General features: G+C 72.7%; 37 protein-coding genes. 18 read left to right on the forward strand and 19 right to left on the reverse strand.

Annotated features, from left to right (window positions below; translation table 11 throughout):
* Positions 1 to 65 precede the first annotated feature (65 nt).
* From ACFXBC_RS16920 to ACFXBC_RS16935, 4 genes are all read right to left on the reverse strand, one after another.
* Positions 66 to 440 (reverse strand): RNA polymerase-binding protein RbpA, encoded by a 375-nt coding sequence (locus ACFXBC_RS16920; protein ID WP_161311542.1) that lies wholly within the window; start codon positions 438 to 440, stop codon positions 66 to 68.
* A 255-nt stretch (positions 441 to 695) separates the two neighbouring features.
* Positions 696 to 2072, reverse strand: a complete 1377-nt coding sequence (locus tag ACFXBC_RS16925; RefSeq protein ID WP_385024249.1) for an MFS transporter — start codon at positions 2070 to 2072, stop codon at positions 696 to 698.
* A 17-nt stretch (positions 2073 to 2089) separates the two neighbouring features.
* On the reverse strand, positions 2090 to 2854 hold the full coding sequence (locus ACFXBC_RS16930) for a glycerophosphodiester phosphodiesterase family protein (protein WP_385024251.1): 765 nt from the start codon (positions 2852 to 2854) through the stop codon (positions 2090 to 2092).
* Positions 2851 to 3591: a YitT family protein gene (locus tag ACFXBC_RS16935; RefSeq protein WP_385024314.1), complete on the reverse strand. Its 741-nt coding sequence runs from the start codon at positions 3589 to 3591 to the stop codon at positions 2851 to 2853. Before ACFXBC_RS16935 ends, ACFXBC_RS16930 begins: the two co-directional genes overlap by 4 nt.
* 30 nt (positions 3592 to 3621) lie before the next feature.
* Here ACFXBC_RS16935 and ACFXBC_RS16940 point away from each other — a divergent pair, with 30 nt between their 5' ends.
* Positions 3622 to 5121: a PLP-dependent aminotransferase family protein gene (locus ACFXBC_RS16940; protein WP_385024253.1), complete on the forward strand. Its 1500-nt coding sequence runs from the start codon at positions 3622 to 3624 to the stop codon at positions 5119 to 5121.
* A 103-nt stretch (positions 5122 to 5224) separates the two neighbouring features.
* Here ACFXBC_RS16940 and ACFXBC_RS16945 read toward each other — a convergent pair whose 3' ends face one another.
* Together ACFXBC_RS16945 and ACFXBC_RS16950 are read right to left on the reverse strand one after the other, a co-directional pair.
* A complete protein-coding gene (locus ACFXBC_RS16945; protein ID WP_385024255.1) occupies positions 5225 to 6859 on the reverse strand; it encodes a hypothetical protein in 1635 nt (544 codons plus the stop codon).
* A gap of 41 nt (positions 6860 to 6900) precedes the next feature.
* Complete coding sequence (locus ACFXBC_RS16950; RefSeq protein ID WP_164267853.1) at positions 6901 to 7095, reverse strand: hypothetical protein; 195 nt, start codon at positions 7093 to 7095, stop codon at positions 6901 to 6903.
* A gap of 286 nt (positions 7096 to 7381) precedes the next feature.
* On the opposite strand from ACFXBC_RS16950, the gene ACFXBC_RS16955 reads away from it, so the two are divergent.
* Positions 7382 to 7774 (forward strand): ankyrin repeat domain-containing protein, encoded by a 393-nt coding sequence (locus tag ACFXBC_RS16955; protein WP_385024257.1) that lies wholly within the window; start codon positions 7382 to 7384, stop codon positions 7772 to 7774.
* A 200-nt stretch (positions 7775 to 7974) separates the two neighbouring features.
* A complete protein-coding gene (locus ACFXBC_RS16960) occupies positions 7975 to 9393 on the forward strand; it encodes a HEAT repeat domain-containing protein (RefSeq protein WP_385024259.1) in 1419 nt (472 codons plus the stop codon).
* A gap of 158 nt (positions 9394 to 9551) precedes the next feature.
* On the opposite strand, the gene ACFXBC_RS16965 is transcribed toward ACFXBC_RS16960, so the two are convergent.
* From ACFXBC_RS16965 to ACFXBC_RS16975, 3 genes are all read right to left on the reverse strand, one after another.
* Positions 9552 to 10445: a biotin-dependent carboxyltransferase family protein gene (locus ACFXBC_RS16965; protein ID WP_385024316.1), complete on the reverse strand. Its 894-nt coding sequence runs from the start codon at positions 10443 to 10445 to the stop codon at positions 9552 to 9554.
* A gap of 179 nt (positions 10446 to 10624) precedes the next feature.
* Entirely contained in the window at positions 10625 to 11245 is a 621-nt protein-coding gene (locus tag ACFXBC_RS16970) for an allophanate hydrolase subunit 1 (protein ID WP_385024261.1), read from the reverse strand.
* A gap of 49 nt (positions 11246 to 11294) precedes the next feature.
* A complete protein-coding gene (locus tag ACFXBC_RS16975) occupies positions 11295 to 12101 on the reverse strand; it encodes a LamB/YcsF family protein (protein WP_385024263.1) in 807 nt (268 codons plus the stop codon).
* A 119-nt stretch (positions 12102 to 12220) separates the two neighbouring features.
* Here ACFXBC_RS16975 and ACFXBC_RS16980 point away from each other — a divergent pair, with 119 nt between their 5' ends.
* The 3 genes from ACFXBC_RS16980 to ACFXBC_RS16990 all read left to right on the forward strand — a co-directional run bounded on the left by ACFXBC_RS16980 (position 12221) and on the right by ACFXBC_RS16990 (position 19725).
* Positions 12221 to 13750 carry a hypothetical protein gene (locus ACFXBC_RS16980; RefSeq protein WP_385024265.1) on the forward strand — a complete coding sequence of 510 codons (1530 nt, stop codon included), beginning with the start codon at positions 12221 to 12223 and terminating at the stop codon, positions 13748 to 13750.
* Between the two features lie 127 nt (positions 13751 to 13877).
* A complete protein-coding gene (locus tag ACFXBC_RS16985; RefSeq protein ID WP_385024266.1) occupies positions 13878 to 14777 on the forward strand; it encodes a hypothetical protein in 900 nt (299 codons plus the stop codon).
* Positions 14778 to 14865: 88 nt separating this feature from the next.
* Complete coding sequence (locus ACFXBC_RS16990; RefSeq protein ID WP_385024268.1) at positions 14866 to 19725, forward strand: hypothetical protein; 4860 nt, start codon at positions 14866 to 14868, stop codon at positions 19723 to 19725.
* Between the two features lie 53 nt (positions 19726 to 19778).
* On the opposite strand, the gene ACFXBC_RS16995 is transcribed toward ACFXBC_RS16990, so the two are convergent.
* Complete coding sequence (locus ACFXBC_RS16995; protein WP_385024270.1) at positions 19779 to 20204, reverse strand: hypothetical protein; 426 nt, start codon at positions 20202 to 20204, stop codon at positions 19779 to 19781.
* A gap of 377 nt (positions 20205 to 20581) precedes the next feature.
* Between ACFXBC_RS16995 and ACFXBC_RS17000 the strand changes: the two genes are divergently transcribed.
* Genes ACFXBC_RS17000 through ACFXBC_RS17015 form a run of 4 tightly spaced genes read left to right on the forward strand, consistent with a single transcriptional unit; the run spans position 20582 to position 24800 of the window.
* Positions 20582 to 23371 (forward strand): nitrate- and nitrite sensing domain-containing protein, encoded by a 2790-nt coding sequence (locus ACFXBC_RS17000; RefSeq protein ID WP_385024272.1) that lies wholly within the window; start codon positions 20582 to 20584, stop codon positions 23369 to 23371.
* Positions 23368 to 23805 carry a roadblock/LC7 domain-containing protein gene (locus tag ACFXBC_RS17005; RefSeq protein WP_385024274.1) on the forward strand — a complete coding sequence of 146 codons (438 nt, stop codon included), beginning with the start codon at positions 23368 to 23370 and terminating at the stop codon, positions 23803 to 23805. Before ACFXBC_RS17000 ends, ACFXBC_RS17005 begins: the two co-directional genes overlap by 4 nt.
* Before the next feature lie 10 nt (positions 23806 to 23815).
* Positions 23816 to 24214: a DUF742 domain-containing protein gene (locus ACFXBC_RS17010; RefSeq protein ID WP_385024276.1), complete on the forward strand. Its 399-nt coding sequence runs from the start codon at positions 23816 to 23818 to the stop codon at positions 24212 to 24214.
* A complete protein-coding gene (locus ACFXBC_RS17015) occupies positions 24195 to 24800 on the forward strand; it encodes an ATP/GTP-binding protein (RefSeq protein WP_385024278.1) in 606 nt (201 codons plus the stop codon). Before ACFXBC_RS17010 ends, ACFXBC_RS17015 begins: the two co-directional genes overlap by 20 nt.
* Before the next feature lie 100 nt (positions 24801 to 24900).
* On the opposite strand, the gene ACFXBC_RS17020 is transcribed toward ACFXBC_RS17015, so the two are convergent.
* From ACFXBC_RS17020 to ACFXBC_RS17030, 3 genes are all read right to left on the reverse strand, one after another.
* Entirely contained in the window at positions 24901 to 26091 is a 1191-nt protein-coding gene (locus ACFXBC_RS17020) for a lipid-transfer protein (protein WP_385024280.1), read from the reverse strand.
* A complete protein-coding gene (locus ACFXBC_RS17025; protein ID WP_385024282.1) occupies positions 26088 to 26549 on the reverse strand; it encodes a Zn-ribbon domain-containing OB-fold protein in 462 nt (153 codons plus the stop codon). The genes ACFXBC_RS17020 and ACFXBC_RS17025 overlap by 4 nt, the downstream gene beginning before the upstream one ends.
* Before the next feature lie 126 nt (positions 26550 to 26675).
* Positions 26676 to 27023: an Mpo1-like protein gene (locus tag ACFXBC_RS17030; protein ID WP_385024283.1), complete on the reverse strand. Its 348-nt coding sequence runs from the start codon at positions 27021 to 27023 to the stop codon at positions 26676 to 26678.
* A gap of 176 nt (positions 27024 to 27199) precedes the next feature.
* Between ACFXBC_RS17030 and ACFXBC_RS17035 the strand changes: the two genes are divergently transcribed.
* Positions 27200 to 27844, forward strand: a complete 645-nt coding sequence (locus ACFXBC_RS17035) for a dihydrofolate reductase family protein (protein ID WP_385024285.1) — start codon at positions 27200 to 27202, stop codon at positions 27842 to 27844.
* 77 nt (positions 27845 to 27921) lie between these two features.
* Here the strand turns inward: ACFXBC_RS17035 and ACFXBC_RS17040 are convergent, their stop codons facing one another.
* Together ACFXBC_RS17040 and ACFXBC_RS17045 are read right to left on the reverse strand one after the other, a co-directional pair.
* A complete protein-coding gene (locus ACFXBC_RS17040; RefSeq protein WP_385024287.1) occupies positions 27922 to 28791 on the reverse strand; it encodes a LysR family transcriptional regulator in 870 nt (289 codons plus the stop codon).
* 59 nt (positions 28792 to 28850) lie between these two features.
* A complete protein-coding gene (locus ACFXBC_RS17045; protein ID WP_385024289.1) occupies positions 28851 to 29654 on the reverse strand; it encodes a M15 family metallopeptidase in 804 nt (267 codons plus the stop codon).
* A 534-nt stretch (positions 29655 to 30188) separates the two neighbouring features.
* Between ACFXBC_RS17045 and ACFXBC_RS17050 the strand changes: the two genes are divergently transcribed.
* From ACFXBC_RS17050 to ACFXBC_RS17065, 4 genes are all read left to right on the forward strand, one after another.
* Positions 30189 to 31088 (forward strand): ABC transporter permease, encoded by a 900-nt coding sequence (locus tag ACFXBC_RS17050; protein WP_385024291.1) that lies wholly within the window; start codon positions 30189 to 30191, stop codon positions 31086 to 31088.
* On the forward strand, positions 31061 to 31804 hold the full coding sequence (locus ACFXBC_RS17055; RefSeq protein ID WP_385024293.1) for an ABC transporter ATP-binding protein: 744 nt from the start codon (positions 31061 to 31063) through the stop codon (positions 31802 to 31804). Before ACFXBC_RS17050 ends, ACFXBC_RS17055 begins: the two co-directional genes overlap by 28 nt.
* Positions 31805 to 31857: 53 nt before the next feature.
* On the forward strand, positions 31858 to 32844 hold the full coding sequence (locus ACFXBC_RS17060; protein ID WP_385024295.1) for an ABC transporter substrate-binding protein: 987 nt from the start codon (positions 31858 to 31860) through the stop codon (positions 32842 to 32844).
* A gap of 102 nt (positions 32845 to 32946) precedes the next feature.
* Entirely contained in the window at positions 32947 to 33471 is a 525-nt protein-coding gene (locus tag ACFXBC_RS17065; protein ID WP_385024297.1) for an NUDIX domain-containing protein, read from the forward strand.
* 67 nt (positions 33472 to 33538) lie between these two features.
* On the opposite strand, the gene ACFXBC_RS17070 is transcribed toward ACFXBC_RS17065, so the two are convergent.
* Positions 33539 to 35893 (reverse strand): glycoside hydrolase family 31 protein, encoded by a 2355-nt coding sequence (locus tag ACFXBC_RS17070; RefSeq protein ID WP_385024299.1) that lies wholly within the window; start codon positions 35891 to 35893, stop codon positions 33539 to 33541.
* A 215-nt stretch (positions 35894 to 36108) separates the two neighbouring features.
* Here ACFXBC_RS17070 and ACFXBC_RS17075 point away from each other — a divergent pair, with 215 nt between their 5' ends.
* Complete coding sequence (locus ACFXBC_RS17075) at positions 36109 to 38082, forward strand: acetoacetate--CoA ligase (protein ID WP_385024301.1); 1974 nt, start codon at positions 36109 to 36111, stop codon at positions 38080 to 38082.
* Between the two features lie 32 nt (positions 38083 to 38114).
* On the opposite strand, the gene ACFXBC_RS17080 is transcribed toward ACFXBC_RS17075, so the two are convergent.
* Positions 38115 to 39434, reverse strand: coding sequence for a GntR family transcriptional regulator (locus ACFXBC_RS17080; RefSeq protein WP_385024304.1), 1320 nt, complete (start codon positions 39432 to 39434; stop codon positions 38115 to 38117).
* A 111-nt stretch (positions 39435 to 39545) separates the two neighbouring features.
* Between ACFXBC_RS17080 and ACFXBC_RS17085 the strand changes: the two genes are divergently transcribed.
* Together ACFXBC_RS17085 and ACFXBC_RS17090 are read left to right on the forward strand one after the other, a co-directional pair.
* Positions 39546 to 40754, forward strand: coding sequence for an MFS transporter (locus ACFXBC_RS17085; RefSeq protein WP_385024306.1), 1209 nt, complete (start codon positions 39546 to 39548; stop codon positions 40752 to 40754).
* A 22-nt stretch (positions 40755 to 40776) separates the two neighbouring features.
* Positions 40777 to 41661: a hypothetical protein gene (locus ACFXBC_RS17090; protein ID WP_385024308.1), complete on the forward strand. Its 885-nt coding sequence runs from the start codon at positions 40777 to 40779 to the stop codon at positions 41659 to 41661.
* Between the two features lie 160 nt (positions 41662 to 41821).
* Here the strand turns inward: ACFXBC_RS17090 and ptsP are convergent, their stop codons facing one another.
* Positions 41822 to 43492, reverse strand: a complete 1671-nt coding sequence (gene ptsP, locus ACFXBC_RS17095; RefSeq protein ID WP_385024310.1) for a phosphoenolpyruvate--protein phosphotransferase — start codon at positions 43490 to 43492, stop codon at positions 41822 to 41824.
* 77 nt (positions 43493 to 43569) lie between these two features.
* Positions 43570 to 44019, reverse strand: a complete 450-nt coding sequence (locus ACFXBC_RS17100; protein ID WP_385024312.1) for a PTS glucose transporter subunit IIA — start codon at positions 44017 to 44019, stop codon at positions 43570 to 43572.
* Between the last annotated feature and the right edge of the window lie 362 nt (positions 44020 to 44381).

Below are 44381 nucleotides of genomic sequence, written 5' to 3' on the forward strand. Positions count from 1 at the left end.
GACCCTGAAGTGTGCCGGAGCCCTCAGCCCCTGATCCGGTGGTGCGGTACGCGAACGCCTGGGCGTTACGCGGACTTGCGGCTGTCGCGCGGATGCACGGCAATGTTCATGGCGCCGGAACGAAGGACGGCCAGCCTCTCGGCCAGCACCTCCTCCAGCTCCTCGCGGGTGCGCCGCTCCATGAGCATGTCCCAGTGCGTGCGCGCGGGCTTGCCCTTCTTCTCCTCAGGGCCGTCCCCGTCTACCAGGAGTGCTTGGGCGCCGCACGCCTTGCACTCCCACTCCGGCGGAATGTCCGCCTCCACAGAGAACGGCATCTCGAATCGATGTCCGTTCTCGCATGCGTACTCCACCGCCTGGCGCGGAGCCAGGTCGATGCCGCGGTCGGTCTCGTAGCTGGTCACCACGAGGCGCGTACCGCGAAGAGCTCGCTCACTCATGAATCGTGCCTCCCGGGCTTGTCGCCCACAGGACAGGTGTCGCTGTCGTCGTCATCCGGTCAACGTCCGGTCGGCGGTAAAGATTCCCGTTGCGGGTCATACGTCGCCCGTCGTGCCGCCCCTTGTTGTACCCACCAGTGCCCTCTTTGTCACATCTGCTCAGAGATGTCACCCTGCGATTTCGGCTGATGATCCCGCAGTAACGGTCCGTCCGGTGAGCCAAAGGCGTACACTACCGGCCTTTCACTTCAATGCCTAAACCCGCTGCGGTGCCGCGTTTCCGGCCGCTGCCACGGCCTCCCTCACAGGTACCCGTGCCAGCAGGAAGAAACCCAGTACGAAGAAGATCACCAGCGAGATGATCGCGGCGCGGTAGCTGCCGGTCAGCTGGTAGGCGAGGCCGAACACCAGGGGGCCGAGCCAGCTCAGCCCGCGGTCGCTCATCTCGTACGCCGAGAAGTACTCGGCCTCCTTGCCCTCCGGCACCAGATGGGAGAAGAGCGAGCGCGAGAGCGCCTGGCTGCCGCCGAGCACCGCGCCGATCGCCGCCGCCAGCGCGAAGAACCAGACCGGTGCGCGGGCGGGCAGGAAGTACCCGGCGCAGAGGATCAGCGTCCATACCGCGAGGGAGCCGAGCACGGTGCGCTTCGCGCCGTACGTACGCGCCAGCCGGCCCATGGAGAGCGCGCCCGCCACCGCCAGCACCTGCACCAGCAGGATCGCGGTGATCAGGGTGGTCTGGCCGAGGCCCAGCTCCTCGGACCCGTACACGGAAGCCTGCGAAATCACCGTCTGGATACCGTCGTTGTAGACGAGATACGCGAGCAGGAACGACAGTGTCAGCGGATAGCGGCGCATGTCCCGCAGCGTCCCGATCAGCTGGCGCCACCCGGCGCCGACCGCCCCGCGCTCCCGGGCCGGGCCCGTCCGGCGGTCCCGCAGTCTGCGCAGGGGTATCAGGGCGAAGGCCCCCCACCACACACCGGCCGTCGCCAGACAGATCCGCACGGCGGTGGACTCCGCCACCCCGAAACGCGCGTGGCCCGTGTAGAGCACCAGGTCCAGCACCAGGACGAAGGCGCCCGATGTGTACCCGAAGGCCCAGCCGCGCGAGGAGACGGTGTCGCGCTCCTCGGGCTCCGCGATCTGCGGGAGATAGGCGTTGTAGAGGACCATCGAGACGGCCAGCGAGGAGTTGGCCACGATCAGCAGCAGCGAGCCCAGCAGATAGCGGTCGCCGTCCAGGAAGAACATCCCGGTCGTGGCCGCGGCCCCCAGATACGCCGCTCCCGCGAGCAGTGGCTTCTTCCGCCCCGTCCGGTCGGCCACGGCCCCCGCGAGCGGCATGACGAGCACGGCGACGATCACCGAGACCGAGACGGTGTACGGGAACACGGACCCCGCCCGCAGCGGGATGCCCAGCGGATGGACGTACCCCCCGGTGTCCGCGGCGGCCTTGGCGACCGAGGTCAGGTAGGGGCCGAGGAAGACGGTGAGGACGCTGGTCGAGTAGACGGATGACGCGAAGTCGTAGAAGTACCAGCCGTGCTGTTCGCGCCTCCGGTCGGCCGCGGTGGCCCCCTCGGCGCTGTCTGCCGTGTCTGCTGTGCCGTTCGCGGTGCCGGCGCTCAAACCGCGCTCCCTGATCGTCAGTTCCACGCCCCCCGCTCGGTGAGAACCGTGCGCAGCGACTCCAGATGATCGGTCATGATGCCATCCACGCCCAGGTCGAGGAGGGCGGCCATCCGCCGGGGGTCGTTCACCGTCCAGACGTGCACCTGGAGCCCGCGGCCGTGCGCGGTACGGACGAAGCGCCGGTCGACCACCCGGATCCGGCCGTGGAACTCCGGAACCTGGGCGCAGACAGCCCCGGGGCGCAGTGCGGCCGGGGCGCCGTAGGAGCGCAGCCGCAGCGCCGCGATGCCGCTCATGCCGTACGAGGTGGCAAGCCGCGGCCCGGCCAGGCGGGCCGCAGCGGCCACCCGCCGTTCCGAGAAGGAGCCCACGCAGACCCGGTCCCAGGCGTCGGTGGAGCGGATCAGGGCGATCAGCGGGGCCAGCGCGGCCGGGGCCTTGATGTCGATGTTCCAGCGGGCGTCGGGGAACTCCTCCAGGAGATCCGCGAGGAGCGGCAGTGGTTCGGTGCCCGCCACCCGCGCCCGCCCGACCTCGCTCCACGGCAGGGCCGCGATCGGGCCCCGGGCGTCCGTCGCCCGGTCCAGCGTCGCGTCGTGGAAGGCGACGAGCCGGCCGTCGGCGGTGGCGTGCACATCGGTCTCGAAGTGCCGGTAACCGGCTCGGGCCGCCCGCCGGAAGGCCGCGGCGGTGTTCTCCAGGCCGTCCGCCGCGCCGCCCCGGTGGGCGAACGGGATCGGGCCCGGGTGGTCCAGATAGGGGTGTCGGGTCCTCGTCACTCGGGAAGTATCGCCTGCGGCGCGGCGCCGGCCAGCGACGGCCGGTCGGCGGCCGGATCGGGCAGCGCGAACAGGCGCAGGAAGAGCTGGGCGAGCGGCCCGATGGCGAGGGCGTACACCACCGTGCCCACCCCGAGGGTCCCGCCCAGGGCGAAGCCGGTGGCGACGACGGCGATCTCGATGGCGGTGCGCGAAAGCCGGATGGAGAGACCGGTGAGGCGGTGCAGCCCGGTCATCAGACCGTCCCGCGGGCCGGGGCCGAAGCGGGCCGAGATGTACAGGCCGGTGGCCACGCCGTTGAGCAGGATGCCCGCGGCCATCAGCGGGATCCGGCCCGGGAGGCCGTGGACGGAGGGGACCAGGTCGAGGGTGGAGTCCATGGCGAGGCCGATGACGAAGACATTGGAGACCGTGCCGAGTCCGGGCCGCTGCCTGAGGGGTATCCACAGCAGCAGTACGGCGGCCCCGACGATGATCGAAACGGTGCCGATCGTCAGACCGGTGAGCCGGGACAGCCCCTGGTGCAGCACACCCCAGGGCTCAAGGCCGAGGCCCGCGTCGACGAGAAGGGCCGAGCTGACGCCGTACAGCGCCAGACCCACGTAGAGCTGTACGAGCCTGCGCGTGACATCCCTGGGTGATCTGGACAATAGGGGCCTCCGTGGTGGTGGGTCGTCGCAGTGGACCAGGTGGACTGGTGCGTGACACTCTGTGGCTTGGAATGCGAGGCCAACCATGGCCAATTCGGGGAAGGTGGACTGAATTCCATGACGCAGTGGACTTCGGCGGTCGGTGCGGCCCAGCTGGCCCGCCAGCTCAGCAGCCAGCAGTCGCGCCCGGCAGGACCCGGCACACGCAGGCCGCCCGCCTACCGGGCGCTCGCCGACGGCATCAGGGTGCTCGTCCTCGAAGGCCGGGTACCGGTGGCCGCCCGGCTTCCCGCCGAGCGGGAACTGGCGGTCGCGCTGGCGGTGAGCCGTACCACGGTGGCCGCCGCCTACGAGGCGCTGCGCACCGAGGGCTTCCTGGAGTCCCGCCGGGGCGCGGGCAGCTGGACCGCCGTCCCGGCCGGCAACCCGCTGCCCGCCCGCGGCCTTGAGCCACTGCCCCCCGAGACCCTCGGCTCGGTGATCGACCTGGGCACCGCGGCGCTGCCCGCCCCCGAGCCCTGGCTGACCCGCTCGGTCCAGGGAGCCCTTGAGGAACTCGCGCCGTACGCCCATACGCACGGCGACTACCCCGCGGGGCTGCCCGCGCTGCGCCAGAAGCTCGCCGACCGCTACACCGAGCAGGGCATCCCGACCATGCCCGAGCAGATCATGGTGACCACCGGGGCGATGGGCGCCATGGACGCCATCTGCCACCTCTTCGCCGGGCGCGGCGAGCGCATCGCCGTCGAGTCGCCCTCGTACGCCAATATCCTCCAGCTGATGCGTGAGGCGGGGGCCCGGCTGGTGCCGGTCGCGATGGCCGAGGGGCTCAGCGGCTGGGACGTCCCCCGGTGGCGGCAGGTGCTGCGCGACGCCGCCCCCCGTATCGCCTATGTCGTGGCCGACTTCCACAACCCGACCGGCGCACTCGCCGACGAGGACCAGCGGCGGGGCCTGGTGGACGCGGCCCGCTCGGCCGGCACGGTCCTGGTCGTCGACGAGACCATGACCGAGCTGCTCCTCGACGACGAGACCGAGATGCCGCGCCCGGTCTGCGCCTTCGATCCGGCAGGCAGCACGGTGCTGACGGTGGGATCCGCGAGCAAGGCGTTCTGGGCCGGTATGCGGATCGGCTGGGTGCGCGCCGCGCCCGATGTGATCCGCAGTCTCGTCTCGGCACGGGCCTACGCCGACCTGGGCACCCCGGTCCTCGAACAGCTGGCCGTCAACTGGCTGATGAGTACCGGGGGCTGGGAGGAGGCCGTCGGGATCCGCCGCTCACAGGCCAGGGAGAACCGGGACGCACTGGTCGGCGCCGTCCGCAGGGAGCTGCCCGGCTGGGAGTTCGATGTGCCGCACGGCGGGCTGACGCTCTGGGTGCGCACCGGCGGGCTCTCCGGCTCCCGGCTCGCCGAGGCCGGCGAACGGGTGGGTGTCCGGGTGCCGTCCGGGCCCCGGTTCGGGGTCGACGGGGCGTTCGAGGGGTACGTACGGCTGCCGTTCACCGTGGGGGGCCGGGTGGCCGATGAGGCCGCCCAGCGGCTGGCGGCCGCCGCACGGCTGGTCGAGACCGGCACGGGCACCGGGGCGGACGCCCCGCGGACGTTCGTCGCCTGAGGCACTGTCGCCCGAAGTCTTCCGGTCCCGTCGAGCCCGGCGGCCCGCCCGAGCCCCGTCGGCTCTGTCGGCTTCGACAGCCCGGACGGCCCCGTCGGCCCTGTCAGCCCTCGGCCGCCACCGGCGCCGCCTCCATGGGCCGGTGGGCGGCCGGCGGCGCCGTCTCGACGGGTGCCGTCCCGACCGGAGCCTTCTCCATGGGTGCGGCCTCCACCGGAGCCTGCTCCGCCGCCCCCGGCCGGTCCGGGAGCAGATCCAGTACGGCCTTGCGGTGCGCCTCGCTGGTCGCGTCGTCGTACGGGTCGGGCGTGGCCGGCACCTGGAGCCGCAGCACCGGGCCCGCCCCGAGCCGCGCATAGCCGCGCCCCGGCGGGGTGCCGGGGGCCGGAGTGGTCCGGGGCGGCGCGCCGAGCAGGTCCCCGAGCCGGTCTTCGGGCGCCGGTCCGAGTACGACCCGGGCGCGGGTGTGGTGCCGTACGGCGTCGCTCAGGGCGTCCACCGAGTCGAGCTGTTCGGCCACCACCACCGTGACGCTCGCCGCCCTGCCGTGCCGCAGGGGGACCTGCAGCAGTTCCTGCGGGTCGGTGCGCCCGTCGGCCGCCGCCAGATGACCGAGTACGCCGGGCCGGTCGAAGAGGATCCACAGCGGGCGCCTGGTGTCGTCGGGCGCGGGATGCCCGGACTGCCTGGCCCGGTTGGCCGCGATCAGCCGCCGTTCGGTCTCGTGCGCCGTCCACTCCAGCGTGGACAGGGCCCCGGAGAGCCCGCACTCGACGGCCAGCACCCCGCTGCGACCGGTGAGACAGGCGTACTCGCCGGTCCCGCTGCCCTCGATGATCACCACATCGCCGCACCGCAGGGCCTGCAGGGCGACCGAGCGCAGCAGTGTGGTGGTCCCGCTGCCCGGTTCGCCCGCGACGAGCAGGTGCGGTTCGGTCGAACGCGGGCCCGTACGCCAGATGACGGGCGGGGCGTCGCTCTGCTCCGTACCGTCCCGCACCGGCACGGTGCGCCGTACCGCGTCCTGGTCGGTGAAGCCGAGCACCGTCTCGCCGGGCCCGGTGACGAAGGGCTGAGCCGCGATCGTGGTGGACAGGGCGGGCAGCACACTCATCACGAGCCGGTTGCCCTCCTCGTCCCAGTCGAAGCGGTACTCGCGTCCGCGCCCGGACTTCGCGTGCAGAAGCTGCTCGATGCGGGCCCGGGACTCGGCCTCGCCGTCGGTGAAGTGTGCCGGGTACGCGACGTGCAGCGCGGTGAGCCGCCCGTCACCGTCGAAGGTGAAGTCGCTGAACGCCTCGTCCCAGGCGCCCCCGTGGCTGTAGAGGGGAGCCGGGTCGTCGGGGACGGAGAAGTAGGGCACCAGCGCTTCGTACAGCGCCTTGAGCCGGGCGGTCTCCGCCTCGTCGGGCCCGGTCTTCGCCACGGTCCGCTCGTGCCCCTTCCAGGCGGCCGCGGCCATCACCGTGATCAGGGCGAGCAGCGGCCCGTACGGGATGAGCGCGACCACCAGGACACAGGCCGCGACGAGGAACAGCGCGGGACCGCGCCGGTCCTTGGGTGTCGCGGCCCACCGCTGCCGCCCGGACGCCGCCAGCCTGCGCAGGCCGCGTCCGATGGTGATCAGCGGGTGGAGGACGTCGGTGGCGCTGTCGGCGGCCGTCCGCGCGATCTCGCGGCTGCGGGTGAGGGATGCGCTGCTGCTGCTCAGAATGCGGGGGAGTGGTCGCCGGGCCACGTCTGTCTCCTGGGGTGGGTGGGGGAAGAGGCTGCCGAGGGTCAGAACTTGATTCCGCCCAGCATGCTGGCGAGGCTCGCCCCGCCGGCGGTGATGCTCGGCGCGATGGCGGTACCCGCGACATAGAAACCGAAGAGGGCGCAGACGAGTCCGTGGGACGCCTTGAGGCCGTCCTTCTTGAAGAAGAGGAAGGCGATGACTCCCAGCAGTACGACGCCGGAGATGGAAAGGATCATGAGTGTTCTCCTGGTTGGGGGGACAGTCACCATGAGTTCTTCCAGGTTCACAGAAAGTATCTATACGATAAAAGGTGCAAATGGGTGAAATGGCCCCTAATTCACCTGACTGGCCGACGTGGGTATACGGGTCGGGCCGGGCACGGGGGGCTGGCAGTAACCTGTCGGTTCACTCGTACGGCTGGCATGCCGCACACGCCGCGCCGGTCACGTCGGTCACAAAAGCCACAGCAGTCACAAACAGTCATGGCAGTCATGGCGGTCAGCATGGAAGGCGGTACGCGCGATGAGCGAGGCTCCGGACCCCGAGGTGGTCGAGCTGGCGACGAAGGTCTTCGACCTCGCCAGGCAGGGGGAGACCACCGCGCTCGCCGCGTATGTCGACGCGGGGGTTCCGGCGAACCTCACCAACGACCGCGGGGACACGCTCGTGATGCTCGCCGCCTACCACGGTCACGCGGTGACGGTGGAGGCCCTCATCGCCCGTGGCGCCGAGGCCGACCGGGCCAACGACCGGGGGCAGACCCCGCTGGCCGGGGCGGTCTTCAAGGGGGAGGACGCGGTGATCCGCGCCCTGCTCGCCGGCGGGGCCGATCCGGAGGCCGGGACTCCGTCCGCGGTGGATACCGCGCGGATGTTTGGGAAGACAGAGCTGGTGGAGCTGTTCGGCGCACGTTGACCGGCCTGTCGTAAATGTGGTCGCGGTGGCGATATGGCTGGGTCATCATGACGTCGCGGGTCCACATCGGACCACCGACGAGAGGCAGAGGAAGATGAACTGCACCAAGCAGATGGCAACGGGCGGCCGGACATGTTGTTGCGTGGCCAGGTAATCCCCCCGTCCCGGTTGCGTCTACAGCTTGATGTGAGGCCTCTTCCATGATCGATCCAGTCATAGCGCCGAGCGGCACCCTGCTCGGCCTCCTCCAGCGGGGCCGCGGCGACGGCACGCTGCACGCGCTCGCCGCACCGCGCAGGGAAGCGCTGGCCGCCCTGGACCACTGCGTCCTGAGCGACCCACGCCACGACTGGCAGGTCGAGAACCGCTCGCTCTACTACGCGCGCCTCTACCTCGACCTCGACGGCGGACTCGGCGAGATCGAGCGGCACCTCTTCCTCCCGGACGACCACATCGTCACGGAGGACAGCAGGACCGGGCTGGCGCTCGCCGTGCTGGGGCACCTCGCCTCGTACGACAGGGGCGACGCCCTCGCGCTGCTGCGGCGGTACGCGGCGACCGGCGCCAACTGGGCCTGGGCGCTCGACGAACTCGCCCTGCGTGACGACGACACCGGGCTGCGTGCCCTGGCCGTGCCCGTGCTCGGCCGGTTCCCCGCCACTCCGCAGGGCGATGCCGCACTGGCCGCAGCCGTGCGCGACGCCTACGAGCCCCGGCCCTGGCGGCTGTGGGCCGACGACCCGCGCGAGTCGGTCGGCGCCCGGATCCGGGCCGCGGGCGAGCAGGGCTCCTTCGACCGCTGGCAGCGGCAGATGCGTCCGACGGGCCCCCGCCCCGGCTGGAGCGTGCAGGCCGTCTTCGACTGGGCGCAGCAGGGCCTGGAGCGCGGCAGCGAACTGCACCTGCCCGCCGCCCGCTGCCTCACCGCCGTGGCCGGCCCCGGCGACCGGGCGGCGATCGTGGAGGCCGCCCGCAGCGGTACCGACGGAGCCCGCTGTGCGGCGCTGCACTATCTCGCCGAAGCGCGTGACCCGGCGGTGCTCGACCTGATCGAAGCGGCGGTGGACAGCCCCTCCCGTACGGTCGCGGAGACGGCCGTCGCCGCCTTCGAGCGGATGTGCGGCGACGAGGCGGTGCAGCGCGCGCGCCGTTGGGTGCAGCGCCCCGACGCCCTGGGGGCGTCCGCCGCCGGTGTACTCGCCGGGCGCGGCGGAGCCCAGGACGCACCACTCGTGCTGGGCGCGCTGCGCGAGACCGTGCGGGCCGACGGCCCCGACGCGGCCCTGCTCTGGACGCTCGTCGACGGGGCCGGCCGGCTCGGCATCGGCTGTGCGGCGCCGGTCCTGCGCCATGTGTACCGCGAGACGGCCTCCTCCCATCTGCGCGGCAGCGCGGCCCGCGCACTCGCCGCCACCGACCCGTCCTTCGCCGCCGGATTCGCCGTCGAATGCCTGTGGGACTGCGAGGAGACCACCCGCGAGGTGGCCGCCCTGCACGCGGCGACCGGCGACATCCGGGTGGTCGACCGCCTCCGGCGGCTGGCCGCCGATCCCGCGGAGGAGGCCGAGGTGCAGACCGCGGTCCGCAGCCGGATCGGTACGGAGGGGACCGCGGTCTGACGGTGGGTACGGAGGGGACCGCGGTCTGACGGCCGGTACCGACCCGGCCGCAGTCCAGTGGCCCGGTGCCGGGGGAGCCGTCCGACGCGGCCGCGAATGCCCGCCCGTCCGTCCGCACTCCTCCGGAACGTGCCGACGTGGGGAGACGGTCGGCCCGGTCAGCTCCGCTGCGGGCCAGGGGCGCCGGGCGGCGGAGCCGGATGGCTGTGTACGGGAACGAACACCACCGGAGTCCCCGGCACCGCCTGCGCCGCCGCGCCGAGCCGGTACTCGGGTACGACACCGATCACCGGATAGCCCCCGGTCACCGGATGATCGGCGAGGAAGAGCACGGGCAGTCCGTCCGGCGGTACCTGCACCGCGCCCAGCACCATTCCCTCACTGGGGAGTTCGGCGCCGCCCGAACGCTCAAGCGGCGGGCCTTCGGTGCGCAGGCCGATACGGTTGCTCGCCGCCGAGACCCGGTAGCCCTTCTCCGGCAGGGCCCGCAGCGCCGCATCCGTGATCCGGTCCGCACGCGGGCCCAGGATCAGCGGAAGCACCAACTCGGCCGGGGGAGCGGGCAGCGGGGCCGCGTCCACCGCGTCCGGCGTCTCCCCCGGGACGCCGAGCGGCAGGAACTGCCCGGCATCCAGCGGCGCCGGCCCGAGCCCGGAGAGCACATCGGTGGCCCGGCTGCCGAGCACCGGCCGCACGGCGATACCACCACCGAACGCCACATAGCTGCGCAGCCCCCCGACGGCCGGCCCCACATCGAGCACTGCCCCCGCGGGCACCCGCACCGGCGCGCCCCACGCCGCGGGGCTGCCGTCGATCCGTACCGGGCAGGGGGCGCCGGTCACGGCGGCGGTGACATCCGTACGGACCCGCACCGCGGTGCCGTCGACAGTGGTCTCCAGGGTGGCGGCGTCCGCCGTGTTCCCGGCGAGCAGATTCGCCAGCCGGTGCGCGGCCGGGTCCAGGGCGCCCGAGCGCGGTACGCCGAGATGCGCGTAGCCGGGGCGGCCGAGGTCCTGCACGGTGGTGAGCGCCCCGGGGCGTACGACCTCCAGAGCCGCCGGGAAGCCAGGATCCGGGCTCCCGGTATCCGGAACCCCAGCCTCCGGAACCCCGCCGTCCGGAAACCCAGCCCCTGGAGCCCCGGCTTCCGGATCCTCCGCGCCGGGAGCCCCGGCTTCCGGAACTCCGGTCTTCGGGTCGGCGGCACCCTGATCCCGCCTGCCCGGCGTACTCATACCGGCTCCTCGGTGGTGAACCGCACCCGCGCGCCCGGTACCAACAGAGCCGCCGGCTCCCGGTCCTCGTCCCACAGGACCGCGTCGGTGGTGCCGATCAGCTGCCAGCCGCCGGGGGACGAACGGGGGTAGATGCCCGCATAGGTGTCGGCGAGCGCGACGGAACCGGCGGGGACAGCCGTACGGGGCGTCGCCCGACGCGGCAGCCTGAGCCGGTCGGGGAGCCCGGACAGATAGCCGAAGCCCGGGACGAAACCGCAGAAGGCGACCCGGAACACGAGACCGCCGACGACGCCGGGCACCTCCTCGGGCGCCAACTGCCAGTGGTGCGCCACCTCCGCCAGATCGGGCCCGTCGTAGCGCACGGCGATCTCGATCTCCGGACCGCCCTTCCCCGCGGACGGCGCAACGGTCCAGGTGGGCAGCCGGGCGGCCAGTTCCCGGGGGTGGGCCAGACCGTCCAGCAGTACGGTCCGGGCGGCCGGCACGATCTCCGTCACCGGGGGCAGGTCGCCGGTGTCGCGCCGGCGCAGCAGCTCCGCGTGGAAGACCTCCGTGTCGGAGGCCGAAGCCAACTCGACGAGCAGGGCGTGTTCCCCCACCGGAAGCACCCTCACCGGAGCGGCCGTCCGTGCGGTCCGGGCGCCGTGCCGGGTACCCGGGCCCTCATGCGAAGGGCTCCAGGACGACCGCCGCGGCGAGCAGTTCACGGCGGACCCGCAGCGCGGTGCCGGCGGCTCCCGGGGTGTCGCCGTGCAGACAGAGCGACCGTGCGTCGACGGTGACGCGCTCCCCGGTGACCGCCGCCACCGAACGGTCGCGGACCATGCCCAGCGCGCGGGCGGCCACCGTCTCCGGGTCGTGCACCACCGCGTCCGGCTCACCGCGCGGAACGAGTGTGGCCCGCGCGGTGTACGCGCGATCCGCGAAGGCCTCGGGCACCGCGGGCAGCCCCGCGTCCGATGCCGCCGCCAGCAGCCGGGAGCCGGGCAGCCCGAGCACCGGCAGAGCGCCCCCGGCAAGCCGTACGCCCGCGACGACCGCGCCCGCCTGCTCCTCGTCGTGGACGGTGCGGTTGTAGAGCGCGCCGTGCGGTTTGACGTACGAGACCCGGCTGCCGGCGGCCCGCGCGAAGAGGTCCAACGCGCCGATCTGGTAGGCGACTTCGTCGGCCAGTTCATCGGCGGGGACATCCATCGCCCGCCGCCCGAAACCCGCCAGGTCGCGGTACGAGACCTGGGCGCCGATCCGTACACCGGCGGCGGCAGCCAGTTCACAGACCCGGCGCATGGTCGAGGGGTCGCCCGCGTGGAAGCCGCAGGCGACATTGGCACTGGTGACGACGGAGAGCAGCGCCTCGTCGTCGGTGAGCGTCCAGCGGCCGAACCCCTCGCCGAGGTCGGCGTTGAGATCGACCACGGCCGGGGCGGCGGCGGTCGGTGCGGTCGGTGAGGGCGGTGCGGTCGGGCTCATACGGGCTCCCTCCGGGGGGACATGAAGCCTAGCCGCCAGGGTCCGCGCGGGCCCGGTGGACAGGCGCCCCATCCGCGCCGTTTCGACCGTTGTCAGTGGGAGGACCTAATCTGTGCAGCGTGACTTCGCCTGCCCCGACGGAATTCGTTCCGCCCCAGCTCAGCGCGGGGCCGCGCCCCGCACCGGGCCCGGCCGCCGACGAAGGGCTGGCGCGGCGGCTGCGCGCGCTCGCCTGCACGGCGCCGCTGCACGACCTCGATGTGCGCAAGGCCAATCTGGCCGGCGAGTACACGGTCTACGCGATGGCCGAGGTGGCCCTCGCCGCGATCGACCTGGTCACGCTCAACATGGACTTCGACACGGGAGCCGACCACGACCAGATAGTGGCCAGGCTGCTGCCGCGCGTCGCGGCCCAGGCCCCGCGCCGCCCGGCCGACGAGCACGAGCGGGTCGCCCGCTGGGTCCTGGAGAACCTGATCAACGTCGGTAGCGTGGACCGCGGCTTCCGCGCGGTCTACGGCACCTTCGGCCCCGACGGCGAGTACGTCCGCCGCGACTACGACTTCAAGCTGGTCGAAGAAGTCCCCGGCCAGGGCGGCACGGTCTATCTGCGCACCACGGACGAAGCGGTCAACGTCCTGGTGGGCGCCCTCGACACGGACGTCACCAGCGCGCAGATCGCCGCCGAGGTGAAGCTGGAGGTGCTGATCAGCCGGGGCAGGCTCGCCGACGCCCAGCTCGCGGCCGAGCAGGCCAGGTACCGCACCGTGCAGTACGCGGAGACCCTGCGCAGGACGCTGGAGGCGACCCGGCGCAATGTCCGCGCGGTCGACTGGCTCAGGACCGTCCCCGACATGATCGACGAAGCCCTCGGCCATGTCGCCGACCGCTACCGCCATGAGAACGCGATCCTCACCAACATCCGCAAGGCCAGGGACGAGACGGAGGAGCCCGAGCACAAGCGGCGCGCGGCCGAGCTGGTCGACATCGTCAAGGACTGCATCCGCCGCCACACCCAGCTCCAGTCGCGGCTCCTCGAAGCGGGACCGCTCTTCCGTGCCGAGCAGGACCGGCAGGCCTTCGCCCCGCCCGCGGCGACCTCCGGACTCGACCTCTACGGACAGCTCGTCGCCCCCGTGCTGCCGCTCCCGCTGGAGCAGGCCATCCGGGTCACCGACGCGTTCTTCGCACGGGGCACCGGCCTGCGGACACCCGTGGCGGTACGCGTCGGGGACCTGGCCGACATTCTGCTGACCCCGCCCGCCGAGCGGGAGCACCTGGGCGCCGAGATGCCCGAGCCCGACCTGATCGCCACACCGGACGACAGCCGCTTCAGCGAGGAGCAGCTGGCAGCCGCGACGGACCTGCTCGACCTGGAGCACGACGCCCCGCGCCGCCTCTCCGGGCTGCTGGCCGAAGCCCGCCGTCTGCCCGTTCCCGAACTGCCCTATCTGGTCGCCCTGCTGGCCTTCCACGCGGCGAGCCCGCCGGTCGGCACCGCCTACCGGCAGGGCGAGGAGCGCCTGCTCTTCGCCGTGGACGACGGCACCGAGCTGGACGACTGCGAGTTCGGCGGCGCGGATCTGATCGTCGGGACGGCCCTCCTGGACACCGTCGGCATGGCCGCGGGCCGTACGGAGTCCGCATGAACCGCCGTGGGGCCGCCCCCTCCGCCCCGGGCGCCGGGAAGGCCCGGACCAGGAAGCCGGGAGGTCCGGAAGCCCGCCCGCCGGGCCCCGGGCAGCGCCGAAAGACACCGACCGAGGAGCAGCAGCTGTGAGCGAGACCCACGCCGAGCACACCGCGTGGAGCGAGCCCGACCCGGCCGGCACCACCGCGCCGCCGGCCGGCCCGGCGGTGACCCCGGCCGACGCAGCCGACGCCGCGCGGCTCGTCGCCTTCGGACTCCAGCCGAAGCTGCTGCCCGCCCGCGACGCCGAGTACGGGGAGCTGCTGCGCCGCTACCGGGAGGCGCCCGCCTTCGCCCGGCTCGCCGACGCCGTCGCCACCGGGCTCGGCCTGGTGGTCCTGGAGGTCTCGACCCGGGCGGGCATGGCGGTCGCCGCGGGGGAGGACTCGGTCTTCGCCGTACGCATGGGGGACTACGCGCGCCGCGCCGCCGCCGACTCCGCCGACCGCTTCCTGCACGGACTGGCCCATCTCGCCGTCGCCGCCATGGCCTTCCCGCGCCCCGAAGACCTCGCCGACGACGGCTACATCGGCCGGATCACGGTCAACGGCGTCGACGCGTTCGTCCGCCAGGCGTGCCGCCGCCTGGAGGAACGGGCCGAGGAGCAGGGCGAGAACAGCGACCCGGCCACCGACGCCCCCGGGCTCGAATCCGCCTGGCGGATCTATGCCAGGCGCAGCTCCACCGGAGCCACCAAGGACGCCAGGCGGCTGGCCGGATCCACCACCGGCATCGTCGCCAAGGCCGTTGTCTTCCTCACGGATTCGGGATTCCTGCAACGCACCGGTGACGACGCCGGAGGCGCGTACCGCACCACCGCCCGCTACCAGCTCCAGGTGCGCGACATGGCGGGCAGCGCCGCCCTGGCCGAGCTGCTCGACCTGGGGGTCGTGCCGGTGACCGACGGCTCGGCCACGCTGCTGCCGCCCTCCGGTGCGGACGACCTCGAACTCACCGCCGACGCGGGACTGCCCTTCCACTCCTGAACAGCGCCCGGCCGGCCGAGAGAGCGCCGGGCCAGGCCCGAACAGCCCCGAGCAAGATCCCGCACCACAACGACGAGAGTCCGCCGCCATGTACGAGCTGTCCCGGGTCCGCCTCTACTCCATCGGACCTGCCGGTGCCCGCTACGCCGACACCGTGCTCGACCTGCGGGGAGTGGGAGCGCCCGTCCCCCACCCGGCCCCGGCCCAGGCGGAGTTCTTCGAGGAGGAGCCGGTCGGGCCGCCGCGCCGTCCCGCGCCCGCGGGCGTCCTCTTCCTGGAGAACGGCGGGGGCAAGTCGGTCCTGCTGAAGCTGATCTTCTCGGTGATGCTGCCCGGCCACCGCAACACGCTCGGCGGCGCCAGCTCCGGCGTCCTGCGCAAGTTCCTGCTCGCCGACGACTGCGGCCATGTCGCCCTGGAGTGGCAGCACACCCTCACCGGTGAACTCGTCGTCGTCGGCAAGGCCAGCGAGTGGCGGGGCCGGCAGGTCTCCAACGACCCCCGGAAGTTCGCCGAGGCCTGGTACTCGTTCCGGCCGGGCCCCGGGCTGAGCCTCGACTCACTCCCGGTCGCCGAAGCCACCACCGTACGGCCGCCGGTGGAAGGAGTGTCGGGGGCGCGCGGCAGGCGCCGCACCATGAAGGGCTTCCGCGACGCGATCACCGAGGCCGGCAAGTTCTATCCCCACCTGGACGTGCACTGGGAGGAGATCCACGACCGCTGGAACGAGCACCTCGGCGAGCTGGGACTCGACCCGGAACTCTTCCGCTACCAGCGCGAGATGAACGCGGACGAGGGCGAGGCGGCCGGTCTCTTCGCCGTCAAGAAGGACTCCGACTTCACCGATCTGCTGCTGCGCGCCGTCACCGACACCCGTGACACGGACGGCCTGGCCGACCTCGTCGGCAGTTTCGGCAGCAAGCTGGGCCGCCGCGCCGAACTCACCGCGGAACGGGACTTCACCGCCGGCTCGGTCGATCTGCTCGGCCGTATCGTCGACGCCGCCTCGGCACGCTCGCGGGCCCGGGACGTTCACGCGGGCGCCGAGCGCCGTACCCGCACCCTCGCCCGCAGGCTCTCCGCCCGCGCCGCCGACGAGCGGGGCCGTGCGTCCGACCTGGCCCAGCAGGTCACGTCCGCCGCCCACACCGTCACCCGGGCCGATGAGGCCCGTGGCCGCAGCGCGCTGATCGCCGCCGAACTGGCCTACCGGCACGCCTCGCTGGCGCTCACCGTCGCCGAGAAGTCCGCCGCGGCGCAGCGCAGGGAGCTGGCCGACGCACGGACCTTCCACTCCGCGTGGCAGGCCGCCGAGGCGGTGCTGCGCCACCGGGCGGCGGCCGACCGGTCGGCCCGGGTCGCCGTCGCCATCAGGGAGGCCGAGCGGGACGCCGCCCCGGCCCTGGCCGCCCGCAGCACCGCGGCGGCCGACCTGGTCCGCGCACTCCACTCGGCAGCCGAGAGCGGCGAACAGCTCGCCAACGAGGAGGAGGAGCGCGCGGCGGAGCTCCAGACGGCCGGCGAGGCCGCACACCGCGACGCGACGGCGGCCGCCACCGAGGCCCAGCGCGCCCGCAGCGAGGCCGGGCATCTGCGCCAGCGCCTCACCGAGGTCGCCCAGGAGACCTCCGAGGCCGTCCGCGCGGGCTGGCTCGACGACACCGCGCCCGACGCGGACCCGGCGCGCGCCGCCCTGGCGGCCAGCGACGCGGAGAAGGCGGCGGTCGCCGCCTGGGACACGGCCCGCGAGCAGGCCCGCAGCACGGCGGACGAGGCCAGGGAAGCGGCCTCCCGGGAGAGCAGGACCGACCTCGCCGCCGCCCGCGCGGCGGACGCGGCACGCGCCGCCGAGCGCGCCTACGAGACGGAGCTGCGCACCGCCGAATCCATCGCGGCGGAGCCCCGGCTCGCCGAACTGCTCGGCCTGCCGACGACGGTGACCACGGTCGCGGGGCTGCCGCAGCCCCGCAACGGCGGGGCACCGGCAGCGGACCGGCCACGCGACGCGGTCACCGCGGCCACGGCCGACAGCACGACGAGCGGAGAGCCGGGAACCGGCGGACCGCACGATGCCCCGGCCGCCGCGGGCACCACAGCCCGTGAGCCGGAGAGCCACCCGGACACCCTGGCGCGCGGTCCGCTCACCGCGGCCGAACTGGACCGCAACGCCGAAGAGCTGGGGGAACTGCTCGACGGGGGCGTCGCATCGGCCGAACGGCAGCTCTTCGAACTGCGCACGGCGGCCGCGGACGACTCCCGTATCCTCGGCGCCCTGGGCGACGGCGGGCTGCTGCCCCCGGGCCCGGATGTGCTGGCCACCGTCGAGTTCCTGGGCGAACACGGCATCCCGGCGCTGCCCGGATGGCGCTATCTCGCCCAGTCGGTGGACCCCGCGGACCACGCGGCGGTGCTGGCCGCCCGGCCCGAACTGGTCGACGGTGTGGTCATCACCGATCCGGCCGCACACGGCAGGGCCCGTGCGGTACTCGGCGGCGCCGCCCTGCTGCCGCGCTCCGCGGTCGCCGTGGGCACCGCGTCCGCGCTGCTCGCCCCGGTCCCGGGGCCCGGGCCGTCCGGTACGTCGGATGCCGAGGTCTTCCTCGTACGGCCGAACCCGGCCATGCACGACGAGCATGCCGCCGATGAGGAGCGGCAGGCGCTGCGCACCCGCGCGGGCCGGCGCGACGAGGAGATCCGCACGCTCGCCGCCCGGCTGAGTGGCGACCGGACCCTCGCCGCCCGGCTCGGCTCCTGGCGGTCCGCCTGCCCGCCCGGCACCCTCGCCGAGCTGGAGGCGGTCGCGAGCAGTGCCAAGGAGGCCGCCGAGGCCGCCGCCACCGCACTGGAGGAGGCGCGTACCGACCGTACCGAGGCGGACGAGGCGGCTGCCGACGCCGGCCGGGTGCGCGACGAACGCCAGGAAACAGCCCAGCGCGCCCGGCGGGTCGCCGACGCGCTCTCCGGGCTCGCCTTCCGCCTCCGCGAACGGGCGGGCTGGCAGGTCACCCTGCGCGAACTGGGCGAAGAGGCCGCCGAGTCGGAGTCCCGCGCCGCGACCTGCCTGGAGCGCGCCCGAGCGGCCGACGAGGACCGCAGAGCCGCCCAGCGCGCCGCCGACGACGCACGGCGCACCGCCCGCGCGCTGCGGGCCGAACGGTCCGAGATCGCCGGGGTGCCCGAGGACCTGCCCGCACCGGACGAGGGCGCGCAGCGCTCCGCCCTGCCCGCTCTGCGAGAGGCGTACCGGGCCGCTTCGCAGCTGTACGAGAAGGTCGGCGTCGGGGCCGATCTGCGGGCCGAGCAGGCCAGGGCCGAGAGCGACGAGAGCGCGGCCCGCGCCGAGCTCGACCGGCTCTCCAACAAGGTCCGCACCCGCGCCGCCCAGCTGCTCGAATCCACCGACGGCGCGGACGGCCCCTCACGGCAGGCGGCGGCCGCCCGTGCGGAGTCGCTCGTCCAGATGCTGGAGACCCGGGCGTCGGCCGCCAGCGAACAGCTGGGCCGGCTGCGCGGTGAGGCCGAGCGGCTGGCCCCCGCCGACGGTACGGAGGCCCACACCGAACTGCCCGGCGAGCTGGTCCCGGCCGACGCGGACGCGGCGCAGGCCCTGCTCCGCAAGGCCACCGCCGAACTGGCCTCCCGTACCGATGCGTTGGAGACCTCCCGGGCGGCCCACGCCGAACTGCTGCGCGCACACCGGGCGTCGGAGGACGCCGCGGGCGGCTTCGACGAATCGGCGGCCCTGCTGCGGGATCTGCTCCGCGACCCGCACCAGGACGACGAGAGCACCGAACCGGCGCCGCCCGAGCCCTACCCCGGCAGCCAGGAGGAGGCCCGCGAGTCGGGCGCCGACGCCCGCCGCTCGCTGCGCGGCTGCGCGGGTGATCTGTCGGCGGCCGAGTCGGCGGTGCGGGAGGCGAGCGACATCCTCGTACGCCATGCCAACGCCACCCGTTACGAGCAGGTCCGCACCCCGGCACGCCAGCAGATCCGTGAACTGCCCGCTGCCGCGCTGCCCGAGCACGCCGAGAAGTGGGCGGCGGCCTTTGCCCCCCGGCTGCGGGTGCTCACCGATGAGCTGGAGCAGCTGGAGCGCAACCGCGAGTCGATCGTCGACCGGCTGCGCGGCCTGGTGGAGTCCGCGCTCACGACTCTCCGCTCCGCCCAGCGGCTCTCCCGGCTGCCCGAGGGGCTCGGGGAGTGGTCGGGCCAGGAGTTCCTGCGGATCCGTTTCGACGAGCCCGACCAGGCCACCCTCGCGGAGCGGCTCGGCGAGGTCATCGACGAGGCGACCCGTGCGGCTCTGAAGAAGAACTCCGATTTGCGCAGGGACGGGATGTCACTGCTGCTGCGGGCCGTCCACGCGGCGCTCGAACCGAAGGGCGTCGCGGTCGAGATCCTCAAGCCGGACGCCGTGCTCCGGGCCGAGCGCGTGCCGGTCGGGCAGATGGGAGACGTCTTCTCCGGCGGCCAGCTGCTCACCGCCGCGATCGCCCTCTACTGCACGATGGCCGCCCTGCGCAGCAACGACCGGGGCCGCGACAGGCACCGGCACGCGGGGACCCTCTTCCTGGACAACCCGATCGGCCGGGCGAACGCCACCTATCTGCTGGAACTCCAGCGCGCGGTCTCCGACGCGCTCGGCGTCCAGCTGCTCTATACGACGGGACTGTTCGACACCACGGCCCTCGCGGAATTCCCCCTGGTCATCAGATTGCGCAATGACGCGGATCTCCGGGCGGGGCTGAAGTACATCAGCGTGGAGGAGCATCTGCGGCCCGGCCTCCCGCAACTGGACCCCGGAGGGGAGCAGGTGCACGGCGAAATCACCGCGACCCGGATGTTCCGGCGGGGCCAGCCGGTTCCGGGCGGTGAGCTGGTTCCGGGCGGTGCGTCCGCCCAGGGCGGTGCGTCGGTCACGGCCGGTGAGCCGGGCCAAGGCGCTTAGGCCAAGGCGCTTACTCCCCGTCCCGTCCGCGAAGCCCCATACAACCCGGCGGTTCAGGCCTGGGGCGACAGCCGACTGGTGCGGTTCGCCTGGTTCGCCGGTATCCGCTCGGTGTCCCGCTCCTGCCGGCGGGCCGCCCGCCGAGCCGCTCGCCGCTCCTTACGGAGCCGGCGGGCGGTGCTGCTGGGCGCGGAGGTCACCCCGTGGCGCTGGTTCCACACCTGCCGGGTGATCCAGACGTCCAGCACCGCCCAGGTCGCGACGACCGTGCTCGCCACACTGCTCAGCACCATGGGGAAGGCCAGCCAGGAGCCGGAGACGGTGGAGAGGAAGGCCGTCACGGCCTGTATCAGTGTCACGGAGACGATGAGCACGGCACGCACCGCGCTTCCGCGCACCGGATCCGGCAGCCGGTAGCGCCCGACGGGCTCCTCGGTCCACAACGTCCGCAGGGGCGCCTCGCCCTCTTCGATGGCCATGCTCACTTCACCCTCGACCTTCACGCCTCGGCGCTGTCCGACTCCAGAACGGATGCCCGGCTTGGGTCGGTTCAAGCGTCCCCGCCCGTGGTGCGCCCCTCGTACGCAATGACGAACAACTCCCGTAAAAGATTCCCGCCATCCATGGAAATCCAGCCAACCGCACACGGGTGGAAAGTGCCGTCCTGCCAGGGTTCTCTCGTCGGATCAGGGAAGACGATCTGCTGGGATACCAGGACATGGGGTGATCAACTCTCGTGCAGGCGGCTGAAAATAGCCCGGACGTCCCTTCGAGTAGCCTGGGCCGCAGTAGTAGGCTCACGCCGTTTGTTGACGGAACACCACCCCCGCCGGGCGGGGTTGAGCTGGGGGAGGCCATGCGCTTTCGCGGGAAGTCCATCCGCAGGAAGATCGTGGCGCTGTTGCTGGTCCCACTTGTCGCGTTGACGGCGATCTGGACGTTCTCCGTCTACCTCACCGGCCGGGACGCCCTGCAACTGATGCGCGCGGGCACCGTTTACAAGAGAGTGGCCGAACCGCTCGGCGTCTCACTCCAGGATGTCGAGAAGGAACGCTCCCTCACCCTGCGCCAGCTGGTCGACCCGGGAGCATCCGACGTCCAGTCCGAACTGCGCACCCAGCGGGCGAGGACCGACGCGAGCCTGGCCGCGGTGCGCCGCGGCGCGGACCGGAGCGACGCCCGTTCCGCACTGGGCGGGAAGTCCGGACGGCAGCTGCGGGCCGTGCTGGACGGGTTCGCCGGGCTCGGCTCGCTGCGGCACAACGCGGGGAACCACGAGGTGACCCGCCGCGAGGCGTACGAGCAGTACAACCGGCTCTGCGACCAGGTGCTCGACTTCCTCGTCGACCTGCCCGCCCTGCAGAACTCCGGCCTCGACAAGGAGGCCCGGGGCCTGGTCGGCGTCAGCAGGGCCCGTGAGGCCTTCTCGCGTGAGGACGCGCTCCTCGGCTCCGCCCTCACATCCGGCCGGCTCGACCCCCACGATCTGCGCGACATCTCGGACCTGGTCACTGCCCGCACGATGTACTACACGGTCAGCCTGCCCTCGCTGCCCGACCAGGACGGCGACGTGTTCAGCGCCTACTGGAGCGGCCCTTCGACCATCCCGGTGCGCACCGCGGAGTCCACCGTGCTCGGCAAGAACTCCGGCAGTACCACCATCTCCGGCTCCGCGTCCCGCTGGACCACCGACGCGGGCCGGACACTCAGCCACCTCGACACGCTCGGCGACACAGCCCGCGCGGACTTCCGGGACCGGGTGAGGCCGGCCGTCCTCCGGGTCTTCGCCAAGGCCGGTGTCGCCGCGCTGCTCGGCATCGGCGGACTGCTGGTCTCGCTGGTGGTGTCCGTACGCATCGGACGCGAACTGGTCCGCGACCTCAGCCGGCTGCGCAAGGAGGCCCATGAGGTCTCCGGGGTGCGGCTGCCGGCCGTGATGCGCAGGCTCGCCGCCGGCGAACAGGTCGACATCGAGACCGAGGCACCCCGCCTCGAATACGCGAAGGACGAGGTCGGTCAAGTCGGCCTTGCCCTCAACACCGTCCAGCGCGCGGCGGTCGAAGCAGCCGTGCGCCAGGCCGACCTGCGCCGCGGGGTCTCCGACGTCTTCGTGAACCTCGCCCGGCGCAACCAGGTCCTGCTGCACCGCCAGCTGACGCTGCTGGACAGCATGGAGCGCCGTACGGAGGACACCGAGGAGCTTGCCGACCTCTTCCGGCTCGACCACCTCACCACCCGTATGCGCCGCCACGCCGAAGGGCTGGTGATCCTCTCCGGAGCCGCCCCCTCCCGGCAGTGGCGCAAGCCGGTCCAGCTGATGGATGTCGTACGCGCCGCGGTCGCCGAGGTCGAGGACTACGAGCGGATCGAGGTCAGGCGGCTGCCGAGGATCGGCGTTGGCGGCCCCGCCGTCGCCGACCTCACCCATCTGATCGCCGAACTCCTGGAGAACGCCACGGTGTTCTCGCCTCCGCACACAGCGGTCCAGGTGCTGGGCGAGCGGGTCGCCAACGGTTTCACCCTGGAGATCCACGACCGTGGGCTCGGTCTCGCGCCCGACGCGCTGCTCGACGCCAATCTGCGGCTCGCGGAGACCCCCGAGTTCGAGCTGTCCGACACCGACCGGCTGGGCCTCTTCGTGGTGAGCAGGCTCGCGCAGCGGCAGAACGTCCGGGTCTCGCTCCAGCCCTCGCCGTACGGCGGCACCACCGCCGTCATCTTCATCCCGGTGGCGCTGCTCACCGACGCGCCGGACTCCGAGGGGTCCGACCAGGACGGCACGGCCGAGGGCTCCGGGGCCGACGGCGCCGGGTTCCGCGCCGACCGGCGGTCCGGGCACCGGTCCGGATCGCGCTCCGGGCTCGCGCCGGTGCCCGCCGCGGGCCGCACACCCGTGTCGGTGATCGACGGGCCGGTCGAACTGGAGCCGCCGGCCGACCCGTTGACGCTGGACGACACCGCGGACCTGGCGGACGAGGACAGCACACCGGGCGGGATCTTCCGCCACCGTGCGGTCGCCCCGGCCCCCGATCAGCATCAGCAGACCCCCGACGAAGGGGCGGCGCAGCAGGGCGTCACCCGGCCCGCCGGCCCCGTCGGACTGCCCCGGCGCCGCAAACCAGGACAGCCGACTCTCGTATCCGACCACGGGCGCCGGGTCGACATCCCCGAACAGACGGCGACCGGGCCCCGGAGGTCCGAACCCCCGCGTACCGGTTCCCCGATGAGCGGCGCGGCCCGGCAGCCCGAGCCCCCGCGCACCGGCCCCCCGGTGAGCGAGCCGCCGCAGCCCGAACCCTGGCGGAGCGCACCGCAGCCGCCCGCGCGGCCGTCCGCCCCCCGGGACCCCGGCCCGCCGCGCACCGGCCCCCCGGCCGCGGGCCCCGACGGACTGCCCCGCCGGGTACGCCAGGCGAGTCTGGCCCCGCAGCTGAGGGGCGCGCCCGCACCCGCTGCCGAACCGGCGGCGGCGGACGGCGATGAGCGCGACCCGGACGAAGTACGCAGCAGGATGGCATCGCTCCAGCGGGGCTGGCAGCGGGGGCGCCGCGACAACTCCGCACAGGACTCGGCAGAATCAGCCGCAGTCGGCACCGGACCGGCCGACACGGCACCAGGAAACGCATCGGAGGGGACCGGTCGATGACCGTACCGAACGCAGCAGGACACCACGGACCAGGTGGCCCCGGAGAGCTCAACTGGCTCCTCGACGAACTCGTCGACCGGGTCGGCAGCATCCGCAAGGCACTGGTCCTCTCGGGGGACGGTCTGGCGACCGGCACATCGAAGGACCTGACCCGGGAGGACGGCGAGCATCTGGCAGCCGTCGCCTCCGGCTTCCACAGCCTGGCCAAGGGCGTCGGGCGCCACTTCGAGGCCGGAAAGGTCCGCCAGACCGTCGTGGAGCTGGACGAAGCCTTCCTCTTCATCACGGCGGCGGGCGACGGCAGCTGCCTCGCCGTGCTGTCCGACGCGGACTCCGACGTCGGCCTGGTGGCGTACGAGATGACACTCATGGTGAAGCGGGTCGGTGCCCACCTCGCGACGGCCCCGCGGAGCGGGCTCACCGCGGGAGGGTGAGGGTGACGCCATGAGTGACGTGGGCCGGCCACCGGCGCACCACTGGTTCGACGACGACGCGGGGCCCGTGGTCCGTCCGTACGCCATGACACGCGGCCGTACCGGTGCCGGCCCCGGCCACCGCCTCGACCTGATCGCGCTGGTCGTCCCCGAGCCGGCCGCCGACGACCCGGGCAGGGACCAGCGGCTCTCACCCGAACATGTGGACATCGTCGAACGGTGCGCCACCGCACCGCAGTCCATCGCCGAACTGGCGGCCGACTTCGACCTGCCCGTGGGAGTGGTACGGGTCCTGGTCGGCGACCTCGTCGACGACGAACTCGTCCGCGTCACCCAGCCCGTACCGCCGGCGGAACTGCCGGACGTCAGCATTCTTCGCGAGGTAATCAATGGCCTTCGGGCGCTCTAGCCGCAACCAGCAGTTCGTCGAGCCGGTGACCCTCAAGATCTTAGTGGCGGGCGGATTCGGCGTGGGCAAGACCACTCTGGTGGGAGCGGTCAGCGAGATCCGGCCACTGCGTACCGAGGAGACGCTGAGCGAGGCGGGCCGCCCGGTGGACTCCACCGAAGGGGTGGAGCAGAAGACGACCACCACCGTCGCCATGGACTTCGGCCGCATCACGCTCAAGGAGGACCTCGTCCTCTATCTGTTCGGCACTCCGGGGCAGGACCGCTTCTGGTTCCTCTGGGACGAGCTGGCGCAGGGCTCACTCGGGGCGGTCGTGCTCGCCGACACCCGCCGTCTTGAGGACTGCTTCGCGGCGGTCGACTACTTCGAGCGGCGCTCCATCCCGTTCACCGTGGCCGTCAACTGCTTCGACGGAGCGGACCGATATCCCGGGGACACCGTGCGGTCCGCCCTCGACCTCGACCCCGGCGTGCCCGTCCTGATGTGTGACGCGCGGGACCGCGAGACCGTGAAGGAGGTACTGGTCTCCGTCGTGGAGCACGCCATGGCCCTCGCTTCCGGAGCCCGCGCGCACGCCATCACGTGAGGCCCCGCGCGCACGCCATCACCTGAGGCCCCCGCACAGGCCATCACCTGAGGAGCCCGCGTGCCCGCCGCCGCCGGTTCAGCGCTGCGGAAGGCCCCGCTCAGCGGACGGCGATCACCGACGAACCGTGCCCGAACAGCCCCTGGTTGGCGGTGATCGCGGCGCGTGCCCCCGGCACCTGGCGGGCGCCGGCCCCGCCGCGCAGCTGCCAGGTCACCTCGCAGACCTGGGCGATGGCCTGCGCGGGCACCGCCTCACCGAAGGAGGCAAGACCCCCACTGGGGTTGACCGGGACCCGGCCGCCGAGCGCGGTGGCGCCCTCCCGTACGAGTGTCGCGCCCTCGCCCGCCCCGCAGAGCCCGATGTCCTCGTACCACTCCAGCTCCAGCGCGGTCGACAGGTCGTAGACCTCGGCCAGTGAGATGTCCTCCGGGCCGATCCCCGCCTCCTCGTACGCCGCACGCGCGAGGGAGGCGCGGAAGGATTCCGCCGGGGCTGCCACGGCGGTCGCCGAGTCGGTGGCGATGTCCGGCAGGTCGAGTACGGTCCTGGGGTACGTGGGAGTGACGGTGGAGACCGCACGGATACGGACCGGGTGCGCCACCCCGTGCCGGCGTGCGAACTCCATGCTGGTGAGCACGAGAGCGGCCGCGCCGTCGGAGGTCGCGCAGATGTCGAGGAGCCGCAGCGGGTCGGCGACCACGGGTGAGGCGGCCACGTCATCGAGGGTGACCGGTTTGCGGTAGCGGGCGCCAGGGTTGAGCGCGCCCGCCGCCGAGTTCTTCACCTTCACCCGCGCGAAGTCCTCCAGGGTGTCGCCGTGGACGGCCATCCGGCGCCGGGCGTACAGCGCGAAGTACGCCGGGTTGGTGGCCCCCAGCACCCTGAAGCGCAGCCAGTCGGGGTCGTCGGGCCGCTCACCGCCCGCAGGGGCGAAGAACCCCTTCGGCGCGGAGTCGGCGCCGACCACCAGCACCACGTTCGCCATCCCGGCGAGTATCTGCGCCCTGGCCGTGCTGATGGCCTGCGCCCCGGACGCACAGGCCGCGTACACACTGGTGACGCGGACTCCCTGCCAGCCCAGCGCCCGCGCGAAGGTGGCGCCCGCCACATAGCCGGGATAGCCGCAGCGCACCGTGTCCGCGCCGACGACCGACTGCACCTCCTGCCAGCCGATCCCGGCGTCCGCGAGCGCGGTACGGGCCGCGGCCGTCCCGTACTCGACGAAGCTCCGCCCCCACTTGCCCCATGCGTGCATCCCGGCCCCCAGGACCGCTATGTCGCCGGTCATGAGCGCGCCCGCGGTGTCCGCACCGGCCGCCAGTGCCAGGTGGTCCAGACGGTGTCCGTGTCCTCGTTGAGCACGCCGGGTACGGCTTCCACCTCGGCGCCGACCGCCAGATCCGCGAGTGACACCCCAGGCGACGCCTGCCCGAGCACGACCATGCCCTCCGCCGCCAGCTCGACGGCGACCAGGATGTACGGCTCCCATGCGACGCCGGGGTCCGAGACATACGGCGCGGGCGGCCGGTAACGGCCGTCGGTGTACGACCAGACCCGGCCCCGCTTGGAGAGCGGGACCTCCACCAGTTCCCCGCCCGGGCAGCCCGGGTTGCGGCAGAAGGTGTCCTCACGCGGGAAGAAGACGGCGGAACAGGCCGAGCACCGGGTGCCCAGCAGCCGGAAGTCCTCATCCCCGGCCTCGGCCGTGAACCATCCGGCCACCACGGGTGTGCGCGTGCGCGTCAAAACCCCTCCCGGCATCAGCAAACTGACGGAACGTCAGAAGTGTGCCACGGGCCGGCCGCCGCCGCGAGCCACCTGTCGGCCGTTCTCCGGTGCCCCCAGGTTCGGCCCGTCTCCGCGCCCCAGGGTTCAGCCGTTCTCCGCCAGCCACTTCGCGGCGGTGGCGGCCAGTTCGTGGTCCCGGCCCGCCAGCATCGTCCGGATCATGCGTACGTCGCCCCGCAGCGACCAGGCCGGGTGGCCGAAGGTCGCGGGATTGTTCCCCTCTATGAGGAAGTGCGCGGGCCACGCGGTCCCGTACCCGATGAGCGGCAGCGCGGCCGCATACCGCTTCCGGCCCCGCGCAAGCCCGTAGGCGGTCACGGCGAGCCCGGTGAGCGTGCCGGCCAGATGCACCCACCGGGTCGCCGCCCGGGAGTGCATCGCGACGTAGTAGGGCCAGAACTCCTCGTACGAATCACATGTCTGCTGCGTCATGGGGAGACGGTAGGCGCCATGGGCGCACCGGGAGAAGGGGCATCCGTCACTCCGCCACCCCGTTACTCCCCGCTCCCTTACTCTGCTGCTACTCCGCCGTCGACGTGGCGATGAGTTTTCCCGCCCGGGTGAGTCTCACTATCGATACCGACAACACACAGCACACCGGAGGAACCGTGCCCCAGCTACTGAGAGTCCAGAACTTCACCGTCTCCAGCGACGGAGTCGCCGCGGGCGAGGACCAGACGCTCGAAAGGCCGTTCGGTCATGTCGATCCCGGGGAGCTGTTCTCCTGGGCCGGTGCCACGGCGAGCTGGCCGAACCGCACCGAGCCGGGCGGGAGCCGGGGCCTGGACGACTATCTGACGCGGGACTTCGCGCACAACATCGGCGCCGAGATCATGGGGCGCAACAAGTTCGGCCCCCAGCGCGGCCCCTGGCAGGACCACGAGTGGCAGGGCTGGTGGGGTGACGAGCCCCCGTTCCACACCCCGGTCTTCGTACTGACCCACCACCACCGCCCTTCGTTCACACTCTCCGACACCACGTTCCACTTCGTCGAAGCGGACCCCGCCACCGTCCTGGAGCAGGCAAAGGAGGCCGCGCAGGGCAAGGACGTCCGGCTCGGCGGCGGGGTCACCACCATCAGGGAGTTCCTCGACGCCGACCTCGTGGACACCCTGCATGTGGCGGTCTCGCCGGTGAAGCTCGGGTCAGGACTGCGGCTCTGGGATTCCCCCGACGAGCTGCGCGACCGGTTCCATCTGGACGTCGTTCCCAGCCCGAGCGGGATGACCCACCATCTGTTCTGGCGGAAGTGACCCCGGTGGCCGGCCGGGAAGGCCCCCGGCCGGCCGGGGAGGTCGGAAAGGGGGTACGGGACCGGCCCGGCGGCAGGTCAGCCGCGCCGGTCTCCGGCCGGCTCCCTTGACGGCGCGGCCCTGAGCGCGGCGGCCACGAAGGACGCGACCAGCGGCCGGCGGTCCCGCTCGTTCCAGGCGAGCACGAGGCGACTGGGCGGGGCGTCGGTCACCGGGACCAGCGTCACGCCGTCCGGGACCGGCTCCACCAGTGAGCGGGGGAGCATCCCGATCATCCGGTTCGCCGTGATCATGTGGAGCATCTGCACCACATCGGCCACCTCGGGCCCCGTGCCGTCGTCCCCGGCCAGCCCTTTCCAGCGCGGCAGCGTCTCATCCGCCAGATCGGACATCCGTACCGAGGCGCGCCCGGCCAGCCGGTGCGCGGACGGAAGGACCGCCACACGGTCCTCGGTGTGCAGCGTCTCGTGGGCCAGGCCGCCGAGTTCGTCGAACGGGGCGTAGAGCAGACCGACGTCGGCCCGCCCGTCACGCAGGAAGCCGGTCCGGTCGGCGGGCCCGCTGAACAGGATGTCCACCCGGCGGGCATCGGGCCGGCGGGCGTACTCGGCCAGGATCCCGGAGAGCAGCCCTGCGTCACCGCCCGGCTTGAGCACCAGCCGCAGCTGGTCCCCGGTGTCGCCGGCGCGCCGGGCGTTCCGGGCGGCGGCGCCGACCGCGTTGAGCGCGTGCCGCCCGTGTTCCTGCAACGCCTCCCCGGCCGGGGTGAGTCCGACATGGCGGCTGGAGCGTACGAACAGCGGGACACCGAGCCGGTTCTCGATCCGCCGGATCGCCTTCGACAGCGCCGGCTGGGCGATCGAGAGCCGCTCGGCGGCCCGGCCGAAGTGCAGCTCCTCGGCCAGGGCGATGAAGTACTCAAGCTCGCGGGTCTCCAGTTCGGCCATGCCTCCAGGTTATTGCCGAATGCCGAACGGGGCATGCGCGACACCGGTTTCGTGCAGCATCAGCGATGCCCGGCCACCGAGCGCCGGCTGACCGGAAAGTCGAAGTAGCGGTCCGGGTACGCCTCCGGCTGGTAGGTGAAGTGCCACCACTCCTCGGGGAGGTTGACGAAGCCCTCGGCGTCGAGTGCGGTCCGCAGCATGTCGCGGTGGGCGCGCTGGACGCCCTTGATCCGAGGGGCGTCCGTGTGTGCGAGGGTGTCGAAACAGTCGAAGCCGGTTCCCATGTCGATCGAGTTGTCCGGGAAGCGCTGCGCCTTCGGGGCGTAGCAGGGGGCGAGCCGCTGGCCGTGGTGGTACGGGCGGGTCGGCAGGGCAGGCAGCTTCACCAGGGTGAGATCCATGGTGCTGCCGCGGCTGTGGCCGGATTTCTCGGCGATGTAACCGTCGGCGAAGAGCCGGGACTTGTCGACCCGGGGATAGAACTCCGCCTTCATCGCCAGGGCGTCCGGGTCCTCGGCCCAGCGCACGAAGCGGTCGACGGCCCGCTGCGGCCGGTAGCAGTCGTAGACCTTCAGCGAATACCCGCGGCGCAGCAGCTTCGTCTGGGCCCGGTGCAGGGCCTGTGCGGCGGGGCGGGTGAGGATGCACAGCGGCTGCTCGTATCCGTCGACCGGGGCACCCGTGAAGTTGTGCTCGTACGGATACCGCATCTCCTGGATGATCGTCGGGTCCACGGCGCTCAGCGCGACGAAGTCCCGCGGCGCCCGCGGCTCCTGCTGCGCCCTGGCGGCGGGCGTTGCCGAGACGACGGCGAGCAGGGCGGCGGCGGCCAGGGACCGTACGGTGCGGGTCAGTCGTGTCATGGGCATTCCATCTATCAGGTGAACGGCCCGGAGGGGAAGGGTGATCGGCTCCGGTCCGCGCGCGACGGATCGCTCGTGGGCCTGCCAGGGATCCCCGCTGTCCGAGCCGCGGCGCCCCACCCGTAACCGCGGGATCCCACCTCGGCCGTGCGTCTCCCGATGCACTCGCAGGCCGTGCCCCCTGGCCCGGGGCCGTCCGGCCTCTTCCTCCGGTATCCGGCACCGGACCATCCCGTCCCATGGACGCCGGGTGTCGTCCGATGGGCGAGACACCGTTGACCGCGTGAGGTTCCCATCTGCTAGCTTCTGCCCCGTGTTCATGTCGCATTTACCAGATGTTTTCCACGGGCGGTCACTTTGACCCGCTGAGCGTGACCTCCCCGTACGCTGCCGCGACTGCCGACGCCTCCAGGCTCCCCACCGCTCCCCGTCCGCGCCCCGGGCCGCGACGGCACTCCGCCGTCAGCACCCCGGCAGCCGCCCGCGCACGCCGCGCCGCGGGTCCGCGCCCTCCTGTACCGACGTGGAGCCCTCATGAGTACCAACGAAAAAATCCCTGGAAAGGGCATACCCATCATTTCGGCCCAGGCTCCTGAAGCCGAGGGGGCAGCCGCACTCGGCGCGGCGGGCGTCGACCTGGAACCCATCGTCTCCGCATCGTCCCGGCGCCGCAGCCTGCCACGCTGGCTCCGACGTGCCACCGGGCCCGCGCTGCTGCTGATCCTGTGGCTGGTGCTCAGCGCCACCGGGGCACTCCCGTCGGACATCCTCGCTTCCCCCGGCACCATCGCCCGTACCGCCGGCGGGCTGATCTCCGACGGCACGCTGCCGTCCGCGATGGCGGTCTCGGTGCAACGCGTCGCCGTCGGACTGGTGCTGGGTGTGACGGCCGGGGGCGGGCTGGGGCTGCTGTCGGGGCTGCTGCGGATCGGCGAGGACCTGATCGACGCGGTGGTGCAGATGCTGCGCGCGGTGCCGTTCGCCGGGCTCATCCCGCTGCTGATCGTCTGGCTGGGTATCGACGAGACGGTCAAGGTGGCGCTGATCGCCCTCGCCACGGCCTTCCCCCTCTACATCAACACCCACGCCGGGATCCGGGGCGTGGACGAGCAACTGATCGAGGCCGGTGCCACGCTGGGCCTGGGCCGCTTCGGCCTGATCCGCCATGTCGTGCTGCCCGGAGCGCTGCCCGGAGCCCTGACCGGGCTGCGCTTCGCGCTGGGCTCGGCGTGGCTGGCCCTGGTCTTCGGCGAGACGGTCAACGCGGGCGACGGCATCGGCTTCCTGATGGACCAGGCCCGCGAGTACTACCGCACCGACGTCATCGTGGTCTGCCTGATCGTCTACGCCTTCCTCGGCCTGGCCGCCGATCTCGTCGTCCGTACGCTGGAAAGGCTGTTGCTGCAATGGCGACCCACGTTCACGGGGAACTGACCGCCGACCGGGCGGTCGTCGACATCACCGGTCTGACCCGGTCCTTCGACGGCCGGCCCGTCCTCGACAAGCTGGAACTCGCGGTACGGCCCGGCGAGTTCGTGGCTCTGCTCGGGCGCAGTGGCTGCGGCAAGAGCACACTGCTGCGGATACTCGCCGGACTCGACCGGGACATCGACGGCACCGTGCTCGTGCCCCGCCGCCGGGCGGTGGCCTTCCAGGCGCCCCGCCTGATGCCGTGGAAACGGGTGTGGCGCAACGTCGTGCTGGGCCTGCCCGGCCGCCCCGCCCGGGAGACCGCGGTACGGGCGCTGGCCGAGGTCGGCCTGGAGCACCGGGCCGATGCCTGGCCCAAGACGCTCTCCGGGGGTGAGGCCCAACGCGCTTCACTGGCACGGGCGCTGGTCCGCGAACCGGACCTCCTGCTGCTCGACGAACCGTTCGGCGCACTCGACGCACTCACCCGGATCAGAGCGCAGCAGCAGGTGGCCGAGGTGTGGCAGCGCAGGGGCTGCGCCGTGCTGCTCGTCACGCATGACGTGGAGGAAGCGCTGCTGCTGGCCGACCGGGTCCTGGTGATGCAGGACGGCGTCATCGCCCATGTGCAACCGGTGGCCCTTCCGCGCCCCCGCGACGTGGGAGCGCCTGAGTTCACCCTGCTGCGTGCCGGGCTGCTGACCGGGCTCGGCGTGGTGGCGACCCCGACCCCCTCCTGATTCCCCCCAACAGCCCCCCGGACACCTCCACTCGACCCGAAGAAGGACTCCCCGTGAAACGACGCTGCCTCGGCGCCCTGCTCATCCCGTTCGCTCTGCTGACCGCGGCGTGCGGAGGGAAGCCGGCACACACCGGGACCACGCTCAACGTCGGCGACCAGACCGGCGGCGACCGGGCCATGCTGGAAGCCTCCGGCGAACTGGACAACCTGCCGTACAAGATCCACTGGTCGAACTTCGCCTCCGGGCCGCTGCTCCTCGAAGCCGTCAACGCCAAGGCGGTCGACCTCGGCTGGACCGGCAACACACCGCCGGTGTTCGCCGCCGCGTCCAAATCGAAGATCACGGTCGTGGGCGCGATGCACAGCTCGGTCGCGGGTACGGCCATCCTGGTGCCGAAGAACTCGCCGCTGAAGAAGGTCCAGGACCTCAAGGGCAAGAAGATCGCGGTGATGCAGGGCACCACCGGGCACGACCTGCTGCTCTCCGTCCTCAAGAAGGCCGGAATGCCGGTCAAGGACGTGAAGGCCGACTACCTCCAGTCCGCAGAGGCGAAGACCGCCTTCAAGCGGGGAGACGTCGATGCCTGGGCGGCGGCCGACCCGACCACCACGCAGGCGCTGGACGGTGGGAACGCCCGGGTCCTGGTGAGCGGACAGGGCCTGGTCAACGGCCTCACCTTCGATGTCGCCGCCCCCTCGGCGCTGGCGGACAAGGGGAAGTCGGCGGCCATGAAGGACTACCTGCAGCGGCTGCAGCGCGCCCGGAAGTGGGTCTACCAGCACCCGCAGCAGTGGGCGAAGGTGTGGTCGAAGGACACGGGAGTGCCGTACAAGGTGGCGCTGGACGCGGTGCGCCGGACGTCGGGCACGACGGTACGGGTCGCCTTGGACCGGGCCGCCATCGCATCGGAGCAGCAGATCGCGGACGAGTTCGCTCGCCTGGAGCTGATACCGAAGCCGTTCAGGTTCTCCCAGTTCGTCGACACCCGGTTCAACGCCGGTGTACCGGCGTCCACCACCCCGCCCCACGTGTTCTGAACGGCGTTTCGACGACCGCCCCATCATGGTCGGTGACCGCGCCGCCCGACCCTTCGTACGACCGCGTGCGCAAAGGGATTCGGTCGGCTACAGTCCGCGCTCATGAACGAGCAGCCTGCCGCCAAGCCCCCCAGGGATTCCCACTGTTCGGCCTGTGGCGCCCCGTTCGCCACCGCCGGATGGCCCCGGACCTGCCCGTCCTGCGGGACCACCGCCTACCGCAACCCGCTGCCCGTCGCCGTGGCACTGCTGCCGGTACGGGACGCGCGGGGCGCCGGGCTCACCGTCATCACCCGGACCAACGAACCGCAGGCCGGCGGCATCGCCCTGCCCGGCGGCTTCGTCGACGGCACCGAGACATGGCAGCACGCCGTCGTACGCGAGCTGCGTGAGGAGACCGGCATCGCCGCCCGGCAGCAGGACGTACGGCTGGCCGACGCACGCAGCTCACCCGACGGGCATCTGCTGCTCTTCGGCCTGCTCCCGGAGTGCGCGGCGGACACACTCCCGCCGTCCGTTCCCACCGACGAGACAGCCGGCCGGCACATCCTGCGGGCCCCCACCGACCTCTGTTTCCCGCTGCACACCGCGGTCGTACGGCGCTGGTTCGCCGGGCAGTACGGCTGAGGCCCGGCCGGCCCCGGATCACCGCTGAACTCCACGGAACGGCCAGAAGCCGCTGCCGCGCCCCGCCCTACGCCCCCAGCCCCCGCACCCGCACCGGGCACCCCGGCTCCACCTCGCCCTCCGCCACCACGCGCCCGACCACGACCCGCCCGTCCTCCAGCGAGGCCGTGTAGCGCTCGACCTCCGGCTCCGCCCACCCGTCGCCGGTGTCCCGCACGACCACCCCGCCCCCGGTACGCCCGGCCGCCGGCGCCCAGACCTCCAGCCCGGTACCGCCGCCATCGACCCGTACCGGAATCACCGCACCGGCCCGCGCCAGCACCGGCACCCGTGACAGCGGCGCCTCCAGCACCACCTGCCCCGGCCCCTCGTACGCCGCACCGGTCGCCGTGTCGTACCAGCGCCCCCGCGGCAGCCGCACCGCCCGCCGGTCGCCGCCCCGGTCGAGCACCGGCGCCACCAGCAGACTGTCACCGAGCAGAAAGGCGTCGTCGCAGTCCCGCAGGGCGCGGTCCTCCGGCGCGCTCCACCAGACCGGCCGCACATACGGGGCGCCGGTCAGCCGGGAGACATGCGCCAGCGTCACGAAGTACGGATGCAGCCGCTCCCGTTCGATGAGCGCCGCCCTCGCGTGCTCCAGTGTCCGCGCGCCGAACTCCCACGGCTCCCTGCGCCCGGCCAGGATCGCCGAGTGCGTGCGCAGCAGCGGCAGGAAGGCGGCCAGCTGGAGCCAGCGCAGATACAGCTCGGGGGAGGGGCTGCCGTCGAAGCCGCCCACGTCGGGGCCCGAGTACGGCACCCCGCACAGACCGAGCCCCAGCACCAGCGAGAGCGAGGCACGCAGCCCCGCCCACCCGGTCGTCACATCGCCCGACCAGGTGCCGCCGTACCGCTGCATCCCCGCCCACCCGGAACGGGAGAAGAGAAAGGGCCGCTCGTCGGGGCGCAGCGCCCGCAGCCCCTCGTAACCGGCCCGCGCCATCGCCAGACCGTAGACGTTGTGGGCCTCCCGGTGGTCGCCGCCACGGCCCTCCAGATCGTGCCGCGACGAAAGCGGCAGCGTCGGATCCCCGAACGGCAGCATGGAGGCGGGCTCGTTCATGTCGTGCCAGAAACCGCTGAACCCCTGCGCGAGCCGCTCCGCGTACAGCCCGCCCCACCAGTCCCGCACCCACGGCGCCGTGAAATCGGGGTAGACGCACTCACCCGGCCACACGACCCCGCGCACCGCGGCGCCCCGGGCATCCCTGACGAAGGCGTCAGCGGCCAGCCCCTCCCCGTACACGCGGTTGCGCCGGTCGGCCTTCACCGCCGGATCGACGATCGAGACCAGCCGTACGCCGTCCCGCCGCAGCTCCTCGGCGAGTCCGGGCAGATCCGGGAACCGCCCGCTGTCGACCGTGAACACCTGGTGCCGGTCGTAGTGGTCGATGTCCAGATGCAGCGCCGTCAGCGGCAGCCCGTGCTCCCGGTATCCGGCGACGACCCTGCGCACCTCCCGGGCGCTGCCGAAACCCCACCGGGCGTGCTGCGGCCCCAGCGCCCAGGACGGCGGCAGCGCGGGCCGGCCGGTCAGCGCCGTCCAGCCCAGCAGGACCCGCGCCGGAGTGCCTGCCACCACCCAGCAGCGCAGCGGGCCGCCGGCCATCCGCACCTCACTGGAGCCCGGCCTGTCATGTCCCGATCCCGCCCCCTCCCGGCCCTCGGCCAGCACCACCAGGCCGTCCCGGGTGTTGTCGTGGAAGACCAGATGGGCCCCGGCGTCGGCCACCACCAGCTGGACCGGCATGGTGATGTACAGCGGATCGTCGCCCGGTCCGAAGCCACCGCGCGGATCGGTGTTCCACAGCCGGTACGTGCCGTCCCGCAGCCGGGGCCCCGACGCCCGCCCGCCGAGACCGAAGAAGCGCGCGTCGGCGGGCACCTCGGCCCGCTGCACCCAGCGGGCCGCGCCACCCGACACCGGCTCCCACCAGCGCGGCGGCAGCTCACGGCGGATCCGCACACCGCCCGGCGTGAGCAGCTCCACCGCGCCCTGCCGGGACACCACGACGGTCAGCCGCTCCGAGACCACCCGCCACCCGCCGGCCGTGTCCGGTTCGAGCACCGCCCGGGGATCCGCATCGGGACACCCGTCGGCCAGCGCGTACGACGGCTCCGGCTCAGCGCCGTCCCACCCCCAGAAGACCGCCCCGCCCACCGCGACCCGTACCAGCAGCTCGGAGCGGGTGAACCGGATGACACCGCCGCCCGGCCGGTGCTCCACACCGGTCACCGCACCGGGCACCCGCGCCCGCTCGCGGCCGCGCGGCGCGAGCTCAGCCGCGTCCGCGCGCCGTCCGCGCAGCGCGGTGCGCAGGGCGAGCCGCCCACGAGCCGAACCGAACGCCTTCACCGAGCGGACCAGGCCGCGACCGTCCATGACGATCACCCTGCCACCCCGGAACCGGCGGGCGAGGCTCGTTCAACCGTCGTTCACCTCGTCCTTGACCAGATGTTCACGATGCCGGCGCCGCAGGCCCGCCCTGGTGCGCGGGACGATCACATGGCATCGTCGCTGCCAGCCGTGTCACGCGCACACCCCTCGCACGTGCGCGCCCACACGCGACACCACGCGTACAGCCCGGGAGCCGCCCCATGAACCCATCGAACGCCGCGCCCCTCTGGCAGCCCAGCCAGGAACGGATCGACGGCGCCAGGATCACCCGCTTCCAGGCGTGGGCCGCCGAGCGGTACGGTGCACCCGCCGACGGTGGATACGAGGCCCTGCACCGCTGGTCGGTCGAGGAGCTCGCCACCTTCTGGCAGGCGGTCGCCGACTGGTTCGGCATCCGGTTCGACACCCCGTACGAGAGCGTGCTCGCCGACCGCTCCATGCCGGGCGCCCAGTGGTTCCCCGGAGCCACCGTCAACTACGCGGAGCACGCCCTGCGAACCGCCGCGGACCCGGCACGCGCACAGGAGCCCGCCCTGCTGTACGTCGACGAGCGCCAGGGTCCACAGCCCGTCAGCTGGTCCGAACTGCGCCGCCAGGTGGGAGCGCTCGCGGCCGAACTGCGAGCCCTGGGCGTACGCCCAGGCGACCGCGTCAGCGGCTATCTGCCCAACATCCCGCAGGCCGTCACCGCGCTGCTCGCCACCGCGGCGGTCGGCGCGGTCTGGACCTCCTGCGCCCCCGACTTCGGCGCCCGTGGTGTGCTGGACCGCTTCCAGCAGGTCGAGCCGGTCGTCCTGTTCGCCGTGGACGGCTACCGGTACGGCGGCAAGACCCATGACCGGCGCGACACCGTCGCCGAGGTCCGGGCCGAACTCCCCACCGTGCGCGCCGTGATCCACATCCCGCTGCTCGGTACCCCGGCCCCGGACGGCGCGCTCGACTGGTCGGCCGTCACATCCGGCGAAGCGGAGCCGGTGTTCGAACAGGTCCCCTTCGACCACCCGCTCTGGGTGCTCTACTCATCGGGCACCACCGGGCTCCCCAAGGCCATCGTGCAGTCCCAGGGCGGCATCCTGATCGAGCACCTCAAACAGCTCGGTCTGCACTGCGACCTCGGCCCGGGCGACCGCTTCTTCTGGTACACGTCGACCGGCTGGATGATGTGGAACTTCCTCGTCTCCGGCCTGCTCACCGGGACCACGATCGTCCTCTACGACGGCAGCCCCGGCTTCCCCGGCACCGACGCGCAGTGGCGCATCGCCGAACGCACCGGCACCACCCTCTTCGGCACCTCCGCCGCCTATGTCATGGCCTGCCGCAAGGCGGGCGTCCACCCCGCCCGCGACCACGACCTCTCCCGCGTCAAGTGCGTCGCCACCACCGGCTCCCCGCTTCCGCCCGACGGCTTCCGCTGGCTCCACGAGGCGGTCGGCGACGACCTCTGGATCGCCTCGGTCAGCGGCGGTACGGACGTCTGCAGCTGCTTCGCGGGGGCGGTCCCCACCCTCCCGGTCCACATCGGCGAACTCCAGGCCGCCTGCCTCGGCACCGACCTCCAGGCCTGGGACCCGCAGGGCAGACCGCTCATCGGCGAGGTCGGCGAGCTCGTCGTCACCAACCCCATGCCGTCCATGCCGATCCGCTTCTGGAACGACCCCGACGGCAGCCGCTACACGGGCAGTTACTTCGAGATGTACCCGGGAGTCTGGCGGCACGGCGACTGGATCACGATCACCGGCCACGGCTCCGTCATCATCCACGGACGCTCGGACTCCACCCTCAACCGGCAGGGCGTCCGGATGGGATCCGCCGACATCTACGAAGCGGTCGAGCGGCTCCCCGAGGTCCGCGAGTCGCTGGTCATCGGGGTCGAGGAGCCCGACGGCGGCTACTGGATGCCGCTCTTCGTCCAGCTCGCCCCCGGCACCCCGCTCGACGACGGGCTGCGCGGGCGCATCAAGCAGACCATCCGCGAGCAGCTCTCCCCGCGCCATGTCCCCGACGACATCATCGAAGTCCCGGGCGTCCCGCACACCCTCACCGGCAAACGCATCGAGGTCCCGGTGAAGCGGCTGCTCCAGGGTGCGGCGCTCGACAAGGCGGTCAACCCCGGCTCGGTCGACAACATCGAACTGCTGCACTTCTACGAGAAGCTGGCCCGCGACCGCGGCTGACCACCCACCCACGCCCGCACCGCCCTGGTGCGCTAACCCCCGTACATGGCCTCGGACTCACCCAGCACAGCCGCGAAGTCCGAGGCCAGCGCCGCCGCGTCCGGTCCGGCCAGGGCGGCCGTCGTGATCCGTACGGCCGGGGGAGAGGCGATACGGAACCGGGCCCCCGCCGCGATCCACCAGCCCCGCGAGCGCATCCCGTTGACCACAGCCGACTCGTCCCGCACCGGCACCCAGACACCGAGCCCGCTCGCCCCGTGCCCCGCGATCCCCAGCTCCCCGAGCCGGGCGAGCAGCGTCCGCCTGCGCTCCGTGTACGTCTCCGCGGCCCGCGCCACCAGTGCGCACACCGACCGGTCGGACATCGCCCGCGCGACCGTCTCCTGGAGGAGATGGCTGACCCAGCCGGAGGTCAGCAGCATCCGGCCGTCGTGACGGGCCAGCGTCGTCGCGTCGCAGGCCACCGCGGCCCAGCGCAGATCGATCCCCAGATGCTTGGAGACGGTCCGCACATGCGCCCACCGCTCCAGACCGCCCGCCGCCAGCGGGAACGCCGCCGCGTCCGCCACATCCGCGTTGTGGTCGTCCTCCACGACCAGCACATCGGGAAACCCCGCCAGCACGCCGAGGAGCGCCGCACGCCGCTCCGCCGAGAAGCAGCCCCCGACCGGACTCTGCCCCCGCGGGCTGCACACCACAGCGCGCGCACCGGCCCGCAGCGCGGCCCGCAGGGCCTCCGGCCGGATCCCCTCGTCGTCCACCGCGACCGGGGCCGTCCGCAGCCCCAACGCCGGTACGAGATCGAGGAGATGATGGAAGCCCGGATCCTCGACGGCGACGGTGTCACCCGGTCTCAGCTCCACCGAGAGCAGCCGGGCCATGCAGTCGAGCGCCCCGTGCGAGAACGTCACCCGCTCGTGCGGTACCCCGTCCCGCGCCAGCCACTCCCGCGCCAGCTCCTCCAGGGCGGGCAGCCGCGGCGACCCCCGGTACGAACCCCGCACGGGATCCACCGGGCCGGGCGGCAGCAGTACGGGGAGCAGCGCCGGGTCCGGATGGCCGCCGGCCAGATCACGCACCCCCGGCGGCACCTTCGGCGGCCGCCGCGAGCCCACCGCGGGCGCCTGCGCCACCACCGTGCCGCCGCGCCCGCGCGTGACCACGATGCCCCGCTGCCGCAGCTCCTTGTACGCCGTCGCCACCGTGCCGGGACTCACGCCGAGTCCCTCGGCCAGCCTGCGCACCGGAGGCAGCGCGGCCCCCGGCCCCAACAGGCCCTCGGCCACACCGTGTTCGACCGAAGCGGAAATCTCCCTGGCCGTCGTTCCACTGATCCCATATTGTGTTGCCACGTAGCAGAGTATGTATCAATACGTAAATTAGGTCAAGGGGGAACAGTGAGTCCGAGCAGGCGCCGAGCGGCACTGTACGCACGCATCCCGGGCGGCGATGACGGCCGCCGCATGCTCTGGATCAGCCTCATCAACAAGGTGGGCACCGGGCTCTGGATGGGCGCCGCCGCCCTCTACTTCACGCTCGTCGCCGGCCTCCCGGTCGCCGAGGTCGGCGTCCTCATGGGCGTCTCCGGAGCCGCCGGCATCGCGGGCGCACCACTCGCCGGCCATCTCGCCGACCGGTACCGCCTCACCCGCGTTCTGGTGGCCGCCCAGCTACTGCAGGCACTGGCCCTGCTCGCCCTGCTCACCACCCACGACTTCACGCTGATGCTCCTCTGCTCCGCGGCAGGCAGTCTCGGCGACCGAGGCTCCAACGTCCTCACCAAGCTCTACTCGGCCCGGGTCGGCGGCGCCGACCGCATCCGCTACCAGGCTGTCCAGCGCACGGTCTCCAACGCGGGCTGGGCCATCGGCGGCCTTGCCGCAGCCGTCACCCTCTCCATCGGGACCACCCACGCCTACGACAGCCTGCTCATCGGCAACGCCGTCTCCTACGCCGTGGTCGCCGCCCTCACCCTCCGCTGCGGTGAACCACCGGCCCCCACCCGGGTCGTCACGGGTTCCGGGGAGCGGGCGCCCCGGGCCCCGCAGCCCAACCCCTGGCGCGACCGCACGTACCTCCTCTTCACCGCGACCGAGACGATGCTCTTCCTCGACGACGCCGTGCTGCAGGTCGGCATGCCGCTGTGGATCGTCCACGCCACCGCCGCCCCGCACGGCCTGGCACCCCTGCTGATGGTCCTCAACTGCGTCATGGTCGTCTGCTGCCAGGTACCGCTCTCCCGCTTCGCCACCTCCCCGAGATCCGCCCGCGCCCTCCTGATGCCGCTGGCCGGCGCGTTCACCGTCGGCTGCCTCGCGATGACGGCGTCGTCGCACGGCGGCACCCGGGCGGCCGTCACCGCACTGCTCATCGCCGCGATCGCGCTGACTGTCGCGGAGATGCTGCACGCCACGGCTTCCTGGGAACTCTCCGTGACCCTCGCTGCCGACGGTGCGCAGGGCGCCTACCTCGGAGTGCACGGCCTCGCCCAGTCCGCCCAGCGCAGCGGCGGCCCGCTGCTCGTCACCGCGGTCATCGCCGCAGGCCCGCCAGGATGGCCCGTGCTCGCCGCAGGCGTTGTCGTGACCTGTGCGGCCCAGAGCCGTCTGGTGCGCTCCCGGCTGTCCGCAACGCCGTTGTCAGTGCCCACGGTTACTGTGAGTGAGCAATGATCGATCGCGCTCAGGGGGAGTCATGGCGCAGACACACCGGACCGGATCCATGCGGCGGGCACTGCGCCGCGAGGCACCCAGCACCGTCGGCCTGCTGGCCGACGAGCAGGACTTCGCGGCCATGCGGCGCTACCGCACCTTCACCTTCGACGACCACGCGGCCTATCTCCAGCAGGTGGAGGGCCTGCTGCGGTCCCTCACCGCCGAGGAGGTGCACACGACGGTCGCCCTCTTCGACCCCGAGGAGTACGAGGAGTTCTGCACGGCGGCCGGCCTCGACCCGGACTCGGCGGAGAGCCGGACACGCTTCACCGCGGGCATCGCGGCGGACGGGGCGACCGTCCCGTACACCGGCCAGCCCATCGACCGGCTGGTCCCGCTCCTGGTCAACGCCGCGGTGTGCCGGGCCACCCTGGAGTACGCGACGCTGGTGCTGGCCGATGCGGGGGAGTGCGCCGACTGCGGCCGGAACGTCGGCACGGCCTCCTTCGACCGGGCATCGCGCGCACTGAAGAGCCTGCTGGACGGCGCGGGGGCCGGAGTCCACCATCTCGTCTGCAGCATCCCCACCGAGGACGAACCGCTCATCGCCGTCCTGCACGCCGAGAGCGGCGAAGACCCCGGCATCCGGCTCGACCGCACCGAGGGCACCGCCTTCGTGACGGTCCTCGCCGCCGGCATGGCCCTGGAGAGCCCCGGCGGCACCGTCGTCCGTACGACGGCCCCCGGCCAGGACGACCGGGTCCGCGGCTGGCGGCTCCAGCGCGGCCGACTGCTGCCGCTCACCGCGGGAGAGGTGTTCAGCGCCTACTGCACGGACGCCGACACCGGCGACCCGGTCCCACCGGAGCCGGGCGTCGACTACTGCGCGGGATATCCGATCCCCGACGACGGCGCCCACCACTGACGGCAGAGCCCCACCGACCACCACCCGACCGACGGCCCACCGCACTGTCCGTCAACCACCGGGCCCATTGTCCCGGCAACAGCCGAGGGGCTCCCCGCCGACCACACGGCAGGAAGCCCCTCGGGCACCCCGGTACGGAATACCGCGGTGCGCAGCCCGGCTACTCGCCGGACAGCACCGCCTGAGCGGCCAGCCGTGCCTCGTCCGCCGAGTCCGCGGCGCGCGCCGCGGACGCCGCACGCTCGCACTGGGCGAGAGTGTGCTGCGCCAGCGTGGTGCGGACATAGGGGATGGCAGCCGCGCCCATGGAAAGGCTGGTCACCCCGAGACCGGCGAGCACACAGGCGAGGGTCGGATCGGACGCGGCCTCACCGCAGACACCACAGCTCTTGGCCTCGGCCTTCGCCGCCTCGGCGGCCATCGACACCAGGTCGAGCAGCGCGGGCTGCCAAGGATCCTGCAGCCGCGACACCGCACCGACCTGGCGGTCCGCCGCGAAGGTGTACTGCGCCAGGTCATTGGTGCCCAGCGACAGGAACTCGACCTCGCGCAGCAGGGAGCGCGCCCGCAGCGCGGCGGACGGAATCTCCACCATCGCACCGAACTTCGCATGCAGCCCCGCTTCCCGGCAGGCGTCGGCGAACGCCTTCGCATCGGCCCGGTCCGCCACCATCGGGGCCATGACCTCCAGATACACCGGAAGCCCCTCAACCGCCCTGGCCAGAGCCGCCAGTTGGGCGCGCAGCACATCCGGATGGTCGAGCAGCGACCGCAAACCCCGCACCCCGAGGGCGGGGTTCGGCTCGTCGGCCGGCGTCAGGAAGTCCAGCGGCTTGTCGGCCCCGGCGTCCAGCACCCGTACGACAACGCGGCTCTCCGGGAACGCTTCGAGCACCGAGCGGTACGCCTCGACCTGCTTCTCCTGCGACGGCGCGTTCGCGGAGTCGTCCAGGAACAGGAACTCGGTCCGGAAGAGCCCGACACCCTCGGCGCCCGCCTCCAGAGCGGCGGCGACATCACCGGGCCCGCCGATGTTCGCCAGCAGCGGCACCTTGTGACCGTCCGACGTGGCGCCAGGACCGGTGGCCGCGGAGAGCGCCGCCTTGCGGGCCGCAGCCGTGTCCACCAGCTCCGCGCGCTTCTCGTCGCTCGGCCGGACGAAGATCTCCCCGGTGCTGCCGTCGACAGCCACCACCGTGCCCTCGGCCAGCTCGCCCGCACCGGGCAGCGCCACGACCGCCGGCACACCGAGCGACCGCGCCAGGATCGCGCTGTGGCTGGTGGGCCCGCCCTCCTCGGTCACGAACCCGAGCACAAGCGTGGGGTCCAGCAGCGCCGTGTCGGCCGGGGCGAGATCCCGGGCGATCAGCACATACGGCTCGTCACTGTCGGGCACACCCGGCATCGGAACACCCAGCAACCGCGCGACGATACGGTTCCGCACATCGTCCAGGTCCGCGACCCGGCCCGCCAGATACTCACCGGCGCCGGCCAGCAGGGCGCGGTACGAGGCGAACGCGTCGTACACCGCGCGCTCGGCCGAACTCCCCACCGCGATACGCCGGTCAACATCAGCACTGAGCTCCGGGTCCTGCGCCATCATGGCCTGGGCCTCCAGCACATGCTGCGCCTCACCCCCGGCCAGGTTGCCGCGCGCGACGAGGTCGGCGGCCACAGCCTCCACGGCCTGCCGTGCGCGGCCCTGCTCGCGCTCCGCGTCCTCCGCCGGGATCTGCTTGGCAGGCGGTTCGAGAACGGCCGTACCCATGTGCCTGACCTCGCCGATGGCCACACCGTGGCTCACCCCGACGCCTCGCAGCGTTGTCTGCATGTCACCCGTCTCCGTCCGTAGCGGCGCACCCCGGCGCCGGGTGGTTGGCCGATGCACCGCTCTTCACGGCGCCGAAGTCACTGCCAGTTGAAGAGAGACCCGCCGACCGCGACATCGCCGCTCTCGGACAGGTCCGAGAGGGAGTCGGCAGTGGCTTCCAGCGCGACGACCGGGCAGATCGGGGACTTGCCTGCGGCCTCGACGCCTGCCGGGTCCCAGTGCACCAGGGCCTGTCCGCGCCGCACGGTGTCCCCCTTGTTGACGAGCAGTTCGAAACCCTCGCCGTTCAGCTGGACGGTGTCGATGCCGAGGTGGGTCAGTACTCCGTGGCCCTCTCCGTCGACGACGACGAAGGCGTGCGGGTGCAGGGAGACGACGATGCCGTCGACCGGCGACACCGCGTCGGCCGGCTCGCGTACGGGGTCGATGGCCGTGCCGGGCCCCACCATCGCGCCGGAGAACACGGGATCCGGCACCGCGGCCAGTCCAATCGCGCGTCCGGCGAGCGGGGATGTCACGCTGGTCATATGGGGCCTCTCAGAGGGCGGCGTACTCTTTCAGAAGGGTAAGTCATAGTAAGTCCCGGTTCCGCACGGGAGCGGCGGGTTGACAGACGCCGGTGGATACCGCAAGCGATTTGCTTCGCCCCTGGGCGAGCTGTACTGTCGAACCCCTGCCTGGCCCCGTCACGACATCAAGTCGGGGGCCGGTAGCCTCTCGAAACAGTCCAGGACTTCAGCTCCAGTCTATTTCTGCATGCCCGTAGGAATAGTGGTCGGAGCGAGGGAAAAGGACTGATAGAGTCGGAATCGCCGGAAAGGGAAACGCGAAAGCGTGGAACTGGAAAGCACCCGGCCGGCCGGGAATCGGACACGAAAGAGTCTGATAG

It is taken from the genome of Streptomyces sp. NPDC059398, from assembly GCF_042751845.1.
In the GTDB taxonomy this organism is placed as follows: domain Bacteria; phylum Actinomycetota; class Actinomycetes; order Streptomycetales; family Streptomycetaceae; genus Streptomyces.

What these genes read in the sequence shown, in the direction of transcription:
- ACFXBC_RS16920 (WP_161311542.1), bottom strand. Translation starts at nt 440, where the DNA reads ATGAGTGAGCGAGCTCTTCGCGGTACGCGCCTCGTGGTGACCAGCTAC.
- ACFXBC_RS16935 (WP_385024314.1), bottom strand. Translation starts at nt 3,591, where the DNA reads ATGGTTGGCCTCGCATTCCAAGCCACAGAGTGTCACGCACCAGTCCAC.
- ACFXBC_RS16940 (WP_385024253.1), top strand. Translation starts at nt 3,622, where the DNA reads ATGACGCAGTGGACTTCGGCGGTCGGTGCGGCCCAGCTGGCCCGCCAG.
- ACFXBC_RS16950 (WP_164267853.1), bottom strand. Translation starts at nt 7,095, where the DNA reads ATGATCCTTTCCATCTCCGGCGTCGTACTGCTGGGAGTCATCGCCTTC.
- ACFXBC_RS16955 (WP_385024257.1), top strand. Translation starts at nt 7,382, where the DNA reads ATGAGCGAGGCTCCGGACCCCGAGGTGGTCGAGCTGGCGACGAAGGTC.
- ACFXBC_RS16960 (WP_385024259.1), top strand. Translation starts at nt 7,975, where the DNA reads ATGATCGATCCAGTCATAGCGCCGAGCGGCACCCTGCTCGGCCTCCTC.
- ACFXBC_RS16975 (WP_385024263.1), bottom strand. Translation starts at nt 12,101, where the DNA reads ATGAGCCCGACCGCACCGCCCTCACCGACCGCACCGACCGCCGCCGCC.
- ACFXBC_RS16990 (WP_385024268.1), top strand. Translation starts at nt 14,866, where the DNA reads ATGTACGAGCTGTCCCGGGTCCGCCTCTACTCCATCGGACCTGCCGGT.
- ACFXBC_RS16995 (WP_385024270.1), bottom strand. Translation starts at nt 20,204, where the DNA reads ATGGCCATCGAAGAGGGCGAGGCGCCCCTGCGGACGTTGTGGACCGAG.
- ACFXBC_RS17000 (WP_385024272.1), top strand. Translation starts at nt 20,582, where the DNA reads ATGCGCTTTCGCGGGAAGTCCATCCGCAGGAAGATCGTGGCGCTGTTG.
- ACFXBC_RS17005 (WP_385024274.1), top strand. Translation starts at nt 23,368, where the DNA reads ATGACCGTACCGAACGCAGCAGGACACCACGGACCAGGTGGCCCCGGA.
- ACFXBC_RS17010 (WP_385024276.1), top strand. Translation starts at nt 23,816, where the DNA reads ATGAGTGACGTGGGCCGGCCACCGGCGCACCACTGGTTCGACGACGAC.
- ACFXBC_RS17015 (WP_385024278.1), top strand. Translation starts at nt 24,195, where the DNA reads ATGGCCTTCGGGCGCTCTAGCCGCAACCAGCAGTTCGTCGAGCCGGTG.
- ACFXBC_RS17020 (WP_385024280.1), bottom strand. Translation starts at nt 26,091, where the DNA reads ATGACCGGCGACATAGCGGTCCTGGGGGCCGGGATGCACGCATGGGGC.
- ACFXBC_RS17030 (WP_385024283.1), bottom strand. Translation starts at nt 27,023, where the DNA reads ATGACGCAGCAGACATGTGATTCGTACGAGGAGTTCTGGCCCTACTAC.
- ACFXBC_RS17040 (WP_385024287.1), bottom strand. Translation starts at nt 28,791, where the DNA reads ATGGCCGAACTGGAGACCCGCGAGCTTGAGTACTTCATCGCCCTGGCC.
- ACFXBC_RS17045 (WP_385024289.1), bottom strand. Translation starts at nt 29,654, where the DNA reads ATGACACGACTGACCCGCACCGTACGGTCCCTGGCCGCCGCCGCCCTG.
- ACFXBC_RS17050 (WP_385024291.1), top strand. Translation starts at nt 30,189, where the DNA reads ATGAGTACCAACGAAAAAATCCCTGGAAAGGGCATACCCATCATTTCG.
- ACFXBC_RS17055 (WP_385024293.1), top strand. Translation starts at nt 31,061, where the DNA reads ATGGCGACCCACGTTCACGGGGAACTGACCGCCGACCGGGCGGTCGTC.
- ACFXBC_RS17065 (WP_385024297.1), top strand. Translation starts at nt 32,947, where the DNA reads ATGAACGAGCAGCCTGCCGCCAAGCCCCCCAGGGATTCCCACTGTTCG.
- ACFXBC_RS17070 (WP_385024299.1), bottom strand. Translation starts at nt 35,893, where the DNA reads ATGGACGGTCGCGGCCTGGTCCGCTCGGTGAAGGCGTTCGGTTCGGCT.
- ACFXBC_RS17075 (WP_385024301.1), top strand. Translation starts at nt 36,109, where the DNA reads ATGAACCCATCGAACGCCGCGCCCCTCTGGCAGCCCAGCCAGGAACGG.
- ACFXBC_RS17085 (WP_385024306.1), top strand. Translation starts at nt 39,546, where the DNA reads ATGCTCTGGATCAGCCTCATCAACAAGGTGGGCACCGGGCTCTGGATG.
- ACFXBC_RS17090 (WP_385024308.1), top strand. Translation starts at nt 40,777, where the DNA reads ATGGCGCAGACACACCGGACCGGATCCATGCGGCGGGCACTGCGCCGC.
- ptsP (WP_385024310.1), bottom strand. Translation starts at nt 43,492, where the DNA reads ATGCAGACAACGCTGCGAGGCGTCGGGGTGAGCCACGGTGTGGCCATC.
- ACFXBC_RS17100 (WP_385024312.1), bottom strand. Translation starts at nt 44,019, where the DNA reads ATGACCAGCGTGACATCCCCGCTCGCCGGACGCGCGATTGGACTGGCC.